This is a genomic window from Pseudoxanthomonas winnipegensis (assembly GCF_004283755.1).
GTDB lineage: Bacteria > Pseudomonadota > Gammaproteobacteria > Xanthomonadales > Xanthomonadaceae > Pseudoxanthomonas_A > Pseudoxanthomonas_A winnipegensis.
The window spans coordinates 229,276-285,490 of sequence record NZ_SHMH01000004.1 but is presented as its reverse complement, the minus strand read 5'-3'; the positions used below and the strand labels follow the sequence as shown (position 1 = coordinate 285,490).

At 69.3% G+C, this 56,215-nt stretch carries 53 protein-coding genes (2 of these 53 running past the window's edge); 17 read left to right on the top strand and 36 right to left on the bottom strand.

All coding sequences use genetic code 11. The features are described 5' to 3' along the window. The 12 genes from EAT51_RS09755 to EAT51_RS09700 form a co-directional block, all read right to left on the bottom strand. Positions 1-607, bottom strand: the 5' end (the start) of a protein-coding gene (locus EAT51_RS09755) for a dicarboxylate/amino acid:cation symporter (RefSeq protein ID WP_130561559.1). 668 nt of this gene lie to the left of the window's left edge; only the first 607 of its 1,275 coding nucleotides appear in the window; the start codon lies at positions 605-607; its stop codon lies beyond the left edge, outside the window. Between the two features lie 122 nt (positions 608-729). Continuing rightward, positions 730-2,484 carry a BatD family protein gene (locus EAT51_RS09750; protein ID WP_130561558.1) on the bottom strand — a complete coding sequence of 585 codons (1,755 nt, stop codon included), beginning with the start codon at positions 2,482-2,484 and terminating at the stop codon, positions 730-732. Next, positions 2,484-4,265, bottom strand: a complete 1,782-nt coding sequence (locus EAT51_RS09745) for a vWA domain-containing protein (protein ID WP_130561557.1) — start codon at positions 4,263-4,265, stop codon at positions 2,484-2,486. The genes EAT51_RS09750 and EAT51_RS09745 overlap by 1 nt, the downstream gene beginning before the upstream one ends. After that, the gene (locus tag EAT51_RS09740; protein ID WP_130524883.1) at positions 4,262-5,278 is read right to left on the bottom strand and encodes a vWA domain-containing protein; all 1,017 of its coding nucleotides are present in this window, start codon (positions 5,276-5,278) and stop codon (positions 4,262-4,264) included. Before EAT51_RS09740 ends, EAT51_RS09745 begins: the two co-directional genes overlap by 4 nt. Next, on the bottom strand, positions 5,275-5,733 hold the full coding sequence (locus EAT51_RS09735) for a DUF4381 family protein (protein ID WP_130517387.1): 459 nt from the start codon (positions 5,731-5,733) through the stop codon (positions 5,275-5,277). The genes EAT51_RS09740 and EAT51_RS09735 overlap by 4 nt, the downstream gene beginning before the upstream one ends. Further along, entirely contained in the window at positions 5,730-6,674 is a 945-nt protein-coding gene (locus EAT51_RS09730; protein ID WP_130517385.1) for a DUF58 domain-containing protein, read from the bottom strand. Before EAT51_RS09730 ends, EAT51_RS09735 begins: the two co-directional genes overlap by 4 nt. A gap of 112 nt (positions 6,675-6,786) precedes the next feature. Continuing rightward, entirely contained in the window at positions 6,787-7,812 is a 1,026-nt protein-coding gene (locus EAT51_RS09725; RefSeq protein WP_130517383.1) for an AAA family ATPase, read from the bottom strand. Positions 7,813-8,023: 211 nt separating this feature from the next. Beyond that, entirely contained in the window at positions 8,024-9,871 is a 1,848-nt protein-coding gene (locus EAT51_RS09720) for a type IV pilus secretin PilQ (RefSeq protein ID WP_130517381.1), read from the bottom strand. Positions 9,872-9,885: 14 nt separating this feature from the next. Further along, a complete protein-coding gene (locus tag EAT51_RS09715) occupies positions 9,886-10,425 on the bottom strand; it encodes a pilus assembly protein PilP (protein WP_130517379.1) in 540 nt (179 codons plus the stop codon). After that, entirely contained in the window at positions 10,422-11,093 is a 672-nt protein-coding gene (locus tag EAT51_RS09710) for a type IV pilus inner membrane component PilO (protein ID WP_130517377.1), read from the bottom strand. The genes EAT51_RS09715 and EAT51_RS09710 overlap by 4 nt, the downstream gene beginning before the upstream one ends. After that, complete coding sequence (locus tag EAT51_RS09705; protein WP_130517375.1) at positions 11,090-11,809, bottom strand: PilN domain-containing protein; 720 nt, start codon at positions 11,807-11,809, stop codon at positions 11,090-11,092. Before EAT51_RS09705 ends, EAT51_RS09710 begins: the two co-directional genes overlap by 4 nt. Continuing rightward, positions 11,809-12,867, bottom strand: a complete 1,059-nt coding sequence (locus EAT51_RS09700) for a pilus assembly protein PilM (RefSeq protein WP_130517373.1) — start codon at positions 12,865-12,867, stop codon at positions 11,809-11,811. The genes EAT51_RS09705 and EAT51_RS09700 overlap by 1 nt, the downstream gene beginning before the upstream one ends. Before the next feature lie 224 nt (positions 12,868-13,091). Between EAT51_RS09700 and EAT51_RS09695 the strand changes: the two genes are divergently transcribed. The 5 genes from EAT51_RS09695 to EAT51_RS09675 all read left to right on the top strand — a co-directional run bounded on the left by EAT51_RS09695 (position 13,092) and on the right by EAT51_RS09675 (position 20,821). Beyond that, complete coding sequence (locus EAT51_RS09695) at positions 13,092-15,560, top strand: penicillin-binding protein 1A (RefSeq protein ID WP_130517371.1); 2,469 nt, start codon at positions 13,092-13,094, stop codon at positions 15,558-15,560. Positions 15,561-15,681: 121 nt separating this feature from the next. Then, positions 15,682-16,326 (top strand): hypothetical protein, encoded by a 645-nt coding sequence (locus EAT51_RS09690; protein WP_130517369.1) that lies wholly within the window; start codon positions 15,682-15,684, stop codon positions 16,324-16,326. A 72-nt stretch (positions 16,327-16,398) separates the two neighbouring features. Next, on the top strand, positions 16,399-18,003 hold the full coding sequence (locus tag EAT51_RS09685; protein WP_130517367.1) for a peptide chain release factor 3: 1,605 nt from the start codon (positions 16,399-16,401) through the stop codon (positions 18,001-18,003). A gap of 109 nt (positions 18,004-18,112) precedes the next feature. Then, positions 18,113-18,781, top strand: coding sequence for a PAQR family membrane homeostasis protein TrhA (gene trhA, locus EAT51_RS09680; RefSeq protein WP_130528514.1), 669 nt, complete (start codon positions 18,113-18,115; stop codon positions 18,779-18,781). Positions 18,782-18,856: 75 nt separating this feature from the next. Further along, positions 18,857-20,821, top strand: a complete 1,965-nt coding sequence (locus tag EAT51_RS09675) for an AsmA family protein (protein WP_228257876.1) — start codon at positions 18,857-18,859, stop codon at positions 20,819-20,821. Between the two features lie 101 nt (positions 20,822-20,922). On the opposite strand, the gene EAT51_RS09670 is transcribed toward EAT51_RS09675, so the two are convergent. Together EAT51_RS09670 and mtgA are read right to left on the bottom strand one after the other, a co-directional pair. Continuing rightward, positions 20,923-21,915 (bottom strand): glycosyltransferase family 2 protein, encoded by a 993-nt coding sequence (locus tag EAT51_RS09670; protein ID WP_130561556.1) that lies wholly within the window; start codon positions 21,913-21,915, stop codon positions 20,923-20,925. Positions 21,916-21,917: 2 nt separating this feature from the next. Continuing rightward, entirely contained in the window at positions 21,918-22,649 is a 732-nt protein-coding gene (gene mtgA, locus EAT51_RS09665) for a monofunctional biosynthetic peptidoglycan transglycosylase (RefSeq protein ID WP_130517360.1), read from the bottom strand. Between the two features lie 164 nt (positions 22,650-22,813). On the opposite strand from mtgA, the gene hslO reads away from it, so the two are divergent. Next, positions 22,814-23,713: an Hsp33 family molecular chaperone HslO gene (hslO, locus tag EAT51_RS09660; RefSeq protein WP_130517359.1), complete on the top strand. Its 900-nt coding sequence runs from the start codon at positions 22,814-22,816 to the stop codon at positions 23,711-23,713. A gap of 116 nt (positions 23,714-23,829) precedes the next feature. Beyond that, positions 23,830-24,684, top strand: coding sequence for an XOO1806 family protein (locus EAT51_RS09655; RefSeq protein ID WP_425478221.1), 855 nt, complete (start codon positions 23,830-23,832; stop codon positions 24,682-24,684). Between the two features lie 159 nt (positions 24,685-24,843). On the opposite strand, the gene EAT51_RS09650 is transcribed toward EAT51_RS09655, so the two are convergent. From EAT51_RS09650 to EAT51_RS09635, 4 genes are read right to left on the bottom strand one after another with little or no spacing between them, the layout of a single operon-like run. Continuing rightward, on the bottom strand, positions 24,844-25,737 hold the full coding sequence (locus EAT51_RS09650; RefSeq protein ID WP_130517357.1) for a DUF4097 family beta strand repeat-containing protein: 894 nt from the start codon (positions 25,735-25,737) through the stop codon (positions 24,844-24,846). Positions 25,738-25,748: 11 nt separating this feature from the next. Next, complete coding sequence (locus EAT51_RS09645; protein WP_130517355.1) at positions 25,749-26,282, bottom strand: hypothetical protein; 534 nt, start codon at positions 26,280-26,282, stop codon at positions 25,749-25,751. Continuing rightward, the gene (locus tag EAT51_RS09640; protein WP_130517353.1) at positions 26,279-26,863 is read right to left on the bottom strand and encodes an RNA polymerase sigma factor; all 585 of its coding nucleotides are present in this window, start codon (positions 26,861-26,863) and stop codon (positions 26,279-26,281) included. The genes EAT51_RS09645 and EAT51_RS09640 overlap by 4 nt, the downstream gene beginning before the upstream one ends. A 48-nt stretch (positions 26,864-26,911) precedes the next feature. Then, positions 26,912-27,511: a TetR/AcrR family transcriptional regulator gene (locus tag EAT51_RS09635; RefSeq protein WP_130517351.1), complete on the bottom strand. Its 600-nt coding sequence runs from the start codon at positions 27,509-27,511 to the stop codon at positions 26,912-26,914. A 125-nt stretch (positions 27,512-27,636) separates the two neighbouring features. Here EAT51_RS09635 and EAT51_RS09630 point away from each other — a divergent pair, with 125 nt between their 5' ends. From EAT51_RS09630 to EAT51_RS09620, 3 genes are all read left to right on the top strand, one after another. Then, complete coding sequence (locus tag EAT51_RS09630) at positions 27,637-28,593, top strand: alpha/beta fold hydrolase (RefSeq protein ID WP_130517349.1); 957 nt, start codon at positions 27,637-27,639, stop codon at positions 28,591-28,593. After that, the gene (locus tag EAT51_RS09625; protein WP_130517347.1) at positions 28,590-31,064 is read left to right on the top strand and encodes an acyl-CoA dehydrogenase; all 2,475 of its coding nucleotides are present in this window, start codon (positions 28,590-28,592) and stop codon (positions 31,062-31,064) included. Before EAT51_RS09630 ends, EAT51_RS09625 begins: the two co-directional genes overlap by 4 nt. A gap of 73 nt (positions 31,065-31,137) precedes the next feature. Continuing rightward, complete coding sequence (locus tag EAT51_RS09620; RefSeq protein ID WP_130517345.1) at positions 31,138-31,623, top strand: hotdog fold domain-containing protein; 486 nt, start codon at positions 31,138-31,140, stop codon at positions 31,621-31,623. Here EAT51_RS09620 and EAT51_RS09615 read toward each other — a convergent pair. The 3 genes from EAT51_RS09615 to EAT51_RS09605 all read right to left on the bottom strand — a co-directional run bounded on the left by EAT51_RS09615 (position 31,618) and on the right by EAT51_RS09605 (position 34,338). After that, complete coding sequence (locus EAT51_RS09615) at positions 31,618-31,974, bottom strand: DUF1304 domain-containing protein (protein ID WP_130561555.1); 357 nt, start codon at positions 31,972-31,974, stop codon at positions 31,618-31,620. The genes EAT51_RS09620 and EAT51_RS09615 overlap by 6 nt on opposite strands. Positions 31,975-32,041: 67 nt before the next feature. Further along, the gene (locus tag EAT51_RS09610) at positions 32,042-33,358 is read right to left on the bottom strand and encodes an NTP/NDP exchange transporter (RefSeq protein ID WP_228257874.1); all 1,317 of its coding nucleotides are present in this window, start codon (positions 33,356-33,358) and stop codon (positions 32,042-32,044) included. A gap of 80 nt (positions 33,359-33,438) precedes the next feature. Next, positions 33,439-34,338, bottom strand: coding sequence for a DMT family transporter (locus tag EAT51_RS09605; protein ID WP_130517339.1), 900 nt, complete (start codon positions 34,336-34,338; stop codon positions 33,439-33,441). A 211-nt stretch (positions 34,339-34,549) separates the two neighbouring features. Here EAT51_RS09605 and EAT51_RS09600 point away from each other — a divergent pair, with 211 nt between their 5' ends. Then, positions 34,550-36,025, top strand: a complete 1,476-nt coding sequence (locus EAT51_RS09600) for a serine hydrolase domain-containing protein (RefSeq protein WP_130517337.1) — start codon at positions 34,550-34,552, stop codon at positions 36,023-36,025. A 795-nt stretch (positions 36,026-36,820) separates the two neighbouring features. Here EAT51_RS09600 and EAT51_RS09595 read toward each other — a convergent pair. The 12 genes from EAT51_RS09595 to hemP all read right to left on the bottom strand — a co-directional run bounded on the left by EAT51_RS09595 (position 36,821) and on the right by hemP (position 47,443). Beyond that, complete coding sequence (locus tag EAT51_RS09595) at positions 36,821-37,477, bottom strand: DUF2968 domain-containing protein (RefSeq protein WP_130517335.1); 657 nt, start codon at positions 37,475-37,477, stop codon at positions 36,821-36,823. Between the two features lie 353 nt (positions 37,478-37,830). Next, positions 37,831-38,187 carry a histidine biosynthesis protein HisIE gene (locus EAT51_RS09590; protein WP_130517333.1) on the bottom strand — a complete coding sequence of 119 codons (357 nt, stop codon included), beginning with the start codon at positions 38,185-38,187 and terminating at the stop codon, positions 37,831-37,833. 396 nt (positions 38,188-38,583) lie between these two features. Then, positions 38,584-39,060 (bottom strand): hypothetical protein, encoded by a 477-nt coding sequence (locus EAT51_RS09585; RefSeq protein WP_130561554.1) that lies wholly within the window; start codon positions 39,058-39,060, stop codon positions 38,584-38,586. Next, positions 39,057-39,452, bottom strand: a complete 396-nt coding sequence (gene gcvH / locus EAT51_RS09580; RefSeq protein WP_130517329.1) for a glycine cleavage system protein GcvH — start codon at positions 39,450-39,452, stop codon at positions 39,057-39,059. Before gcvH ends, EAT51_RS09585 begins: the two co-directional genes overlap by 4 nt. 71 nt (positions 39,453-39,523) lie before the next feature. Continuing rightward, positions 39,524-40,144 carry a 2-hydroxychromene-2-carboxylate isomerase gene (locus EAT51_RS09575; RefSeq protein WP_130517327.1) on the bottom strand — a complete coding sequence of 207 codons (621 nt, stop codon included), beginning with the start codon at positions 40,142-40,144 and terminating at the stop codon, positions 39,524-39,526. A gap of 15 nt (positions 40,145-40,159) precedes the next feature. Beyond that, a complete protein-coding gene (gene gcvT / locus EAT51_RS09570) occupies positions 40,160-41,266 on the bottom strand; it encodes a glycine cleavage system aminomethyltransferase GcvT (RefSeq protein WP_130517325.1) in 1,107 nt (368 codons plus the stop codon). An 81-nt stretch (positions 41,267-41,347) separates the two neighbouring features. Beyond that, positions 41,348-41,797: an NfeD family protein gene (locus tag EAT51_RS09565; protein ID WP_228257872.1), complete on the bottom strand. Its 450-nt coding sequence runs from the start codon at positions 41,795-41,797 to the stop codon at positions 41,348-41,350. Further along, positions 41,784-42,749: an SPFH domain-containing protein gene (locus tag EAT51_RS09560; protein WP_130517323.1), complete on the bottom strand. Its 966-nt coding sequence runs from the start codon at positions 42,747-42,749 to the stop codon at positions 41,784-41,786. Before EAT51_RS09560 ends, EAT51_RS09565 begins: the two co-directional genes overlap by 14 nt. A 98-nt stretch (positions 42,750-42,847) precedes the next feature. Further along, positions 42,848-43,792, bottom strand: a complete 945-nt coding sequence (locus EAT51_RS09555) for a DUF6607 family protein (protein WP_130517320.1) — start codon at positions 43,790-43,792, stop codon at positions 42,848-42,850. An 86-nt stretch (positions 43,793-43,878) separates the two neighbouring features. Beyond that, positions 43,879-46,137 carry a TonB-dependent hemoglobin/transferrin/lactoferrin family receptor gene (locus tag EAT51_RS09550; protein ID WP_130561553.1) on the bottom strand — a complete coding sequence of 753 codons (2,259 nt, stop codon included), beginning with the start codon at positions 46,135-46,137 and terminating at the stop codon, positions 43,879-43,881. A gap of 307 nt (positions 46,138-46,444) precedes the next feature. After that, on the bottom strand, positions 46,445-47,077 hold the full coding sequence (locus EAT51_RS09545) for a Hemin transport protein (protein ID WP_130517316.1): 633 nt from the start codon (positions 47,075-47,077) through the stop codon (positions 46,445-46,447). A 171-nt stretch (positions 47,078-47,248) separates the two neighbouring features. Next, the gene (hemP, locus tag EAT51_RS09540; RefSeq protein ID WP_165394674.1) at positions 47,249-47,443 is read right to left on the bottom strand and encodes a hemin uptake protein HemP; all 195 of its coding nucleotides are present in this window, start codon (positions 47,441-47,443) and stop codon (positions 47,249-47,251) included. Between the two features lie 184 nt (positions 47,444-47,627). Here hemP and EAT51_RS09535 point away from each other — a divergent pair, with 184 nt between their 5' ends. From EAT51_RS09535 to dusB, 4 genes are all read left to right on the top strand, one after another. After that, positions 47,628-48,500: an SEL1-like repeat protein gene (locus tag EAT51_RS09535; protein ID WP_130517312.1), complete on the top strand. Its 873-nt coding sequence runs from the start codon at positions 47,628-47,630 to the stop codon at positions 48,498-48,500. Between the two features lie 156 nt (positions 48,501-48,656). Then, positions 48,657-49,955: a NupC/NupG family nucleoside CNT transporter gene (locus tag EAT51_RS09530; protein ID WP_130517310.1), complete on the top strand. Its 1,299-nt coding sequence runs from the start codon at positions 48,657-48,659 to the stop codon at positions 49,953-49,955. A 153-nt stretch (positions 49,956-50,108) separates the two neighbouring features. Continuing rightward, the gene (locus EAT51_RS09525; protein ID WP_130517308.1) at positions 50,109-51,059 is read left to right on the top strand and encodes a ribokinase; all 951 of its coding nucleotides are present in this window, start codon (positions 50,109-50,111) and stop codon (positions 51,057-51,059) included. Between the two features lie 83 nt (positions 51,060-51,142). Further along, a complete protein-coding gene (gene dusB / locus EAT51_RS09520; protein ID WP_130517306.1) occupies positions 51,143-52,141 on the top strand; it encodes a tRNA dihydrouridine synthase DusB in 999 nt (332 codons plus the stop codon). Positions 52,142-52,157: 16 nt separating this feature from the next. Here the strand turns inward: dusB and EAT51_RS09515 are convergent, their stop codons facing one another. Both EAT51_RS09515 and EAT51_RS09510 read right to left on the bottom strand, forming a co-directional pair. Continuing rightward, positions 52,158-52,757, bottom strand: a complete 600-nt coding sequence (locus EAT51_RS09515; RefSeq protein WP_130517304.1) for a nitroreductase family protein — start codon at positions 52,755-52,757, stop codon at positions 52,158-52,160. Positions 52,758-52,857: 100 nt separating this feature from the next. Then, positions 52,858-53,925 (bottom strand): acetamidase/formamidase family protein, encoded by a 1,068-nt coding sequence (locus tag EAT51_RS09510; protein ID WP_205953517.1) that lies wholly within the window; start codon positions 53,923-53,925, stop codon positions 52,858-52,860. A gap of 247 nt (positions 53,926-54,172) precedes the next feature. Here EAT51_RS09510 and EAT51_RS09505 point away from each other — a divergent pair, with 247 nt between their 5' ends. Then, entirely contained in the window at positions 54,173-55,300 is a 1,128-nt protein-coding gene (locus tag EAT51_RS09505; protein ID WP_130517300.1) for an LLM class flavin-dependent oxidoreductase, read from the top strand. Then, positions 55,297-55,974, top strand: a complete 678-nt coding sequence (locus EAT51_RS09500) for a cysteine hydrolase family protein (RefSeq protein ID WP_205953516.1) — start codon at positions 55,297-55,299, stop codon at positions 55,972-55,974. The genes EAT51_RS09505 and EAT51_RS09500 overlap by 4 nt, the downstream gene beginning before the upstream one ends. Before the next feature lie 49 nt (positions 55,975-56,023). On the opposite strand, the gene ygiD is transcribed toward EAT51_RS09500, so the two are convergent. Beyond that, positions 56,024-56,215, bottom strand: the end of a protein-coding gene (gene ygiD / locus EAT51_RS09495) for a 4,5-DOPA-extradiol-dioxygenase (protein ID WP_130517298.1). 600 nt of this gene lie beyond the right edge of the window; the window shows 192 of its 792 coding nt (coding positions 601-792); its start codon lies off the right edge, out of view; the stop codon is at positions 56,024-56,026.

The following is a 56,215-nucleotide window of genomic DNA, read 5'->3' as shown; positions in this document are numbered from 1 at the left end:
ACAGGCCCTCGACCGCGTTGCGGAACGCATCGGTCTTGTCGCTGCGGGTCAGCACCACGCCCACCCCGACCATCAGCGCAAAGAACATCACGCCCATGAAGTTGCCGCCCGCCGCCGCGGTGACTACGTTGGCCGGCACCAGCGAGAGCAGCATGCCGGCCCCGCCCGGCGCCTCCTTGCCCTTGCTGATGATCGAGTCGGCGCGCTCGGCGCCGGCGGCCAGCATCTGCTGGGCGGTGGCCGGGTCGGTGCCGGCACCGGGCTTGAGCAGGTTGACCAGCACCAGGCCCAGCACCACCGCGATCCCCGACGCCAGCACCGTGAAGCCCAGCGTGCGCCAGCCGATGCGCCCCAGCGCGCGCACGTCGCCCATTTCCGAGATGCCCACCACCAGCGCCGAGAACAGCAGCGGCAGCACCAGCATGAAGATCAGGTTGAGGAACAGCTTGCCCGCCGGGTCGGTCACCGCGGTGACCTGCTTCACCCAGCCGGCGTCGGCGCCGACGGTGGCGTGCACGATCAGGCCCAGCGTCAGGCCGAGCACGAAGCCGATCATCATCTTCCAATGCAAGGGCAGCCTGGACTTGCCGGAAGCAGCGTCGGTCATGCGTGGAATCCTGGGGTTCGAGGGCAAACGGCCACTCTAGCAAGGCCCCACGCCCGCCTGCGACGGCAGGGAAAGAGAATGACCGAACTGACAGCCAGGCCGTGCCTGGCTGTACGACCCGCTCAGCGCTTCGGATACAGCGGCGCCAGCGCCTCGCCCTGCGCGGTCGGGCCCGCCGGCACGCGCCAGGTCGGCCCGCTGGCGAAGGCCTGGCGCAGCAGCGCACGCGCCTGGGCGCCATCGCCGTCAGCCCAGCGTGCGCGGCGCAGCGCCTCGATCGCCTGCCGCTGCGTCGGGTCGGCCAGCTGCGCGGAGACCGCGTCCAGATCGCGCGCCGGCGGTGCGGCCATGCCGATCAGGATCTCGCCGACCTCGTCCAGCGTGCCGGTGTCCAGCGCACGGCGCAGGTCCGGCAGGCCGTGGCGCGCCCGCGGCGCCGGGGCCGCCGTGGCGGCGCCCGCCGCGCGGGCCGGCGCCGACGCGGGCGCACGCCGCGGCCGGCGCAGGAACCACACCAGCGTGCCCAGCCACAGCAGGCCGAACGCCGCGGTCAGCGCGATCCACGGCCACAGGCGGCCAGCCACCGATGCGGCGCGAACGGCCGTGGCCGGCAGCGCGCCGTCGCTGGGCGCCTGCGGCGCGGCGACCTCCGCGGCCGGCGTGGGCGCGGGCAGGGTCGCGTTGGCGAAGCTGCCAGACCCGGCGGCGACCTCAAGCTGCATGTCCGGCAGCGCCGCGGTCCTGGCCGCATCGGCCTTGACGTCCCACCAGTCCAGCTTGATGCCGGGCAGCGTCAGCCGGCCGGCGCCGTTGGGCACGATCGAATAGCGCCGGGTGATCTTCACCACCGGCGTGGCGCCGTCGAAGCTGTCCTCGTACTGCGCCGGCTCGGCGAACACCTGCGCGCCGTCCACGTTCGGCGTGGGCAGGTCCGGTAGCTGCGCACGGGTGGCGCCGCGCGCCACCGCCTCGACCACGAAGCTGCTGGCCTGGCCGGCCTTGAGCTCGCGCGGCGCGCTGGCATAGCGCAGGCGCAGGTCGGCCAGCGGCAGCCACGGCTGCGGCGCGTTGGCCGGCTGCGGCTGCACATGCAGGGTCAGCGCCTGACCGAACGCGCTCAGCTCGCTGCGCTGGCCCATGCCCAGCATGCTGTCGAAGAAGCCGCCACCGCCCGCGGCGCGGCCGATGAAGCGCGCGGCCGGCAGCTGCAGGTCGCCGCTGCGGTCGGGCACCAGCAGGAAGTGGCGTTCGACCACGTTGTAGCGACGCCCGTTGACCTCGCGCGTGGACTGCACGTCCTCGCCCACGCGCTGCAGCGAGGTGCCCTGCGGCGCATCGAGGTCCAGTTGCCCGGAGACTAGCGGCACCGCGTAGAACAGGCGCAGGGTCGCGCCGACGGTCTGCTGCACGTAAGGCGTCGGGTCGTCGACCTGGGTCTCGACATAGGCGTTGCTGCTGCCGGGCTGGGCGACGGGCGCATCGGTCACGCGCAGGCCCAGCGCGGGCGTGCGCTGGCCGTTGACCTCCAGCGCCGGTACGGTCAGCTCGCCGGTGCGGCGCGGCTGCAGGGTGATGGCCAGCACGACCGAGCGCGAGATGCGGCCGTTGACCATCTGCATCTGGCGGCTGGAGGAGGTGTCGACCACCGAGAAGTCGCGCTGCAGCGGGCTCAGGTCGGGCTGGCCGATGTCCTGGTCGCTTTCGATGCTCAGCACCACCGGCTGACCCATCGCCGTGCGTGAGCGGTCCAGCCAGGCGCGCGTCTGCGCCAGCGCGGGCAGCGTCCAGGCCAGCAGGACCAGCGCCAGCCACGCCGTCGCGACGAACCGCGACGGAGCGCGCGTGCGCTGCGGCGATGTGGAGGCGGCCGGTTGCATCATTGTCCTTCCCTCTGGCGACGCTGGTACTCGAGCTGGAACTTGGCGCGCAGCAGGCCACCCGGATCGTCCGGCACGCGCCGCAGCCAGGCTTCGGTGGCCTGGCGCTGCTCGCGCTCGGCCGCGGTTTCCGGCTTGGCCTGGGTCGGCTCCGGCTGCGCGCCCTGGCCGGCCTGCTGCTGCATCGCCTGCTGCATGCGTTCGCGCTGGGCCGCGTCTGCGGCCTGCTGCTCGCGCTGCTGTTCGGCGGCCGACTTGGGCGGCTCGGACTTGACGTCGCCGGAGGAGTCCTTTGCGCCCTTGTCCGCTTCCTGCTTGTCCTGCTGCTTGCCCTGCTGCTGCTTGTCTTGCTGCTGCGAGTCCTGCTGATCCTGGCCCGGCTTGTCGTCCTGCTTGCCGCCGGACGACTGCTGCTGGCCAGACTTCTGCTCGGGGGGCTGCTTGCCCTGGTCGCCGCCCTGCCCGCCCTGACCACCGGCCGGCGGCTGCCGCTTGCGTGCGGCCTCGACCGCGGCGCGGTTGGCGATGGCGTCTTCCATCCCCGGCTGGCGTTGCAGCGCCTTGTCGTAGGCGGCAATGGCCTCGTCGTACTTGCCCTGCTTGGCCAGCGCGTTGCCGAGGTTGTACAGGCCGTCGGCCGAGGCCAGACCGGCGAAGTCCTTGGTGGCCGCGGCGTAGTCGCCGCCGCGGTAGGCCTTGGCGCCCTGCTCGATGCGGTCCTGGGCCTGCTGATCGGCGCGCTTCCACCAGTCCATCGCCTGCGCGGGCTGGGCCATCGGCAGCACCACGCACATCGCCAGCGCGGCCAGCACGCCGCCGCGACGGAACGCCAGCAGCACCAGCAGCATCAGCGCCGGCAGCAGCCAGTAGCCCTGATCCAACCAGGCGCTGCCCTTTTCGCCGCGGGCGGCGCTGGCGTCTTCGGCTTGCGGATCGAGCACACCCAGCGCGCGCAGGTCGGCATCGTCGGTGCGCAGCACCTCAAAGCGCCCGCCGCCGGCCGTCGCCAGCCGCTGCAGCGAGGCCGCATCCAGCTGGGCGCGGCCGAACTGGCCATCGGCCTGACGGTAGGCGGCCCCCGCCGGCGTTCCCAGGCCCAGCACCGAGACGCTGAAGCCGGCGTCGCGGGCGCGCTTGGCGGCGCTGTCGGCAGCCGGATCGGCGTGATCGGTCAGCAGCAGGATCTGGCCGCGGTCGAACCCGGCGCGCTGCAGCAGCTCCTCGGACCAGAGGATCGCCCGACGCGCATCGCTGCCGTCCACCGGCATGATCGCCGGGTCCAGCGCGTCCAGGAACAGCGCCACGTTGGCCGCATCGTCGGTCAGCGGCGCCACGGTGAACGGCTCGCCCGCGTAAGCCACCAGCGCAACCTGACCGCCAGCGCGCTCGCGCAGCAGCGTAGCCAGCTTGGCGCGCGCCTGCAGCAGGCGCGAGGGCGGCAAGTCGTTGGCGGCGATCGAGCCCGACAGGTCCAGCGCCACCACCAGCGGCGAGCGGGTCTGCCACAGCGGCTGTTCGCTGCGCTGCCAGCTCGGGCCGGCCAGGGCCAGCGTCGCCAGCACCCAGGCCAGCACGATGCCGACCAGCCCGAGCACCTGGGCGCGGCCGCCGCCGACCTGCAGATGCACCAGCAGATGCTGATCGACCAGGCCGCGCCACGCGTTGGCGCGCTGCTGGCGTCGCCGCCACAGCCACCACAGTCCGGGCAGCGCGATCAGGGCCAGCAGCCACCACGGCCGCAGGAAATGAAAATCCGCCATGGCCTGCACCAACGCACTCATGCCCGCAGCCCTCGCCAGGCCAGCGCCAGCACGCCCAGGCCCAGCGCGAACGCCAGCGGCACCGGATAGCGCTCGATGCGCGGCTGCACCGCACGCCCCGGGCGCGAGATCGGCTCGATCTTGTCCAGCTCCGAATAGATGCCGGCCAGCTCCTGCGTGTCGCGGGCGCGGAAGAAACGCCCGCCGGTGGCCTGGGCGATGCGGCGCAGGCCGTCCTCGTCGATATCGTCCTGGCCCTGCAGCCCCACGCGCATGCCGAATACCGACAGTCCCCCGCCGCCGCCGAAGGCGATGGTGTGGATGCGCACGCCTTCGCGCGCGGCCAGTTCGGCCGCCTTGTCCGGATCCAGCGCGCCGGCATTGCTGACGCCGTCGGTGAGCAAGATCAGCACGCGCTGGCCCTTCGGCTGGGCGGCCAGGCGCTTGACCGCCAGGCCGATGGCGTCGCCGATGGCCGTTTCGCGCCCGGCCAGCCCGCTGACCGTGTCGCGCAGCTGATCGCGCACCGAATCGCGATCCAGCGTCAGCGGCGCCACCGCATAGGCGCGGTTGCCGAACACCAGCAGGCCGACGCGGTCGCCCACGCGGCGGTCGAGGAAGTCGGCCAGCACCGCCTTGGCCGCGGTGAGCCGGTCGACCGGGGTGCCGCCCAGCTCCATGTCGGTCTCGCGCATGCTGCCGGACAGGTCGACGGCCAGCATCAGATCGCGTCCGGTCTGCGGCGGCGTGACCGCCTCGCCCAGCTGCTGCGGCCGCGCGGCCGCCGCGCACAGCAGCAGCCAGGCAAGCGCGGCCAGCCAGTTGATGCCGAACCGCCGCGCGGTGGCCGCACTGACGGCGATGCCGTCCAGCGCATCGCCATAAGGCACGCGCAGCGCCGGCGACTGGCTGCGCACCGCCGGCAGCAGCCAGGTCACCAGCCACGGCAACGGCAGCGCCAACCACATCCACGGCCAGGCGAAGCCGCCGAAGAGCAGCCTGACATCGTGCATCCACTGTGCCAGGAGGCTCATCGCCGGCCCTCCATCAGCTGCACGAAGCGCGTCGCGGCCAGCGCGCGCAGCGCCTCCATCTGCCGCGGATCCACGCGGGGGCGATAGCCCCCGTCGAGCAGCAGCGCACCCACATCTTTGCTGAAGGCATGTCCCTTCGGACCATCCAGGAACTGCAGCCAGGCCGCGCCCTGCAAACGATCGGCGCGCGGATCGACCCGGCGCGCGGCCCGGCGCAGCAGCTGCGAGGCGGCCGCGACCTGCTCCGGCGGCGGCAGCGCGCTGGAGCACTCGGCTTCGAACAGCCGCAGCCAGCGCGCCCGCCGCCGGCGACGCCGCGCGCGCCACAGCAGCGGCACCGCCACCAGCACCGCGACGGCCAGCAGCACCAGCCACCAGCCGGGCGCCGGCGGCCACCAGGCCGGCGCCGGCGGCACGTGCACATCGCGCAGCACCAGGGACGCGGGCGCGCTCATGCGGTCGCCGGAGCGGTGGCGCGCGCCAGCAGCGACAGCCACGCATCGCTGGGCGCATCGGCGCGCAGCGCCATGGCGCGCACGCCGCGGGTGGGCAGCAGCGCCAGCGCGGCATGCAGGGGCTGGACGAACTCCCGGCCCCAGCGCTGTCGCTGCGCGGTATTGGCCAGGTCCAGTTCGACCCGATGCTCGCCGCTCTGGAACGGCAGCGACGCCCGCGGCGGCGCCTGCTCCAGCGCATCGGTCATCAGCAGCACGATGACCTCGCAGCGCGCCGCCAGCGACGGCCAGCGCAGCTCGGGGATCTGCGCCACGCTGCGTGGGTCGGCCAGCACCACCAGCCGAGAGCCGGGGCGCAGCACGCGCTGGGCGTGCTCCAGGGCCACGACCAGGCCCTGGTCGTCGTCCGGCGGCTGCGCATACCAGCGGGTCAGCGCGTCGAGCGTGCGCAACGCGCCGCGCGTGCCCGAGGCCGGCGGCAGGGACGGCTCGCGCCCCGCCCCGCGCAGGACCGCGACGCGATCGCCGTCGGCCACCGCGGCCCAGGCCGCCAACGCGCCGGCGCGCGCGGCCTGCACCGACTTGAAGCGCACACGCGTGCCGAAGTACAGCGTCGGCGCGGTATCGGCCACGATCAGGGTCAGCCGCTCGCGTTCGGCCTGGAACAGCTTGGTGTGCGGCTTGCCGCTGCGCGCGGTCAGGCGCCAGTCGATATGACGCGCGTCGTCGCCGGCGACGTATTCGCGCGACTCGGCGTATTCCATGCCGCGCCCGCGCAGCGGCGAGGCGGCCGGGCCGCTGAGATGGTGGCTGCCGCGACGCGCGGCCGGGCGCCGCTGCGCCAGCGCACGCAGTTGCACCAGTTCGGTCAGCGTGGGGCGCAGGCCGTCGTTGGCCGCAGCGGGATCCGGATCGGTGTGCGAGGTGGGAACCGCGCTCATGACGGCGGCACCTGCCAATGCGGGCGCACCGAAGGCATGCGACGCAGCGCGCCTGCAAGCTTGGTTCGACGGTGAGGGATCATCGCGTAGCTCGCCTGTTCCGACCCACGACTCAAGGCAGGGGCACGCGTTCGATCAGGGCCTCGACCAGCCGACCGCCGTCCCAGCCTTCGGCCGTGGCCTCATAGCTGGGCAGCACACGATGGCGCAGCACGTCGCCGGCCACGGCCCGCACATCCTCGGGTGTGACGAAGTCGCGCCCGGCCAGCCAGGCATGCGCACGCGCGCAGCGCTCCAGCGCGATCGAACCGCGCGGGCTGGCGCCCCAGGCGATGCGTCGGCCCAGCGCGGCGTCGTAGCGCGCGGCATCGCGCGAGGCCAGCACCAGCTCGATCAGGTAGCGCTCCAGCGCCGGCGCCATGTGCAGGTCCAGCACTTCGCGCCGCGCCGCGAACACATCCTCCAGCGGCATCTGCTGCAGCGGCTCGGTCACCGGCGCCAACGCATCGCGGGCGCGCTCGCGCGCCAGGCGCAGGATCTCCGACTCGGCCGCCGCTTCGGGATAGCCGATCTTCACGTGCATCAGAAAACGGTCCAGCTGCGCCTCGGGCAACGGGAAGGTGCCCTCCTGCTCGATCGGGTTCTGCGTGGCCATGACCAGGAACAGCGAGGGCAACGGATAGGTGTGCCGGCCCACCGTGACCTGGCGTTCGCCCATGGCCTCCAGCAGTGCCGACTGCACCTTGGCCGGCGCACGGTTGATCTCGTCGGCCAGCAGGATCGGATGGAAGATCGGCCCGGCCTGGAACTCGAAGCGCCCGTCCTGCGGCCTCCATACCTCGGTCCCGGTCAGATCGGCCGGCAGCAGGTCGGGCGTGAACTGCACGCGCGCGAAGCCGGCTTCCATGCGCGCCGCCAGCGCACGCACCGCCATGGTCTTGGCCAAACCGGGCGCGCCTTCGACCAGCAGATGGCCATCGGCCAACAGCGCGATCAGCAACCGGTCCACCAGCAACTGCTGTCCCACGATGGTTGCCGACAGCGAACTGCGCAGCGCCATGAAGGCCTCGCGCAGGCGGCTATCGGGCGAAGGCGCGACGGGGGGCGCGGGTGGCTGGAGGTTTTGGGACTGTTCCATTACGGGCTCTCATGGTCGAGATCAGGCGCGTCGTTTCGACCGGGCCTCATCGAAAGGGTTCCGCGTCCCACCTTACCTTGGGCCTCGCGTTCAGCGAAGCGCCATCATCGGCCTAGGGGCGCAGCCGCCGCCCAGGCTCGTGAGTGCATATAAGGCACCAACGCGAAAACGGGGCCGATCGGCCCCGTTTTCCTCATCACTACGAACCTGCTTACTGGCGGACCGCGATCACCTTCGGCGTCACGAAGATCAGCAGCTCGGCCTTGTTCTTCTGCTTGCCCTGGCTTTTGAAAAGATTACCGAGAAAAGGGATGTCCGCAAGGAATGGCACCTTTGATACCGAGGCCCGGTCAGTGAATTCGTAGACGCCACCAATCACCACCGTCTGCCCGTCCTCGACGAGCACGGCGGTATTGATCTCACGGCGGTTGAGGGTTGGCACCGTGCCGTATCCGTCCAGTTTGATCAGCTCGGCGATATCGTCCTTCTTGACAAACATGTTCAGAAAAATCCGGCCATCGTGGGTGATAGTCGGCGTGACCTTCAATTCCAGCAGCGCCTCCTTGAACTGCACATTGGGCGTCGCCGCCGTGCCGGCAGTTCCTCCGGTAATCGTCACATACCCGATTTCGGTACCCTGCTTGATATCACCTTCCCGCTGGTTGGCGGTAATAATGCGCGGGTTGGATACCACTTCGCCCCGTCCTTCCTGCTGTAGCGCGGACAACTCAAGGTCCAGATTGAAATTGGTACCAAGTAAAGTGTACGCAACACTGGAGACATTGCCGGTGGTGAAACCTCCCGCGGGCATGTTGACGTTGAGACCGCGGGTTGCCGAGTCCGCGCCCCCGGTCACACCACTACCTATGGTGGCTACGTTGTCGCCATAGGTATGCGTTCCACCGATGCCGAACTTCGCACCCAGATCCCGCGCGAACGTGTCGGTGGCCACCACAATGCGCGCCTCGATCAGCACCTGATCCACCGGCCGGTCGATGACCGCGATCAGCTCACGCATCGAAGCGACCTTTTTCGGGATATCACTGATCATCAAGGTGTTGGTGCGCTCGTCGGCGACCAGGCGGCCGCGCGAAGAGAGAAAACCGTTCTCCTGATTATTCTGGCCGCCGTTGCCACCCTGACTACCGATGCCCTTGGCCTCAGTCAGCGCCTTATAGATCTCGGTCGCGCTGTGGTAGTTGATCTGCACGTAGTCGGTGATCAGGTCCTCGCGATTCTCGATCGCGATGCGCGCGTCTTCCTTGTCCTGCTCGAACTTCGCCAGCTCGGGCTGCGGCGCCACCCAGACCACGTTGCCGTCGCGGCGCTTGTCCAGCCCCTTGGCGCGCAGGACGATATCCAGCGCCTGATCCCACGGCACATTGACCAGGCGCAGGGTCACGCTGCCCTGGACGGTGTCGGAGGCGACGATGTTGAGGTTGGACTCCTCGGCGATCAGCTGCAGGACGGTGCGCACCGGCACGTCCTGGAAGTTGAAGGTCACCGGCTTGCCCACATACGGCTTGACCCCGCCAGCGGCCAGCTGCGAGGCGCCGGTGCCTTGGGCCGCGGCGCCCATCGCGGGCTTGCCGGACTTCTGGCTGATCTCGACCACGTACTGGTCTTCGGTCTGGTAGGCCAGCGACTCCACGGTCCCGCGGGTGTCGAGCACCAGCTGCGCGCCCTTGCCCGAGGCATGCGCGTCGATGCGTTGCACCGGCGTGGCGAAGTCGGTGACGTTCATCGGCCTCTGCAGGGAGGCCGGCAGGGTGACGTTGGCCATGTCGATGATGACCTTGCCGTTTTCGGTGCGCAGATCCGGCACCGCGCCCTTGCGATCGAACTTGAGGATCAGGCGCCCGGCGCCGTCCTCGCTGCGACGGAAGTCGACGTCGGACACCTGGACCGGCGCGGCCTGGGCGGCGCCGGCCGGCGCCGCGGCGGCCGCCAGCACGGGCGCGCTGCCCGAGGCGAGCGCGATCGCCAGCACCAGTGCACCCCACCGGTGGGCGGCCAGTCGCCGCAGGGGACGCAGGCCATGAGCGTTGGAAGCGGTCATCGTGTATCCCCTAATCATTGGTCTAGCGTCACGGCCGCCGGACGCTCCAGCCAGCCACCGGCGCCGTCAGACACCAGTTCTACGAGGTTGATGCGGTCGGGCTGGACATCGGTGATGCGCCCATCGTTCTGCCCCAGGTAGGCCCCGGGCGAGACGCGATAGGTCACCTTGTCCGGCGCCATCACCAGCCCGACGATGTTCGAACCGCTGCCGATGGTGCCGACCATCTTCAGGCTGTCCAGCGGGTACTGCTCCAGCGTTTCCTTGCGCCGGTTCGGATCCGGTCGCAGGCCGCTGCCGGCATCGGACGTCGTCCAGGCGGTGCTGAACGGATCGCGCAGATTCTGTGCTGCGTACTCGAAGGTCTCGAACTGCTGCATCACCGGCAGCGGCTCCAGCGGCGGCGCCGGACGGGCACGCACGTCGTTGACCCAGTTCTGCAGATTCGGCGCATCGCCGGGCGTACTGGTAATGCTGCGCGAGCAGGCGACCAGGGCCAACAGGGCCAGGCCTGCGAGCAGGAGACGGGAACGAGCGGAAGGGATCCGGGTCATGGCGTGGCCCCAGCAGGTTGCGTGCCAGCCGCCGCAGCAGCCTTCTCCTGCGCGGCGGTCTCTTCCTCGTCGAGGTAGCGATAGGTCTTGACCGTACCGGACAGCTCGAGATTGCCGTTGGCGATGCCCTGCTTGGGATCCACCGGCTGCAGCGAGATGTCGTGCATGGTCAGGATGACCACGCGCGGCAACGACGCCACGCCGCTGACGAAGGCGCCGAACTGGTGATAGCTGCCCACCATGCGCAAGGCGATCGGCTTCTCGGCGTAGAACTCCTTCTGCGACTCCTCGCCTGGCTGGAACAGCTCGTTGGTCAGCCCGCTGGACAGCGCGGTCTGCGAGATGTCGACGATCAGGTCGGGCATCTCGGTCTTGCTGGGCAGCTGGCGCAGCATCTGCTGCAGCACCTGCTCCATCTGCGCCAGCTGCTGCTTGAGCGGCTGCAGATTGGCGGCGCGGCCAGCCTTCTGCTCGAACTCCGAGCGCAGGGTGGTCTCCTGACTCTCCAGTCCTTCCAGCTCCTCGGCCTGCCCGCGGAACACGAGCAGATAGGCCAGGATCAGCACCAGGGCACCCAGCAGCACGCAGAACCCGATCTTGTAGTTCCGCGGCCAACCGCCGATGTTGTTGAAGTCCAGCTCGCTGATCTTGATCTTCTTCTGGCTCATGACGCCGGGCTCCCCTGGGTCTGCGGCGGCGTGGTGGCCTGCGGCGGCTGACTGGTCGCCGGCGTCGCGGCACCGGCCGGAGCGGCGGCGGGCGCGGTCGCCGGATCAGCCGCGGGCGCGGTGCCGGGATCGGCCGGATTCGCCAGTTCGACCTTGAGGCTGAACATGTAAGGCAGCGCCCGTCCGACCACCGAGATGGGCGCGCTCTGGCCTTGGCCCTGGCCTTCGGCGGCCTTGGCCTCGATCACCGACAGGTCCGGCTTGGTCATCCAGCCCGAGCCTTCGAGGTTGCGCATGTAGGTACTAACCCGCGCATTGGACTGCGAGCGCCCCTGCAGCGTGAGGACATTGCCCTCCTGCTTGATGCTGGTCAGCACCACGCCGTCGGGAATGGTGCGCACCAGCGAATCGAACAGGTGCACCATCTGCGAGCGGTTGGCCTGCAGCTCTTCGATGACCTTCTTGCGGGCCAGCAGGCGGTCTTTCTGCTTGTCCAGCGCGTTGATCTCGGTGATCTGCGCGTCGACCTTGGCGATCTCGCCCTGCAGGAAGGCGTTGCGTTCGTTCTGACCGTCGATCTGGCCGTTGTAGTAGAACCAGATGAAGAGCGCCAGCAGCACCGAGATGGCCGCTGCCACGCCCAGCATGCCGTAGAACTCTTTCTGGCGTTGCGCGCGGCGCTCGGCGCGCCACGGGAGCAAGTTGATCTTTGCCATCAGTCGAAGCTCCGCAGCGCCAGGCCGGTGGCGATCATCAACGCCGGCGCGTCCTGGGCCAGCGCATGCGCCTGCACCTTCGGACCCAGCGTCATCTGCGCCAGCGGATTGGCCACGATGGTCGGCACGCCGAGCTGCTCCTCGACCATTTCCGGCAGGCCGGCCAGGGCGGCGCAGCCGCCGGCCAGCACGATCTGGTCGACGCGGTTGAACTCGCTGCCGGCATAGAAGAACTGCAGCAGGCGGCTGACCTGCTGGACCGTGGCTTCCTTGAACGGCTCGAGCACTTCGATCTCGTAGCTTTCCGGCAGGCCGCCCTGGCGCTTGGCCATGCCGGCTTCCTCGTAGGTGAGCCCATAGCGGCGCATCACCTCGTCGGTCAGCTGTTTGCCGCCGAAGACCTGCTCGCGGCTGTAGAGGCTGCGGCCGCTGCGGATGACGTTGAGCGTGGTCATGGTGGCGCCGATGTCCACCAGCGCGACCACGCCGTCGTGCGGGACCGGCAGCTCGCCCGCCAGCAGGGCGAAGGCGTTTTCGACCGCGAAGGCCTCCACGTCCATCACCTTGGCGGCCAGCCCGCCCAGCTCAAGCGCGGACTGGCGCAGCTCGACGTTCTCCGAACGCGAGGCGGCCAGCAGGACCTGGACCATCTCCGGGTTGCCGGGCATGGGCCCCAGGACCTCGAAGTCCAGATTCACTTCCTCGATCGGATACGGGATGTAGTTGACCGCCTCGAGCTCGATCTGGGCTTCCAGGTCGTCCTCGTCCAGATCGGCGGGCATGGGGATGATCTTGGTGATCACCGCCGAACCGGCCACGGCCGCCGCGGCGTTCTTCACCTTGGTGCCGGCGCGGGTCACCGCGCGGCGGATCGCCTCGCCCACCGCCTCGACCTCGACGATGTTCTTCTCCACCACCGCGTTGGGAGGCAACGGCTCGACGGCGTAATGCTCGACGCGGAAGCGGTTTCCCACGCGCGTGAGCTGCAGCAGCTTGACCGCAGTCGAGCTGATATCCACGCCGAGCAGCGCAGATTGGCTTTTTGGGATGAGCCCCACGGTGTATCCCCTTCCGACCGGAAACCACAACGGGCCAATTCAGCCAGCCCTCACATTAATAATGAATTTTTTACAACTTGCAAGGACCGTGCGGTCTCCCGTGACGGGTTGCCGCCTTTTGCTAAGGATTTTCCCCAAGTACTTGTTTCCCCCCAGGAAGCCGGTCCCCGCTTCCGACTCATCTATACTCCGGCGCCACGAATTGTGCAATCGGAAGTCTCCCGATGTCCCGTTTCCGCCGCCTGCTCCGCTGGGCGCTGCTGTTGTGCCTGGCTGGCGCCCTGGTGGGAGCCGTCGTCCTGGGCTTCTTCTACTACTCCATCTCCTCCAAGCTGCCTTCGATCCAGTCGCTGCGCGACGTGCAGCTGCAGGAGCCGATGTACGTCTATGCCAATGACGGCAGCCTGATCGGAATCTTTGGCGAGACCCGCCGCTACCCGGTCGACATCAGCAAGGTGCCGGTCAACGTCCAACGCGCGTTCGTGGCCGCGGAGGACTCGAACTTCTACGAACATGGCGGCATCGACCCGACCGGCATCTCGCGTGCGGTCTGGCAGACGCTGACCAAGGACGGTCGCGTGGCCGGCGGCAGCACCATCACCCAGCAGGTGGCGCGCCAGTTCTTCCTGAGCAACGAGTACAGCTACACCCGCAAGCTGGCCGAAATGATGCTGGCCATGCGCATCGAGCGGATGCTCACCAAGGACCAGATCCTGGAGCTGTACCTCAACAAGAGTTTCTTCGGCAACCGCTCCTACGGTGTGGCCGCGGCGGCGGAGTTCTATTACGGCAAGACGCTGGACCAGCTGACCCTGGGCGAGGCGGCCACGCTGGTGAGCTCGCTGAAGTTCCCCTCCAGCGGCAATCCGATCAGCAACCCGGAGCGCAACCACCAGCGCAGCGTCTACGTGATCGACCGGATGCTGGAAGACCACTACATCAGCGCGAGCGAGGCGGCCGCGGCCAAGGCCGAGCAGCCGCACGCCGCGCCGCACGAGCGCCCGATCGACGTCTATGCGCCCTACGTGGCCGAGATGGTCCGCCAGGAAATGGTGGCCAAGTTCGGCGGCGAGGTACTGGACAAGGGCTACCACGTCACCACCACGGTCGATCCCGTGCTGCAGCCGGCCGCCGACCAGGCGGTGCGGACGGGCCTGGCGACCTACGATCATCGTCACGGCTGGCGCGGCGCGGAGAAACATTTCGAGGTGACCAGCGATGCCGACGCCGAGTCGCTGGCCGCGCACCTGGTCGGAATCGTGTCCGAGGGCGGGCTGGATCCGGTGATCGTCACCTCCACCAGCGGCGACACCGCCACGGTGGTGACCCGCGACGCGCAGCAGATCGTGCTCGGCCCCAGCGCCAGCCGCTGGACCGGCAAGACGCCCGGCCGCCTGCTGCAGCGGGGCGATCTGGTCCGTGTCGGCGCCGAGCGCAAGGACAAGGACGCCGAGGACAAGACCAAGCCCGCGACCGAGGCCAAGCCCGAGTACGTCTACACGCTGGACCAGCTGCCGCAGGCGCAGTCGGCGCTGGTGTCGCTGGACGCCAACAGTGGCGCGATCCGCGCGCTGGTCGGCGGCTTCAGCTTCGCGGCCAACAAGTTCAACCGCGCCACCCAGGCGCGGCGCCAGCCGGGCTCGAGCTTCAAGCCGTTTCTGTATTCGGCCGCGTTCGAGAAGGGCTTCAACCCGCTGTCGATCGTACTGGACGCGCCGGTGGTGTTCCGCGACCGGCGCGGCCATGTCTGGCGTCCAGGCAACGACGACGGCAAGTTCGACGGCCCCATGCGCCTGCGCGAGGCGCTGGTGAAGTCCAAGAACCTGGTCTCGGTGCGGCTGCTGGATGCGATCGGCGTGGATTTCGCGCGCAAGTTCATTGCCCAGTTCGGCTTCGACGAGGCCGAGCTGCCGCCCAATCTGTCCATGGCGCTGGGCTCGGCCTCGCTGACGCCGATGTCGGTGGCGCGCGGCTATGCGGTGCTGGCCAACGGCGGCTCGCTGGTCACGCCCTGGCTGATCGATGAGGTCAAGGACCGCGACGGCAAGGTCGTGTTCAAGGAAAACCCGGCCGTGGCCTGCCGCAGCTGCGGCCGTCACGGCGCCAACGCGCCGGCGCCCAGCCAGGTGGTGGACGGCTTCAACTTCGGCCCGGCCCAGGACACGCAGGCCAAGGCCGAACCGCTGGCGACCTCCAAGGCCGAGCCGGCCGACGAGCAGGCGCCGCCGCCGGGCACCAACGTGGCGCCGCGCGCCATCGACGAACGTACCGCCTACCAGCTGGTCTCGATGATGCGCGACGTGGTCCAGCGCGGCACCGGCACGGCCGCCAAGGTGCTCGGCCGCGCGGACACCGCCGGCAAGACCGGCTCGACCAACGACCACCGCGATGCATGGTTCTCCGGCTTCGCCGGGCCGTACGTGACCACGGTCTGGGTCGGCAAGGACAACTTCCGCTCGCTGGGCTACCGCGAGTACGGCGGCAAGGCCGCGCTGCCGATCTGGATCGACTACATGCGCGTGGCCCTGAAGGACAAGCCGATCACGCCCAACGACCCGCCCGAGGGCATGGTCCAGGTCAGCCGCAACGGCGCGACCGAGTGGATCAAGGTCGAGGACCTGGAGCGGATGCAGGGCGAGGACAGCCTGCAGGATCAGAACGCGACCGACGAGGCGGCGTTCGACATCTTCTGAGGCAGGGCCGGTTGAGCGCGGAGAAAGCGAGCAGCGAGCGAAGGTAAAGGCGCACGGCCAGTCACTTCCCACTCACTCCTCGCTGCTCCACACTCAGGCCACAAAACCTGAGGGGTCCGCCATGCATCACGCTCGCCAGCACGCGCAGACCCAGACCGCAGAACGGCGCCGTCGCCTGGCCCACGAGGCCGCGCGGCTGATTGCCGAGAGCGGCATCCGCGACTACCGCCAGGCCAAGCTCAAGGCGGCCAGCCGGCTGGGCATCTCCGACGATGCCTCGTTGCCGCGCAACCGCGAGATCGAAGAGGCGCTGCGCGAATACCAGCGCCTGTTCGCCGGCCCCGATCACGCCGGCATGCTGCGGGCGCGACGCGAGGCGGCGCTGCAGGCGATGGAATTCTTCGCAGGCTTCGCCCCTCGCCTGGTCGGTCCGATCCTGGACGGCACGGCCGATGCCCAGTCGCCGGTGCAGCTGCATCTGCACAGCGACGACGAGGACGCGGTGGCGCGTTTCCTGGAAGACCACCGCATCCCGGCCGATGCGCGTGTGCGCCGGCTGCGCATGGACCGCCAGCGCCATGCCGATGTCACCGTGTGGGTCTTTGCCGCCGACGGGATCAGCTTCGACATCGCAGTGCTGCCGCGCCAGGCGCTGCGCCAGGCGCCGCTGTCGGTGGTGGACGAGGCGCCGATGGACCGCGCCTCGGCCGCCCAGGTCGCCGCGCTGCTGGCCCGCGAAGAGATCGCCGGCTACGAGGCCGGCTGAAGCCGGGCGGGCCGCCCCGCTATACTTGCCGGCTCCTTCGATTCCCTGCGCGCCCGCCCGGGCGCGACGACCATGTCCGATGTGTCCCGCGAAGCCGCGCGCCGCCGCACCTTCGCCATCATTTCCCACCCCGACGCCGGCAAGACCACGTTGACCGAGAAGCTGCTGCTGTTCGGCGGCGCGATCCAGATGGCCGGCAGCGTCAAGGGCCGCAAGGCCGCGCGCCATGCGACCTCGGACTGGATGGCGCTGGAAAAAGAGCGCGGCATTTCGGTCACCTCCTCGGTGATGCAGTTCCCCTACGAGGACAAGATCGTCAACCTGCTCGACACGCCGGGCCACGCCGACTTCGGCGAGGACACCTATCGCGTGCTGACCGCGGTGGACTCGGCGCTGATGGTCATCGACGTGGCCAAGGGCGTGGAGGAACGCACGATCAAGCTGATGGAAGTGTGCCGCCTGCGCGACACGCCGATCATGACCTTCATCAACAAGCTCGATCGCGAGGGCAAGGATCCGATCGAGCTGCTGGACGAAGTGGAGACCGTGTTGGGCATTCAGTGCGCGCCGGTGACCTGGCCGATCGGCATGGGCCAGCGCCTGAAGGGCGTGGTCCATCTGCTCACCGGCGAGGTGCACCTGTACGAACCCGGTCGCAACTTCACCCGCCAGGATTCGACCATCTTCGCCTCGCTCGACGCGCCCGGCCTGGCCGAAAAGATCGGCGAGAAGATGCTCGCCGACCTGCGCGAGGAGCTGGAGCTGGTGCAGGGCGCCAGCCACGGCTTCGACCCGCAGGCGTACCTGGCCGGCCAGCAGACGCCGGTGTTCTTCGGCTCGGGCGTGAACAACTTCGGCGTGCAGCCGCTGCTGGACTTCTTCGTCGAGCACGCGCCGTCGCCGCAGCCGCGCGCCACCACCGGCCGCGAGGTCCAACCCACCGAGAGCAAGCTGACCGGCTTCGTGTTCAAGATCCAGGCGAACATGGACCCGCAGCACCGCGACCGCGTGGCCTTCATGCGCGTGTGCTCGGGCCGGTTCTCGGCCGGCATGAAGGCCTTCCACGTGCGCAGCGGCAAGGAGCAGAAGCTGGCCAACGCGCTGACCTTCATGGCCTCCGACCGCGAGATCGCGGCCGAGGCCTATCCGGGCGATGTGATCGGTATCCACAACCACGGCACGATCTCCATCGGCGACACCTTCACCGAAGGCGAGAGCCTGAGCTTCACCGGCATTCCCAACTTCGCCCCGGAACTGTTCCGCCGCGCGCGGCTGCGCGATCCGCTCAAGCTCAAGCAGCTGCAGAAGGGCCTGGCGCAGCTGAGCGAGGAAGGCGCCACGCAGTTCTTCCGCCCGCTGATGAGCAACGACCTGATCCTGGGGGCCGTGGGCGTGCTGCAGTTCGACGTGGTCGCCTATCGCCTGAAGGACGAATACGGCGTCGATGCGATCTTCGAGCCGGTCGGCGTGACCACCGCGCGCTGGGTGCACTGCGACAACCCGAAGAAGCTGGAGGAGTTCCGCGAGAAGAACGCGATGAACCTCGGCATCGACGCGGCCGGCGAGCTGGTCTACCTGGCGCCGACCCGGGTCAACCTGCAACTGGCGCAGGAACGCGCGCCGGACGTGCGCTTCTCGGCCACCCGCGAGCACGCCCACGCGCTGGACGCGGGCTGAGCCGAGCCCGCGGCTCGCGTCCGGTTTTGCTGAATCCGTCCCGGTCAGCGGGCGTCACCGCGACTGCTGCGACGCACCACGCTCATCGCGGTGCGATAAAGTTCGCAGCATGGCTCTGCAGGCGCATCCCGAGACCAACCTGCGTGACGAGATCGCCAGCGCCCTGACCCATGGGTTGGGCGCGGTGGCGGCGCTGGCCGGCGGCGCGGTGCTGATCACCCTGAGCGCGCTGTACGGCGACGCCTGGCAGCTGGGGACGGCGATCGTCTTCAGCAGCACCTTGCTGCTGCTCTACGTGGCCTCCACGCTGTACCACGCCATCCAGCACCCGATGGCCAAGGCGCGGCTGCAGATCTTCGACCACTGCGCGATCTATCTGCTGATCGCCGGCACCTACACCCCGTTCACGCTGATCGGGCTGCGCGGGCCATGGGGCTGGGGCCTGTTCGCGGCGATCTGGACCATCGCCGTGATCGGCGTAGTGTTCAAGCTGTTCTACACCGGGCGCTTCAAGCTGCTGTCGACCATCGTCTACGTGGTCATGGGCTGGCTGGTGGTGGTCGCGATCGAGCCGCTGCTCAAATCGGTAGATGCCTTCACGCTGGGCTGGCTGCTGGCCGGCGGTCTGTTCTACACGCTGGGCACCTACTTCTACCAGCGCGATTCGGTGCGCTATTTCCACGCGATCTGGCACCTGTTCGTGCTCGCCGGCAGCGTCTGCCACTTCATCGCCGTCACCGGTCAGGTGCTGGTGCCGCGCCTGCATCACGGCGGCTGACACCGCCTGCGCGTGACCAATCGGCTGCGCGCTCTTCGCGGCACGTGAACACCCCGCTTGCCGATAGTAGGGCCCATGACGCCCGCAGATACCACGCCGCGCCCGTTCGTTCGCGCCCATCCCGTGCTGACCGCACTGGGAATCGTCGCAGTGCTGATCGTGCTGCTGATCATCTTCTGGGACTGGAACTGGTTCAAAGGGCCGGTCGAGCGCGCGGTGTCGGCCAAGACCGGGCGCGCCTTCCACATCGACGGCAACCTGGACGTGGATCTGGGCCGGATCAGCACCATCCGCGCCGACGGCCTCCGCCTTGCCAATGCGGACTGGGCGCTCAAGACCGCGCCGGAGATGGCGACCGTCCAGCACCTGGAGCTGGATCTGGACGTGCCGCAACTGCTGTTCCACCGCAACGTCTCGCTGCCCGCGATCCGCATCACCCAGCCCGTCGTCGAGCTGCAGAATCGCACCACCGCGCAGGGCGGCGGCAACTGGAACTTCAAGCGCGACGAGCCCTCGCAGGACGGCGGCATGGACGTGCGCTTCGGCGCGGTGATCGTCGATGCGTTGCGCCTGCACTATCTCGACCCGCCCAACAAGACCGACCTGCGCGTGCAGGCCAGCAGCGGCAAGCCGGACGCGCAGTATCGCGCGCCGCCGATCGACCTCACCGGCGCGGGCCGCTGGGGCGCCAACGCCTTTACGCTGAAGGGACGGATCCAGTCGCCGCTTGACCTCACCCAGACCGAGCGCCCGTACCGTATCGATCTCAACGCCGCCGCGGGCGCCAGCAAGGCACACGCACGCGGCACGTTGATCGATCCGCTGCATCTGGGCGGCTTCGACCTGCGCATGGCGCTGTCCGGCCAGGACCTGGCCGACCTGTATCCGCTGATCGGCGTGGCCCTGCCGGAAACGCCGCCCTACGCGATCGACGGCACCCTGACCCGTGCCGGCAATGTCTGGCATTACGACAAGTTCGCCGGCAAGGTCGGCGACAGCGATCTGGGCGGTTCGGCGGCGGTCACCGTCGGCGGACCGCGGCTGAAGCTGGACGCCGATCTGGTGTCCAAGCGCCTGGATTTCGACGACCTGGCCGGCTTCATCAATGCGCCCTCCAAGGGCGGACCGGCCGAGACGCGCAGCGCCAAGCAGGAAGCGCAGGCCGCCAAGCTCGCCGCCAGCCCGCGCGTGCTGCCGCAGGGGCGCTACAACCTGTCCAAGCTGCGTGCGATGGATGCGGACGTGCGCCTGAAGGCGACCCGCATCAATGCGCCCAAGCTGCCGATCGACGACATGGATGCGCACCTTGTGCTCGATGACGGATTGCTGCAGCTGCAGCCGCTGAATTTCGGCGTGGCCGGCGGCGACATCCGCTCCAACATCCGCATGGACGCGCGCCAGCCCGTGATTCGCACCCGCGCCCAGATTGCGGTGCGCACGCTCAACCTGGGCCAGCTGTTTCCGAGCGTCAAACTCACCCAGGACGCGATCGGACGCATCGGCGGCGGAATCGATATCGACACCACCGGCAACTCGATCGCCGAGATGGCGGCCAACGCCAACGGCCAGCTGGGCGTGGGCATGGGCAAGGGGCATCTGCCGCAGCTGCTGGTCGAACTGGCCGGCCTGGATGTGACCCAGTCGCTGGGCTATCTGTTCGACCGCAACAAGCAGGTGCCGATCCGCTGCGCGTTCGCAGATTTCGGCATCAAGGACGGCCTGATGCAGACCCGCTCGATGGCCTTCGACACCACCGACACCCTCGTGCTCGGCGAGGGCACCATCAACCTGAAGGATGAGTCGCTGGACCTGGTGCTGCGGCCGCGGCCGAAGGACCGCAGCATTCTGAGCTTCCGCACGCCGCTGGATATCGGCGGCACCTTCAAGGATCCCTCGTTCCGCCCAGACCTCAAGAAGCTGGGCCTGCGCGGCGCGGTGGCCTTGGCGCTGGGCAGCATCGCGCCCCCGGCCGCGCTGCTGGCGACCCTGGATCTGGGCGGCGGCGAAGACGCCAACTGCGGCGGCCAGTACGCCAAGTAAGCCTCCCCGTCATTCCTGCGAACGCCGGAATGACGGAGACTTCGGCGTTATTGCAGGGACGCCAACGATCCCCTGCCCTTGCGCAACAGACACCGCCAACCTCAATCGACCGACTGACGCCGAGCCGTCGCCTCCGCTGCCGGCGTGAACTCCTGCCGCGCCGGACGCCACTGATCGATCAGATACAACGGCCGCTGCTTGGATTCCTCGTACAGCCGGCCCAGATACTCCCCGATCAGCCCCAGCGCGATCAGCTGCGTCCCGCCCAGGAACAGCACCACCGTCATCAGGCTGGGCCAGCCCGCCACCGGGTCGCCATGCAGCATCGCGCGGGCCACGATGACCACGGCGAAGACGAACGCCATCGCCGCCACCAACAGCCCCAGGTAGGTCGCCACCCGCAGCGGCGCGGTCGAGAAACTGGTGATGCCTTCGAGGGCGAAGTTCCACAGCTTCCACGCGCCGAACTTGCTGTGCCCGGCGATGCGCGCTTCGCGGTGGTAAGGCACGGCCAGCTGCGAGTAACCCACCCAGCCGAACAGGCCCTTCATGAAGCGATGCCGCTCGCGCAGCTGCCTGAGCGCGCCCAGCGCGCGCGGCGAGAGCAGGCGGAAATCGCCGGTGTCGGCCGGAATCGGCGTCTTGGACAGGCGTCCGATCACGCGATAGAAGCCATGCGCGGTCAGGCGCTTGAGCCAGCTCTCGCCGTCGCGCTCCACGCGGGTGCCGAACACGTTGTCATGGCCCTCGCGCCAGGCGGCGACGAACTGCGGGATCAGCTCCGGCGGGTCCTGGCCGTCGGCGTCGAGGATCAACACCGCGCTGTCTTCGGCGACCTGGTCCAGGCCGGCGGTCAGCGCCGCTTCCTTGCCGAAGTTGCGCGACAGGCGCAGCAACTCGACCAGCGGGTCCTGCTCGGCCAGGCGCTGCATCACCGACCAGGTCGCATCGGTACTGCCATCGTCGATGTACAGCACGCGTCCGGTGACGCCATCGAGCCGGTCCAGCACCGCGCGCAGGCGCGGGTGCAGGCGCGGCAGGGCGTCCTGCTCGTTGCGCGCGGCGACCACCACGGTCAACAGGTCGAAGGCCATGGTCACTCCAGGGATTCAAGATAAGTGGCGCCGCCGATCTGGCGGACCTGACGCTGGATCCAGCCGGCGCGGCGGGCCACATAAGGCCCGGGCCGCGCGGCGTCGTAGTTGCGCGGCGCCGGCAGCACCGCCGCCAACTGCGCTGCCTGCTGTGCGCTGAGCCGCGAGGCATCGGTCCGCCAGAAGCTGCGCGCCGCCGCCTGCGCGCCGTACACGCCGTCTCCGAACTCGGCGATGTTGGCGTAGACCTCCAGGATCCGGCGCTTGGGCCAGAACAGCTCGATCAGCACCGTGTACCAGGCCTCGATGCCCTTGCGCACATAGCTGCGCCCGGACCACAGGAACAGGTTCTTGGCCACCTGCTGGCTGATCGTGCTGGCACCGCGCACGCGGCCACCGCGCTCGTTGTGCGCGCGCGCCTTCTCGATGGCCTGCAGGTCGAAGCCGTCGTGATCGGCGAAGCGCTGGTCCTCGGCGGCGACCATCGACAGCGGCAGCGCGGGCGCGATCCGCTCCAGGTCGCGCCATTCGTAGACCGGATGGAAGCGCCAGTCGCCCTCGCCCCAGGCCTCCAGCTGCCGTGCCACCATGAACGCGGAGAACGGCGGGTCGACGAAGCGCAGCACCATCACCTGCAGCGCCGAGGCGGCGGCGATCAGGAACGGCAGCGCCAGCAGCCAGCGCAACCAGCGACGGCGGCGGGAGACAGCAGGCTTGGCGTCGATGGCGGAAATCCTCGGCTGGCGGCGATGAAGCGCGATGATGTTACCTGTTCACCCCCCTCTTCCCGCAGGCCACGCGTGGGCGGGCGCTTGGAAAACGGCCGCCGCGACCGCATTGAAGGGGACCCAGGGCGGCCGGGCTGCGTCGCCATTCCCACTTCTTCCTGGATTCACCTGTGACCGCATCCGCCGACACCACCGACCTGCGCACCCGCTTCCTGTTGCCGGAGGCCGGCGTGCGCGGCGTGGCCGTGCGCCTGCGCCAGACCTGGGCCGAATTGCTCGAACCGGCCGACTATCCGCCGCAGGCCCGCGACCTGCTCGGCAAGGCCATCGCCGCCGCCGCGCTGTTCACCGGTCACATCAAGATCGAGGGACGCCTGTCCGTCCAGCTGCGCGCCAGCCGCGGCCTGCGCACCCTGTTCGCAGAGTGCACCGCCGCGGGCACGGTGCGCGGCATCGTCCAGCTGGGCGAGGCTGGCGACGCGCCGGCCGATCTCACCGCCCTGGGCCAGGATGCCCTGCTCGCCATCACCATCGAGAATCCGGGCCTGGACCCGCGCCAGCCGCAGCGCTACCAGAGCCTGGTCGAACTGGGCACGCCGACCCTGGACGCCGCGTTCGAAGGCTACTTCCGCAATTCCGAGCAGTTGCCGACGCGCCTGCTGCTGGCCGCCGACGGCGAACAGGTCGCCGGCCTGATGCTGCAGAAGCTGCCAGGCGACGAAGGCGACGCCGACGGCTGGAACCGCGCCGGCCTGCTGTTCGACACCCTCGGCCGCGAAGAACTGCTCGGGACCGCCTCCACCGCCCTGCTGCACCGGCTGTTCCATGAGGAATCGGTGTCGGTGCTGGACCAACGGCCCGTGCGCTTCGGCTGCTCCTGCTCGCGCGAGCGGGTGGAAAGCATGCTGGTTTCGCTGGGACGCGAGGAAGCGGAGGCCACCGCCGAGACCGGGCAGGCCGAGGTCCGCTGCGAATTCTGCGGGCGCACCTACCATTTCACGCCGGCGCAGATCGACGCGCTGTTCGAGCCCACGCCGATGGTGGCGAGCAGCTCGGAACGGCTGCAGTGAACCGGGCGGCAGCGCACGATTTCACGTCATCTTGGCTTGTTAAATAAACATAAATCAGTTAGCTTGAGGATGTCGGGAGGGGAACTTCATCCCGCTCTGCTGGTCCAAGTCGAACCATGCGCCTGCGTACTTCTCGAACGCTGCTTTCCCTGATGCTCGCCGTGTCCACGGCGGGGACGGGTGCGCTCGCACAGACGCGCGCCAATTCGACCACGATGCTGCCGGTGTGGAACAGCAACGGCCAGGTCGAAGGCGCCCTGATCCTGGAGCCGACCGACGAAGCCGCCGCCGGCGCCCGCTGGCGCATGGGCCGCAACACGCTCAGCGCCGCCTTCGGTCTGGATGCCGGCGAATCGCTCGGCCTGCTGTGCAACAACCGCAATGGCATCGGCAGCAGCATCAGCAGCCTGATCACCTACTGCAATGTCGCCCGTCTGGACGACGACGGCCAGAATAACGGCCAGCACCTCAGCGCCACCACCAGCCTCAGCCGCCCCGGCGGCAAGGTGGGCCTGAGCCTGGGCAGCGGTCATGACACCCTGCCCGCCTGGATGACCGGCAACGGCGTGTCGCCGGGCCGCTTCGAGCAGAACGACCTGGCCGTGTTCGGCCAGAAGAACCTGGGCCGCGAAGGCTTCGTTACCATCGGCGGCACCGTGGCGCACGCCAAGCTGGTGCCTGCCTCCGAGCTGACCAGCATCCCCGATCAGTGGACCAGCCGTAGCCTCAGCCTCGGCGGCGGCTACGGCGCCTTCAGCGGCAGCATCATCGGCCGCGTCGTGGACGCCCCCGGTCAGCCGGGCAAGTGGGAAGGCCTGGGTGTCGGCGTGACCTGGCGCACTCCGTGGAGCGGCCAGCTCACCGTCGGCGCCGAGAACATCGTCACCAGCGGCAAGAATCCCTTCGCTCCCAACTCGCCCATCGGCGACGACGGCACCGTGCCTTACGTGCGTTACGAGCAGGATCTGTAAGGGCGCAAAGTAAAGCCAGCACGAAAGACAGCCTCCGAAAATGGCGCCGCTTCGGCGCCATTTTGCTGTCTTGAGCAGAGCCAGCGTGGGATCAGCGCAAGGCTTGCAGCAAAACGTCGATCGCCCCGGCATGCCGGGGCGATCGACGCGTGCGAGTCCTTACTCCAGCCGCAGCTCGGCGTCGCCGGAGAAGGTCTCCAGGGTGATCTCGCCTTCGCCGTTGCCGTAGCGGTTGTCGAAGGAGCGGCCGGGGCCGTATTGGGGTTTCTCGATCCTGGCACCGGTGGCCTTGAGGCTGCCGCTGAAGGTCTCGCCGCTGACGTGGGCGGACAGATCCTTCGGTGCCACCAGCAGCACGCTGCCGCTGACGCTGGACAGCGAGAGCTTGCCGTTGCGGGCCAGGGCGGTGGACACGCGCGTGCTGCCGCTGACGCTGTTGGTGGACAGCTCGCGCAGGCGCTCTTCCTTGACCGCGACCTGGATGCTGCCCGACACCGTTTCGACCTCGACTTCGCCGCTGAGCCGGCCACGCAGATCGACCGCGCCGCTGACGGTCTGCAGATCGACCTGGCTGCTGTTGACCGTGGCGGTGACCGAGCCGCTGACCGTATTGATCGAGACCTCGCGCGGGGCGGCGGCCACCCGTACCTCGCCGCTGACACTGTTGATCGACAGCTCGTCGGACGCCACGCCGGACACGTCGATATCGGCCGACACCGAGTGCAGCTCCAGCGAGGCCCGCACCGGCACGGTCAGCTGCAGGTCGGTCGGGCCGGAGGACTTGCCGCCCCACCCGCCGTCCTTCGGATAGCGCACCTTGATGTCGAGCGAGCCGCCGCCGTCGGCATCGACGTCCAGCTTCTCCACGCCATCGCCGAGCGTGCCGCGCAACTGGACTTCGTTGCGATCCCAGGTGCGCACCTGGATGCGGCCCTTGAGATTGTCCACTTCGACCTTGCCGCGCGCGTCCAGCGGCAGGGTCTGGTTGATCGGGGTGCCGGCCTGGGCGGCGGCGCTGCCCAGGAGCAGGGCGAGGAAGACGAGGTGTCGCATGATCGGGGCCTCTAGCTCAGGGCCGCGCGGCGGGTCAGCGCCAGGCGGCGGTCATAGGTGTAACGCAGGGTCTGCAGCAGCTGGGCCGAGCGCGGGTTGTGGTCGATCGCTTGCAGCACCTGGCTGGCGCTGCGGTCGAGATCCTCCAGCGCCGGCTGGAGCGCCACCGGCATCGGCGCGCCGTGCATCCGCTCCAGCGCGATCTGGTAATCGCGCGTCATGCGCACGGCCTCGGCACGCAGCGGGGCGTGGCTGGGCGCCCGCGGTGGCGTCTGCGCCAGCGACGGCGTCGGCGCCGAGGACGCGGGATGCAGACCGGACTGCAAGCGCCAGCCGATCACCGCCACCAGCGCCAGCGCGGCGGCCAGGGCGAAGGGCTGCCAGCGCCGCGTGCGTTGTCTGCGCGGCGCGGCATGCGTTGGCGGCTCGGCGCTGCGCGGTTCCAGGCGTGCGGCGATATCGGGCCAGAGGTCGCGTTCGGGGGCCGCGTCCTGGCGCAGGGTGCGCAGGGCGAAGCGGAGATCGTCGTCGTGTTGTTCGTTCATTGGTGTGCCTCCAGACGGACCCGCAGCAACTGCCTGGCGCGGTGCAGCTGCGCCTTGGAACTGCCGACGGCCATGCCCAGTGATGCGGAGATTTCCTCGTGTTTCCATCCTTCCACGTCGTGCAGAACCAGCACGGCGCGGGCGCGAGGCGGCAAAGTACCGATCGCGCGCTCCAGGTCCATGCGCAGGGCCGGTCCCTGCTCACGCGGGTCGAGCATCGCCATGTCGTCGCCGTCGACCTCCTCTTCCCAGCGTGGACCGGCGCGCCGGCTGCGGAGTTCCATCAACGCGGTATTGACCGCCATGCGGTGCAGCCAGGTGGACAGCGCGCTTTCGAAGCGGAACTCGGGCAGCGCGCGCCACACCCGCACGAAGGTCTCCTGGGTCAGGTCCTCGGCGCGGGCGCCGTGGCCGCCGACCAAGCGCACGATCACGCCGTGCACCTTGCCCACGTGTCGTCGGTAGAGCTGCTCGAAGGCGCGGGTATCGCCGGCGGCGGCGGCGCGCGCCTGTTCGACGTCCACTTCGGTGGCGTCGGTGGCGAGCGGGTCGGTGGCGAAGGTCACGGCCGAGGTCAGCATGCCAGTTCGGATGCGCGCTGCGGCGGGAAGGTTTAAGGCCGTCGCGAACTAATTGGGAATCAGCGCGGCGATCATGTGGTTGACGTAATCCTCGAACTCCTCGTGCTGCATGCGCGGCTGGTGCAGCTGCAGGGACAGCTGCAGGAAGCCGACGTAGGCCGCATAGGCCAGGCGCGCGCGGTGCTGGGCGTCGGTGCGGCTCATGCCGGCCTGGCGAAACGACGCGATCAGGTAGTCAAGACGGCGCTGGGACACGCGCTGGATGACCGGCGCGACCGCCGGATGGTCCAGCGCCTTGAGCAGCTCACTATAAATAATGTGCGACTTGGCCTCGTGCGCGACCAGCAGGAACAGCTGGCGGAGGCGCTCGCGCGGGTCGGGCACGGCCTCCAGGCTGCCGAACACGCTCTCCTGCTCGACCATCTCCCAGCGCTCCAGCGCGGCCTGCAGCAAGGTGTCGCGCGAGGGGAAATGCCAATAAAAGCTGCCCTTGGTCACACCCAGGCGCCGCGCCAACGGTTCGACGGCGACCGCGGCCACGCCCTGCTCGGCGACCATGTCCAGCGCGGCCTGGGCCCAGTCGTCGGCGCTCAAACGGGCCGAGCGCGAGGCAGGAACGGGGCGTGGCGAAGGCGCTGGCGTGTTCATCGCCGCATTTAACCATACGCATGAGCATGCAGCGGTACGTTTGCTGCAATGCATCATTTTCTTTTGTTGAATCAAACGCTTGTATGGATTGACGGCGCTCGAAACACACGCCCATACTTGTGCGTATGGTTGACACCCGCTCCCCGCTCGACGCCCCTGGATCGGCCGCCACGCGCGCGGTCGATCTCGTCGGCGCCTGCGGCATCCACTTGGCCGGCACGGCCTACCTGCCCCCGGCGGGTGCGACGGCGGACCAGGCGTCCGTGCTCTACACCCATGGCTTCGGCCAGACCCGCGGCGCCTGGCAGCGCACCGGCCTGCGCCTGGCCGCGCAGGGGCATGCGGGACTGGCCTATGACGCGCGCGGTCACGGCGATTCGCAGCGCAATGCTCAGGAGGTGGCCTACGACGGCGCGCAGTTCGTCGACGACCTGATCATCGTCGCCGGCGAACAGGCCGAGCCGCCGGTGCTGGTCGGTGCCTCGATGGGCGGCCTGTTCGGGCTGCTGGCCGAAAGTCGCTGGCCCGGGCTGTTCTCGGCCGTGGTGCTGGTGGACGTCACCCCGCACTGGGACGAGGCCGGGCTGGCGCGCGTGCTGCAGTTCGTCACCGCGTTTCCCGACGGCTTCGACTCGCTCGAGCACGCCGCCGATGTGGTGGCCGGCTATCTGCCGCACCGGCGCGCCCGCAAGACGCCCGACGAACTGGCCGCGCTGCTGCACGCAGGGGAGGACGGCCGCTGGCACTGGCACTGGGATCGGCGCCTGGTCGACGACCTGGTGCGCGACAGCGCCCGCCATCAGGACGACATCGCCGCGGCGGCGCGCGGCGTGCGCTGCCCGGTGCTGCTGATCAGCGGCGGCCGCAGCGAGCTGGTCTCCGAAGACAACGTGCGCACCTTCCAGGCGCTGGTGCCGCACGCGCAGCACATCCAGGTTCCCAATGTCGGCCACATGCTGGCCGGCGACGACAACGATGCATTCACCGCGGTGGTGCTCGACTACCTTGGCACGCTGGCGCGCGCCCGGCACCCCCGCTCCTTCAATACCGCTTTCGATTCCGCTTCCGGAGCACGCTCATGAGCATCCTGGTCCCGTTCCTCGCCGTCCTGCTGGCCGGTGCGATCGCCGCCTATCACCGCATGCGCCTGGCCACGTGGGCCGCGATCAGCGCCTGCGCCCTGGTCGCTTGCTGGCTGCTCGGCGCCAGCGCCACCGCGTGCATCGTGGCCGCGGTCATCGTCGCGGCGATCACCCTGCCGCTGCTGCTGCCGGCCTCGCGCAAGGCGCTGGTCAGCGCGCCGATGATGAAGTTCTTCCGCAAGGTGCTGCCGCCGCTGTCGCAGACCGAGCGCATCGCGCTGGAGACCGGTTCGGTCGGCTTCGAGGGTGAGCTGTTCACCGGCGATCCGGACTGGAACAAGCTGCTCAACTATCCCAAGCCGCAGCTCACCGCCGAGGAGCAGGCCTTCCTGGATGGCCCGGTCGAGGAGCTGTGCCGGATGGTCAACGACTGGGAGATCACCCACGTCCACGCCGACCTGCCGCCCGAGTTGTGGGACTTCATCAAGAAGAACAAGTTCTTCGGCATGATCATTCCCAAGCAGTACGGCGGCCTGGGGTTCTCGGCGCTGGCCCACCACAAGGTGATCCAGAAGCTGGCCTCCATCTCCAGCGTGGTCAGCTCCACGGTTGGCGTGCCCAACTCGCTGGGCCCGGGCGAGCTGCTCAACCACTACGGCACCCAGGAGCAGAAGGACTACTACCTGCCGCGCCTGGCCGTGGGCGAGGAAGTGCCGTGCTTCGGCCTGACCGGGCCGTTCGCCGGCTCCGATGCGACCTCCATCCCCGACTACGGCATCGTCTGCAAGGGCGAGTGGAACGGCGCCAACGTGCTGGGCCTGAAGCTCACCTTCGACAAGCGCTACATCACCCTGGCGCCGGTGGCCACACTGATCGGCCTGGCCTTCCGCATGTACGACCCCGATGGTCTGCTGGGCGACACCAAGGACATCGGCATCACCCTGGCGCTGCTGCCGCGCGACACCGAGGGCGTGGAGATCGGCCGTCGCCACTTCCCGCTCAACTCGCCGTTCCAGAACGGCCCGATCCACGGCAGGGAAGTCTTCATCCCGCTCAGCCAGCTGATCGGCGGGGCCGACATGGCCGGCAAGGGCTGGAACATGCTCAACGAGTGTCTGGCCGTGGGCCGCTCGATCACCCTGCCCTCCACCGCCAGCGGCGGCGCCAAGGCCGGCGCGGTGGTCACCGGCGCCTATGCCCGCATCCGCAAGCAGTTCGGCCTGTCGGTCGGCCGCTTCGAGGGCGTGGAGGAAGCCCTGGCCCGCATCGGCGGCAAGGCCTACATCATCAGCGCGCTGTCGCAGGCCACGGCCGCGGCGGTGGACCGCGGCGACGTGCCGTCGGTGCCGTCGGCCATCGCCAAGTACCACTGCACCAGCATGAGCCGCGAGTGCATCGCCGACATGATGGATGTGATCGGCGGCAAGGGCATCATCCTGGGTCCGCGCAACTTCGCCGGCCGCAGCTGGCAGGCCTCGCCGGTGGCCATCACCGTGGAAGGCGCCAACATCATGACCCGCAGCCTGCTGATCTTCGGCCAGGGGGCGATCCTGTGCCATCCGTGGGTGATGAAGGAGATGAAGGCCGCGCAGGATCCGGACCGCGCGGCGGGCCTGGACGCCTTCGATCGCAGCCTGTTCGGCCATATCGGCTTCGGCATCTCCAACGCGGTGCGTTCGTTCTGGTTCGGCCTGACCGCCTCGCGCATCGGCGCCGCCCCGGGCGACGCCTACACCAAGCGCTTCTTCCGCAAACTGGACCGCTACTCGGCCAACCTGGCGCTGATGGCCGACATCTCGATGATGACGCTGGGCGGCAAGCTGAAGTTCAAGGAGTCGCTGTCCGGCCGCCTGGGCGATGTGCTCAGCCACATCTACATGACCAGCGCCATGCTCAAGCGCTATCACGACGAGGGCGCGCCGCAGGCCGAGCAGCCGCTGCTGGCCTGGGCCTTCCACAACAGCGTGCACGAGATCGAGCTGGCGCTGTCGGCGGCGCTGCGCAACTTCCCGATTCGTCCGATCGGCTGGCTGATGTGGGCGCTGATCTTCCCCTGGGGCCGCCGTGCCGAGGCGCCCGGCGACCGCCTGGGCCATCGCGTGGCCGCGCTGCTGATGACGCCCAATGCCGCGCGCGATCAGCTGGCCCGCGGTGTGTTCCTGACCCCGTGCGAGAACAACCCGGGCGGCCGCATCGCCAGCTATCTGGCCAAGGCCGTGGCCGCCGAGCCGGTCGAGCGCAAGTTCATCAAGGCGCTCAAGACCAAGGGCATCGAGGCGCTGGACTTCCCGGCGCAGCTGGACGAGGCCGTGCGCGAGGGCCTGATCACCGCCGAGGAGCGCGTGCAGCTGGAAGAGCTGCGTGCGATCACGATGGACACCATCAGCGTGGACGACTTCGACACCGAGGAACTGCGCTCGGCCGGCTATCGCCAGCAGGTGCGACAGGCCGACGCGCGCGAAGCCGCCTGAGTTCCCCGCGTTTTTTTCGTTGCCCACGACGGCGGACCTCGGTCCGCCGTCGTCTTGTCCGGAGTCGCATCACATGGCCGCACCTCTCCTGACGTTGTATCGCCGCCTGCAGCGCTGGCCCGCCGGCGGCTGGCTGTTCTCGCGCGCGGTATGCTTCAAGGCGCCCTACTTCGGCAGCATCGCCCCGCGCATCACCCTGCTGGAAGTCGGACGCTGCGAGGCGCGCATCGCCGACCGTCGCCGCGTGCACAACCACATCGGCACGGTGCATGCGATCGCCCTGTGCAACCTGGCCGAGCTCACCGCCGGCCTGATGACCGACGCCAGCCTGCCCGCCTCGATGCGCTGGATTCCCCAGGGCATGTCGGTGCGCTATCTGAAGAAGGCGGTCGGCCCGCAGCAGGCGGTGGCCACGCCGGCCGCGCCGATACGCGAGGCGACGGAGGGTTATGCGCTGCCGGTGGACGTGGCCGTGCGCGATGCCGCTGGCGACACCGTGTTCACCGCGCAGGTGGACATGTGGGTCTCGCCGAAGCCGGCGCGCGCGCCGCGCTCATAGGCCGGCGAACAGACAGACCAGCGCCAGCGCCGCCGGCACGGCCTGGATCCACAGGATGCGCCGGCTCACCGTCGCCGCCCCGAAGGCACCGGCCACCACCACGCAGGCCAGGAAGAACGCCACCACGCGCACGTCGCGCAGCAGCAGCCCGCCCCACAGCAGGCCGGCGGCGAGGAAGCCGTTGTAGAGCCCCTGGTTGGCCGCCAGCACGCGCGTGGTCTGCGCCTTCTCCGACGACATGCGGAAGGTCTTGAGCCCGAGCGGGCGCGTCCACAGTGCCATCTCCAGCACCAGGAACCACAGGTGCAGCAGCGCGACCAATACGGTCAGGACGAGGGCGATGACAGGCATGGTTCCATCCGGTCGGTGAGCAGGCGCGCAGTGTGCCGCGTGCGCGTCCGGGAAGCACGCGGCCGGCTCAGCGCGGTGCGGCCGACTCGTCGATTCGTTCCACGCGCTTCCACAGGCGCCAGCCGATGCCAGCCGCGGCGAAGGCGGCCAGCGCACTGACCGCGGCGAAGCCACCGATGGTCATCCCGACCGACTTCAGCCCGTTCATGCCGGTGGCGATGGCCACGTCGCCGAAGCGCCACACCGCGGTGTCCACCGCGTTCTGGCCCTTGTAGCGCACGTTGCGCGGCACGCGGGTATAGAGACTGTGGCGCGCCGGCTCGGCCATGCCGTAGGCCAGTCCGCGACTCACCACCAGCGCCAGCACCGTGGGCGCGACCGGGCCGATCAGCACCGGCAGCACGAACAGCGGCGCATGCGGATTGGACGAGCACACCACCAGCAGCAGCACCGCGATGCTGATCACCGACCACAGCAGGATCAGCGTGCCCGGTCCGCGCCGGGGCAGCAGCCAGCGGGTGATGGTCAGCTGCACGATCACCGTGAGCAGGTTGCCGGCCAGGTCCACGTCGGCATGGAAGCGCGTGCGCGCCACCGCATCGGCGAAGGTCGCGCCGGAGTAATCGACCAGCAGGGCGTAGTTGACCGTGCCGATGCCGTCGGCCAGCAGCAGCAGGATCGCCATGCCGCGCATGAAGGGGTCGGCGAAGATCTGCTTCAGGCCATCCCACATGCTGCCGCCGAGCGCGGCCTCGTGCCCGTCCTCATGCCGGCGCGCGCCATGCGCGCTGGCCCAGCGGCCCAGCAGCACCACGCACACGGTCGACACGCCAAGCAGCGCCGCCGACACCAGCAGCAGCGGCGCCACGCCGAGCAGCTGCACCAGCGAGCGCGTCAGCATCGGGCCGGCCAGCGCGCCCAGCGTGCCGGCCACCGCGATGATCGGAAACAGGCGCCGGGACTGCGCCAGGCTCCAGATGTCGGACATGAAGATCCAGAACACCGACACCACGAACAGGTTGAACACGCTCACCCAGACGAAGAACACCATGCCCAGCGCGCGCGGGCTGAGCAGACCGACCGAGGTGAAGGCCGGGATGAAGGCGAGCTGGCAGACGATGAAGAACAGATACACCAGCGGCACCAGCCGCCGCCTGGGCCAGCGCGAGGCCAGCCCGGCGAACACCGGCGTCAGCAGCAGGGTGGCGATGAAGGTCGCCAGATAGAACCAGGGCAGCTGGGTCGAACCCACGGCCGCGGACAGCTGCTCGCGGACCGGGCGCACGACGTAGTACGCGGCGAGCACACAGAAGAAGCACACGAAGGACAGCGCGAGCGCCCAACCCTCTCCCCCTTCGATCCGATGGGGCTTGTGCGTGACCACGGGCGGCGACTCCGGCGCGTTCGATTGCCGCGCACGGTAGCCGATGCACTGCAACATCGCCAGCGCGCAGGCGCGGATCGCTAGGCGGCCCGCGGCGCCTCGCTGCGCGTGGCCAGCCAGACGCCGATCGCCGCGCAGGCGAATCCCGCGCCCTTGAGCCAGGTCAGGTGCTCGCCCAGGGTGAGGTGGCCGAACACCGCGGTCCCCGGCGGCATCAGGAAGAACAGCGCGGCGACGCGGGTCGCCGCGCCGCGCCGGATCAGCAGGAACAGCAGGGCGAAGCCGCCGATCGAATTGACCAGCACCAGCCACGCCAGGGCGCCGTGGAAGGCCGCGCTGTCGTCGAAGCGAAACCCCTCCAACAGCGCGAACGGCAGGAGCACCAGCGTGGCGGCCGCATTCTGCACGGTCAGGCCCAGGCGCATGTCCAGGTGCGCGGCGTGACGCTTCTGGTAGAGCGTGCCGGCCGTGATGCCCACCAGCCCCAGCGCCAGCATCGCCCAGGCCTTCAGCGGCGTGGCGCCATCGACGCGGTCGGCCACCACCAGCGCCACGCCGAGCAGGCCCAGGGCCATGCCGAACCAGCGCCACGCGCCGAGCCGTTCGCTGCCGTCCAGGGTGGCCACCAGCGCCACCAGCAGCGGCATGGCGCCGATCACCAGGGCCGACACGCCGGCGTTGGCGCCCCACTGGAAGGCCACGTAGACCGCGCCGAAGTGCAGGGCCAGCATCAGGACGCCGGTGGCGGCGCTGTGCAGCAGGTCCACGCGCCGGCAGCGCCCCACCCGCCCGATCAGGGCCAGCGCGCCGAACACGAGCGCGGCGATGCCGAAGCGCAGCGTCAGCGAGGTCAGCGGCGCGGCGTGGGCGACGGCGACCTTGCCGGCGATATAGCCGGTGCACCACACCAGCACGAACCCGATCCCCAGCAGCGCATCGCGGCCGGAACGGGGCGGGGAATCGGGGGCTGGCGCGGCCATGTCCGGGCATGATCGCCCGCACCTTGCAGCGCCGTCATTACCGCTTTGGTCGCGTTGCAAGACGCTGAACAGGGCGCGCGGAGGGCGCGGCGCGCTGTTCAAAAAGATCAATGGGATGAACGAGATGGCCGGCCAATCTCCGGCCGTTTGTGCATTTCTCGACATGAGCGTTATGATCCAAAACACGCCAGATCACGCGGGCATCTCGCACATGAAAAACCTCAGGGGGCGCCATCGTGCGCGATCGCTGACGATGACCTTGTTGGCCGCGCTGCTGCCGCTGGCCGTGTCCTCCACTGCACAGACGCCGACCCTGCCCGCACAGCTGGCGACGGTCACCATGAGCGGCGCCGCCGAAGGCGCGACACAAGCCGCCGCCTGGCGCGCCGCGCCGGCGCCCTACGAATCTCCCACCAAGCCCTTGCCGTATCGCACCGCGCTGTCGCCCAGCGATGTGCGCCCGGTCGCGCCGGGCTTCGACGTCGCCGCGTTCGAGGCACTGGCCAAGGACCTGACCGTGGGCCAGCGCGTCCCGGGGCTGGCCATGGCCGTGGTCCAGGACGGCCGCATCATCAGCGCCAAGGGGTATGGCGTGACCGATGTGCGCAACCCGCGTCCGATCGATGCGCATACCGTCTTCCGTCTGGCCTCGCTGTCCAAGGCCTTCGCCGGCACGATGGCCGGGCTGCTGGTCAACGATGGCGTGATCCGCTGGGACAGCAAGGTCGCCGACTATGTGCCCAGCTTCCGCCTGATCGATCCGGTCGCCACGCGTGAGGTCACCGTGGCCGACGTGCTCAGCCACCGCACCGGTCTGCGCTGGCACAACGCCTTCGACAACGACATCGAGGGCAACGCGGACTACTACACCGTCTCGCAGAAGCTGGCCACCGCGCCGCTGGGCTGCCGCCCGGGGCAGTGCTACGAGTACCAGAACGTCGCCTTCAGCCTGATCGGCGATGTGGTCTTCGCCGCGACCGGCAGCTTCTACGATCAGGCCGTGGACCGGCGGATCTTCAAGCCGCTGGGCATGAACGACGCCAGCATCGGCCTGGCCGGCATCGAGAACAGCCCGAGCTGGGCCAAGCCGCACGTGCGTGCGCGCAGTGGCTGGGCTTCGATCAATCCCAAGCCGACCTATTACCGTCTGGCGCCGGCCGCCGGGGTCAATGCCAGCGCCAGCGACATGGCGCAGTGGCTGCTGGCGCAGCTGGGCCACCGTCCGGACGTGCTGCCGGCGCCGCTGCTGGCCACGCTGCATGCGCCGCTGATCAGCACGCCGGGCGAGATGCGCGCCGGCTGGCGCGGTGCGCGCGTGGAGTCGGCCAGCTATGCGCTGGCCTGGCGCGTGCTGGATTACTCGGGCCAGCAGGTCGTGTTCCATGCCGGTGCGGTGGAGGGCTACCGCGGCCTGGTCGCGCTGGTGCCGGGGCGCGACTTCGGCGTGGCGATCCTGTGGAACAGCAACAGTCCGCTGCCGTCCGGCTTGCTGCCGACGGTGCTGGACACTGCGCTGGGTCTGTCGCCGCAGCGCTGGCTGGACACCGACATGGCCAAGCAGCTGCTGCTGGCGCAGACCAATGGTCATCCGCTGCCGCAGGCCATGCACGCCGCCTCCGACGACAACGTCAGCGACGACGACGAGGCCGGCGCGGCTTCGAGCAAGGCCGTGGCTGCGCCGCACTGATCCGCCAACCGGCGAACATAGCCAAGAAAAACGCCGGGCGTTGCCCGGCGTTTTTCGTTGGGAGGTACCCCGCGGGCCTCGGATGCGTGATTGCCGCAATTCGGGCTGGACGGGTCGCGGGCTGCTGCCCGTGCGGCGTGCGCCTGCAGTCTTCGCAGTGCCGCTCACTGCGGCATTGTCTGATCGACCGGGTGCCCGACCGACAGGCGCAAGTAGCCGCCGGAATCAGGACAAAAGGGTCTCTCGGTCGAGGGATCGCGGCGCACGCGTTTCGGCTTCGCAGGGGCAGCGGTCCGTCGGACGGCGATAAAACAGTCCTTGCGAAAATCCCCTGGGAGCCGCCCTTCTGGACTTTTGGGCCAATGGCGGCGATGGGGCTTTACCCGCGATGTCTCATCGCGCTTCACGCATTTCCTGGTAGTGCCTCATCACCACCATTGCGCCCCCCCCTGTAGAGCGGAGCTTGCTCCGCTGGAGCCTTCCCCACGAACCGAACGAAGAGCAGCGGAGCAAGCTCCGCTCTACAAGGAGGACGCGGCTGATCTGAGAGACAGTGGTTCCCACGGGATGCGGCAAGTTCATTCTTTTCCCATCCGAGCGTCAGCCAGGGAGGATGACCAACCGAGCGGGTGCGCTCGGCTGGGCGAGGCCGGTCGGCGAATGGATGGGCCAAGACCGCATGCAGGTCGTCAGGCGCTTGACGCCCCACGCTCGGCGAGGAACAAAAAAGCCCGGCAACTGCCGGGCTTGATTGCGAACCGGGCTATGCCGAAACGGCGCGACCCGGCGCTTCGCTCAGTCCGTGCCCGGCGCCGGCACCGAAGGGCTCGGCGCAGTCGGCTGCACTGCCGGAGCGGTGGCCGGTGTCGGCGGCAGCTCCAGGGCGGGATTGCCCTGCTGTTGCTGCAGCTGTTCGATGCGGCGGGTCAGCGCTTCCAGTTCGGTGTTGGTGGCGCGCAGGTCGCTGCTCAGGCTCACCGCCTGCTGCTTGTTCTGCTGCAGGGCGTTACTGACCTGCAGGGCCTGCTGGCGCTGCTGCTCGACTTCGGCCTGGAGTCCCTGCAGGCGCTTCTGATTCAGTTCGACCATGCGCTCGGTGTAGCGCTTGCCGGCCTCCAGGCGCACGGTGTCGATATAGACCTGGGAGAGCTGGTTGGTCTGGTCGACGAAGGTCTTGTAGACCTGCTCGGCCTGCTCGACCGAACTGGTGCGGATCACGCGCCAGAACTGCTTGTCGCGGAACAGGGTGACGTAATAGTTGAGCGAGTCGGCATGGAACAGCAGGCTGGCGCCGTAGTTGCCGTTGTAGGTGGTACGCAGCTCGGTCAGCGAGCCGGCGTCCATCAGGTGGCGCAGCTCCTCGGCGGTGTTGCCGATGCTGGGCTCGGCCACTTCGGCGGTCTGCTCGGGCGGCGGGGCTCTTGGTCCGCGTGGCGGCAGGCAGCGGCGCACAGGCCGTGGAGATCAGCACGATGGCCGCGCCGAACCAGATCCTTGACATGCTCCCCCGATGAATCATCCGTCTTGCCCCGACTTCTCTGGCGTGATCGCCCCCCTGCGTTGCGCAGGGCATACGGTCGGGATGTTAGCACGCGGCTTTCGCGGGCCGCAGGGCGCGGGCGCCACTTTGTTCCTGCGCCTGGCAGGCCGATGCCGTGGTCGGCGATGCGCGGGCCGGGCCGGGTGTCGCGTGCGGCGCCGGGGTGACGCCCCAAAAAAAAACACTTCCTTCCCCGCTGGGCAACCGGGGAAGGAAGCTGCAGTCAGAACGACAGCGCGCGGCGATGTCGCCGCGATACTTCTCGTTAGATCAGCGGCGCCGGGGTTGCCGGCAGAGCGACCGGAGCGGCCTTCTTCTTGGTCGCCTTCTTGGCCGGCGACTTCTTGGCAGCCTTCTTGGCCGGAGCCTTCTTGGCAGCCTTCTTCGCCGGAGCCTTCTTGGCGGCCTTCTTGGCGACCTTCTTCGCCGGGGCCTTCTTGGCGGCCTTCTTCGCGACCTTCTTGGCAGCCTTCTTCACGACCTTCTTCGCCGGGGCCTTCTTAGCGACCTTCTTGGCGGCCTTCTTGGCGACCTTCTTTACAGCCTTCTTGGCGGCCGCTTTCTTGGCGACCTTCTTGACGGCCTTTTTGGCCGGCTTCTTCGCAGCTTTCTTCGTTGCCATGTGATGGCTCCTCGTCAGTGATTACTTTGGATGAAACATCCGTTGCTAAGCCCAGTACTCAAAACGCCGCGGGAGTCGGACCCGCATGCAGCCGCCGACGCGCCATGCGCGCTGGGGCGGATCTGTTGCGACGCCGGCCGGGGCCGACGTCGTGCACCCGTCAAAGCAAAGACACCTGCGGCGACTGCGGCGCAGGTGTCGATGCGGATCGGGGTTCGAATTTCTTCAGGGGAAGCGAAGCCTTCGACCATCCTGCCGGGGGTACGGGCGGGCGACCTTGCCGTTGTGGGTTTCGTCGCGATGACCGACTCGCTTGATTTGCATAGCGCCTGTGCGCGTTGGGGCGAAACCTAATCACGGTTTTTTCTAGTGTCAATGGTTTTTCAGAAAAATTTCTCATGTGTTTTGAAGCGCGTCATCGCCTTGCCGCGCCGGGCTGCCGAGCCGATAGCGTTCGAGCCGATGGCGCGGCGACGCGCGCGCGACAACGCATGTCGAGCAGAGTGCTTTTTTTATGCAGTTTGCTGCGCGCGTCGCGCGTGACGCGACTGCCGACGCATGCGCTCGGACGCGCGTGCCGATGGTGGCGTCGAAGGTGTCGCGCAGTTGAATCGCACCTGATTCCGAAGGCGCTCGCGGCATGCGTTTTCGCGTCGCACAAGCTGCCTCGCGCGCCAACTGCGCAAACTTTTTCCAAGCGCGCGGCGTCGCGCGCATCCCGATCGCCTGCCATGTCGATGCAGGCGAGCGTCTCGACGACACGAACATCACGCCGCGATGGCGCCGGAACGGACCCATAAAAAAACGCCGCGTCCAGGACGCGGCGTTGGTCTTGCGTGCGACGCCGGCACCGGGCCGGCGTGCATGGATCACTCTTCGTCTTCTTCCAGCTGCTCGGCGTAGTCGTCCGGGCCGAGCAGGTCGTTGAGCTCGTCGGCGTCGCTGATCTCGACCACGAACAGCCAGCCTTCGCCGTAGGCGTCCTCGTTGATGGTCTCCGGCTTGTCAGCCAGCGCCTCGTTGACCTCGACGACCGTACCCGACACCGGGCTGTAGACGTCCGAGGCGGCCTTGACCGACTCGACCACCGCGCAGGCGTTGCCGGCGGTGACCGCATCGCCCACGTTGGGCAGCTCGACGTAGACCAGGTCGCCCAGCAGCCCCTGGGCGTGGTCGGAAATGCCGACGGTGACGCGGCCGTTGCCTTCGACACGCGCCCACTCGTGGGACTTGAGGAATTTCAGATCACCAGGGATCTCGCTCATGAGGATGCTCCGGCCGGTTGGGCGCGATGGTTGGGAATGGCGCAAGTCTAACGAAAGGCCGCCGCGACTTGTCACCCGGCGCGGTATGGCGCGCGGCCGCTGCGCAGGGCAGCGTCGAGCAGATCGATCCGGTCCTGGCCCCAGAACGGCTCGCCGTCGCGCACGTAACCCGGCAGGCCAGGGAGGCCGGCGTCGATCGCGGCGCGGGTGTTGTCCTGGTGGGTCGCATGGGTCTGGGGCGCGTCGGCCAGCGCGAGCACCGCCTCGGCATCGAAGCCGTGCGCGGACAGCAGCGTCGCCAGCGTCGCGCGATCGGCCAGGTCCTGCTCGTTGGCCCATAGCGCGGCGAACGCGTCGGCCATGTAGGCCTGCGGATCGTGGCCCTGCGCGATCAGCGCGATCACCGTGCGATCGGCCAGGGCGATATCGCAGGGGTAGAACTTCGGCCGCAGGTTCAACGGCAGGCCGCGCTGCTCGCGCACGCGCTGCAGTTCGATCAGCCGGTAGGCCTGGCGCACCGGCGGACGCTGCGCCAGCGGCAGGGCGCCGACCTCGCCGAACAGATCGAAGATCCGCACCGGTCGCGTGCGCACGACCGCGCCGTGGCGCGCGGCCATGTCCAGGAACGCCCGGTGTCCGAGGTAGGACCAGGGCGAAAGCAGGGTGACGAAGTAGTCCAGTTGCTCGGCCATGGTCGCGACCTGCCTTTAGACGAGGACGCCGGGCTGCGGCTGCCCGTCGCGGACGAAGGGGAACTTGACCACCCGCACCGGCACCTCGCGGCCGCGGATGTCCACGCGCACCTCACCCGGCTCGCCGCTGGGGACGCGGGCGAAGGCGATGGCCTTGCCCAGGGTCGGCGAGAAGGTGCCGGACAGGATCTCGCCCTCGCCCTGCGCGGTGAGCACCTTCTGGCCGTGGCGCAGCACGCCCTTCTCGTCCATCACCAGGCCGATCAGCTGGCGCGGCGCGCCCTGCAGGTGCTGGGCCTCGAGCACCTCGCGGCCGACGAACTCACGGCCCTCATCCAGCGCCACGGTCCAGCCCATCGCCGCCTCATAGGGCGAGACGGTCTCGTCCATGTCCTGGCCGTAGAGATTCATGCCGGCCTCCAGGCGCAGCGTGTCGCGCGCGCCCAGGCCTGCCGGCTTGACCCCGGCTTCCAGCAGCGCGTCCCAGAACGCCACGGCGCGCTCGGCCGGCAGCACGATCTCGAAGCCGTCCTCACCGGTGTAGCCGGTGCGGGCGAGGAACAGTTCGACCCCGGCGCTGCTGACCGCGTCCAGCGCGGCGAAGCGCGCCAGCTTGTCGGCCGCCTCGCAATCCTCCTCGCGCAGCAGGCCGATGACCTTGGCGCGCGCGTTCGGGCCCTGCACGGCGATCATCGCCAGCTCGGCGCGCTCGATCACTTCCACGCCATAGGCGGCGGCCTGCTTGTTGATCCAGGCCAGGTCCTTCTCGCGCGTGGCGGCGTTGACCACCAGGCGGAAGAAGGCGTCCTCCAGGAAGTACACGATCAGGTCGTCGATCACCCCGCCGTTGGCGTCGAGCATCGCGGTGTACAGCGCCTTGCCCGGCTTCTTGAGCTTGTCCACCGAGTTGGCGACCAGGTAGCGCAGGAACTCGCGCACGCGCGGGCCGCGCAGGTCGACCACGGTCATGTGGCTGACGTCGAACATGCCGGCGTCGCGGCGCACGGCGTGGTGTTCCTCGATCTGCGAGCCGTAGCTGATCGGCATGTCCCAGCCGCCGAAATCGACCATCTTGGCGCCGAGCGCGCGGTGGCTGTCGTTGAGGATCGTCTTCTGGGTCATGGGCTGGTCCTTACAAAGAGGCCGGCATTATCCCAGAACCTCGCCGCCAAGCGGCCGTGACCCAGGCCACGGCCGCGCCGGTCAGGCCGCTTCCACCTGCAGGGTCATGCCGTCGGTGGACACCACGCGCACCGCCGCGCCGGCGGGCAGGTCGGGGCCTGCCACGCTCCAGTAAGTGTCGGCGAGCTGGATGCGGCCACGGCCGCGCACGATGGGCTGCTCGAGCACGGCGGTCTGGCCGACCAGCTGTTCGGCGCGCCGGTTGAGCAAGGGCTTGTCGCTGATCTGCGCACGGGCGCGGAACCAGCGCCGGTACACCAGCACCGAGGCGATGGCGAAGACCGCGAACAGCGCCGCCTGCGGCAGCACCTCCAGCCCGGGCGCGACCAGCATCACCAGCACCATCGCCGTGGCGGCGAAGCCCAGCCACATCAGCGAGGCGCCGGGCACCAGCGCCTCGGCGGCGAACAGCACCAGCGCCAGGCCGGCCCAGAACGCCAGGCGCAGGGTCGCCGCGTCAAACGCCGGCACGCGGCACCTTCGGCGGCATGGCCGGCGGCCGCGGGCCGTCCTCGCCCAGCGCCTGGCGCGCCAGCTGCGCGATGCCGCCGAGCGAGCCGATCATGCCCGAGGCCTCCATCGGCATCAGCACGAACTTCTGGTTGGGCGCGGTGGCCAGTTCCTTGAACGCCTCGACATACTTCTGCGCCACGAAGTAGTTGATCGCCTGCACATCGCCGTCGGCGATGGCCTGGGACACCAGGGTGGTGGCCTTGGCCTCCGCCTCGGCCAGGCGCTCGCGCGCCTCGGCCTCGCGGTAGGCGGCCTCGCGCTTGCCCTCGGCCTCGAGGATGGCGCTCTGCTTCTCGCCCTCGGCGCGCAGGATCTCCGACTGGCGCGCGCCCTCGGCTTCCAGGATCGAGGCGCGCTTGTCGCGCTCGGCCTTCATCTGCCGGGCCATCGAGTCGACCAGGTCGCGCGGCGGCTGGATGTCCTTGATCTCGATGCGGTTGACCTTGACGCCCCACGGACTGGTGGCGTGGTCGACCACGCCCAGCAGGCGCGCGTTGATGGTCTCGCGGTTGCTGAGCGACTCGTCCAGGTCCATCGAGCCGATGACGGTGCGGATGTTGGTCTGCACCAGCGCGATCATCGCCTGGTCCAGGTTGGACACCTCATAGGCCGCCTTGGCCGCGTCCAGCACCTGGAAGAACACCACCCCGTCCACCTTCACCACCGCGTTGTCCTTGGTGATGACCTCCTGCGAGGGCACGTCGAAGACCTGCTCCATCATGTTGACCTTGCGGCCGACGCCCTGCATGTAGGGAATCAGGATGTGCAGGCCCGGGCTGAGCGTGTTGGTGTACTTGCCGAACTGCTCGACCGTGTACTCGAAGCCCTGCGGCACCACGCGCACGCCCTTGAACAGCGTGACCACGACGAAGACCACGATCAACGCGGCCAGGATCATTCCCGTTCCCATTGCACTCCCCTTGCCTGTCGCCCGAGGCGGGCGCTCCCGAGCACGATTATAGGGGCGCGCCTGGGGATGCGCCGCCGTGCCCGGCGGCCGCCGCGCCTTCATCGATCGGCGGGCGCCGGCGCGGCTTCTACGTACCTGGCGAACACCGCATCGGTGTCGGCGGCCTTGACCTTGCCGCCGTGCACCAGGGTGTCGGCCTGCTCGAACAGCGGCATCACCATCGCCATGCCATCGAGCTTGGTCTTCAGGTGCAGCCCCGGCGGCGCGTTCAGGAATCCGGCCCAGCGCGCACGCACGCCGGCCCAGAAATCGCTGGTCGCCTTCCAGTAGGCGTAGGCCGGCGCGAAGTCGACCTGGCTGTCGCGGCGATAGTCGTCGAAGCCGAACTCACGCGCGATCTCCACCTGGCGGCCGTCGGGCCTGCGCAGCACCTTGGTGTTGAACTGCTCGTGGCTCCAGCCGTTGGGCGTGACGGTGTGGCGGTTGACCACGCGCAAGGCGTTGTAGTCGCTGCGGCGGGTGTACTCGCGGCGCGGCAGCGGGCGCCAGCTCTCGTCGCTGGTCCAGGTCGCCACCTCGCCGCTGTAGGTCCAGCGACCGGTGCCGCAGTAGCGCGGCGCGTCGCTGACCTCGTACACGCACTGGGTCCAGGCGCCGGCGGTCTCCTGCGGCGACAGCGCGCGCACGGTCCAGGTCTGGTCGGCACTGAACTCGAACCGCCGCGGCGCCTGGTAGACCCAATCCTCGCGCCAGTGCTTGGTGACGTGGCCGCTCTTGCCGTCGACCAGCAGGTGCTGCAGCACCACGCGCGTGGGCGTGTCCTCGACCACGACCACCGCCTCGTCGGCACTGCTGCGCATGGCCGCGGCCCGCTCGTAGCCGGGTTGCAGCAGCACGGTCTCGTCGAAGGCGAAGTCCACCGCGAACTCGCCGGCGATCTTCAGGATGGCCGCATGGTCGCGCGCCGGATCGGCGGATTTCGCATGCGCCGGTGCGAGCACGGCGAGGGCCGCGAGCGCGGCGATGGACAGGCGACAGGACATGGAAGGCGTTCCTTTGACTTGGGACAGAGGCTGGAACCCGCCAGGCGCGGGTGTCGTGCGGCGGTGTGCGAGGCGCATGCGCAGGCTCACCATTCCACCGTCAGGCTGGCCGAGACGGTGCGGCCCGGACTGGTGTAGCGATCCAGCGTCGCGCTGCTGGCCAACGTGCCCACCGGCACGTCGCCCGGGCTGAAGTACTTGCGGTCGCCCAGGTTGAACACGCCCAGGTTCACCCGCGCGCCGGGCGCGAAGTTCCAGTGCGCCAGCAGATCGGCCACGCCATAACCGGGCGCGCGGAAGTAGGTCGCGTCGGACACCCGGTCCTTGCGCCGGGCGAACGAACCGGCCAACTCCACGCCCCAGGTCGGCGCGTCGTAGATCAGGCCGAGCGTGCCGGTCAGCGGATCGATCGTGTCCAGCGGCACATCGGCGGTCAGGTCCTGCCCGTGCGACCAGGCCGCGGCCGCGCGCAGCGACCAGCCGCTCCAGCCGGCCAGCGCGCCCAGGTCGATGCCGCCCTTGAACTCGCCGCCATAGATGCGCGCCCGGGACACGTTGCGCGACTGGAACACCATCAGGCCCTGCGCGTTGTAGCCCACGAAATCCTGCGACTCGATGAAGTCGTGGTAGTCGTTGCGGTAGCCGGTCAGCGCGGCGTACACCGCCGGGCCGGTGTAGCGCAGGCCCAGCTCGAAGCCGTTGCTGGTCTCCGGCTTGAGGTCCGGGTTGGGGATGGCGGTGTAGCCGAACTGCAGATTGGTGAAGCCCAGGTTGGCGTCGTTGTAGGGCGGCGCGCGGAAGCCGCGCGCGTAGCCGCCGTACAGCGACCAGTCGCCGGCGAACTTCCACACCGCGCCCAGCTTGGGCGAGACGCTGGTCTTGCTCAGGCCGGTCACGGCCACACCCGGGTTGTCCTCGACGAAGATGGCGTCGGGCTTCGGGTCCAGGTCGTAATGGTCCACGCGCACCGCCGGCACCAGGCTGAAGCGCTGGCCGAAGGCCATCTCGTCCTGGACGTACAGGGCCGAGGTGGTGGTATCAGTGATCGGGAAGTCGCGCACCGGGAAGACGTCCGGCGACATTACATTGGTGCTGGTGCCGTTGGCGTAGGTCACCCGGCCATCGCGTTCCTGTTCGGTGCGCGTGCGCTGCAGGTCCAGGCCGTAGCGCAGGGTGTGGACCACGCTGCCGGCGTCGATGGTCTTGAGCAGGTTGACCTGCACGCCGATCTCGCGCTGGTCGAAGTCGAAGCGCCGGTCGCGGCGATGCTGGCCCAGGCTGGCGGTAGTGCGCAGCTCGTGGGTGTCCTGCGTGGTCTGGCTGTCCTGCCAGTAGACCTGCCAGTCCAGGCTGTCGGCCAGCGCCCAGTCCAGCGCGTCCAGTTCCTGGGCCAGGGCCACGCGTTCGCGCGACGGGTGGTCGTCGCCGCGCAGGTCCAGGGTGGTGGCGCGGGTCGAGGCGGTGTAGCCGCGCGAGGTGAGCACGTTGGTGCCGGTGTCGTCGCGGTTGCCCTCCACCGTCAGGCGCAGGCGGTTGGTCTGCGACGGTGCGTAGACCAGTTTGGTCAGCACGCTGGTGCCGTTGCGATCCTGCGGATTGGGCGCGGTGCGGGTATTGGCGGCGGTGCCGACCAGCGCCAGGCTGCGATCGTGTCCCATGTTCTCCTGCGCCTGGCCCTGGCGATGGCTGACCGCGGCCAGTCCGCTCCAGCGCTCTCCGCCGAAGGCGGCCGTGGCGCCGGCGAACAGGCCGTTCCAGTCGCCCGCATAGCCGAACTTGAGGCCGAAGTAGGCGTCCTTGCCCGCCTTCAGATAATCCGAAGGGTCCTTGGTGACGAAGGCGACCACGCCGCCCAGCGCGTCGGATCCATACAGCGCGCTGGCCGGCCCGCGCAGGATCTCCACGCGCTTGACCGTGTCCAGGTCGACGAAGTTGCGGTTGGCATTGGAATAGCTGCCGATGGCGAACGCGTCGGGCACGCGGATGCCGTCGGTGAGGATCTGCACGCGGTTGGCTTCCAGCCCGCGGATGCGGAAACCGCCCAGGCCGAAGCGCCCGAAGCTGGATGTCACCGACACGCCGGGCTCGTAGCGCACCAGATCCTTGATGTCGAAGACCAGGGTCTGGTCCAGACGCTGGCGCTCGATCACATCCACGGTGTTGGGCACGTCGGACACCGCGCGCTGGCTGCGGGTGGCGGTGACCTGCAGCGGATCGAAGTCGTGCGTGGGCAACGCATCGCCGGCCGCGCCCGGCGGAGTGACGGAGGAATCGGCGGCGCGCGCCGGGGACGCCAGCGCGCAGACGAGCGCACAGGCAAGCAGGGAAACACGCAACGTCGGCATGACAGGCCCTTTGCAAGGTGATCCGGCAGGCTGGCGCGACCGTGCACGGTCGAGGCTGGCGCCCAGGAGGATGAGGAACACGCGGTGACGCAGGGCCACCGCAAGGTGAGGTTCAACAGGGAAGCGCCGGTCGCGGCGATCCCGACTTGGCGATGTCGTCCCGGCCAGGCGCAGGCGCCCGGGCTTCAGTCGGCCGCGCGCGCCTCAGGCAAGCGCGGCCCGGCGCGGTCGCGCCCGTCCCAGGCAGGCGGCGCACGCCATCGGACGAGGCGAGCCAGTGGCATACATAAGGGGGATGCGCGCGAAGTCATCGACTGGCTTTCAGGTCGGGCCTGAACACATAGTCGGCCAGGTCGCCATGCGCCGCACCGACGCCCACCGACTGCAGCGCGGCCTGTGCGCAGCAGCAGTCGTCCCACGCCGCCAGTTCGGCGCCCTCGGCGTGCACGATCTCGCGCGTAGCGGCCGCGCCCAGCGCGGAGACCGGCGTCAGGCTGGCGGCCAGCACCGCCTGCGCGCCGGCGGCTGCCAGGGCATGCAGGCGCACCGGACACGCACGCCACTGTTCGCCGGTCAGGCGCCGGGCCAGGCGCTGCCACAGCCGCTCGCTCACCCCGCGCCCATGCGGGTTGCCGGCCGCTTGCGCCGGCAGGCGCGCACTGAGCTGGTCCCAGGCCAGGAAGTCGCTGTCCGGCAGCAGGCACAGCCGCCAGCAGCAGGCGCCGTCGCGGTCGAAGAACAGCAGGCTCTCGCGCAGCCCGTCGCTTTCCACGCCGGACTGGATCGCCGCGCGCACCGCCTGGTTCCAGCCGGCCAGCTCGCTGCCCTGCTGGGCGCGATACAGGCACAGCACGGTGCCCAGCGCGGCCAGCTGCTGCGGCAGCGGCAGCGGGCGGGTCGCATCGGCGCGCGCGGGCGGCGCAATCGTATCGAGGGTCATGACCGGCTCCTGGGGGGCGGATGGCGTCAGGCAGGTGCACCGGCGGCGACAGCGGCCCGCGCGCGGCGATGGTGAGAGAGGGAGCGCCATCGCCGCGCGCGAACTGGCCGCTGCCGCCCGGTGCGGGCGCGAACACGGCAGCGGGCGCTCCATCGCCCGCCAAACCAAGACTTACTTGGTCAGGATCAGCTTGTCGTTGCTGGTATGGCGCAGGCGATACACGCGGTCGCCGTGCTGGATCAGGATCTCGCGGCGGCCCTTGAGCAGGGCTTCGCTGTTGAGGGTCTCGGCCGGGGGCACCACGCGCGGGCTGCGCTCGGCGGCGCGCGTGTCGGCGTGGGGGAAGGCGATGGTGTTGGCGGACATGGGGCAGCTCCTGTGTGGTTCGCTGTGGATGATAATCATTCTCATTGAAGAGTCAAATGGTCCTGATTGAATTTTTCGATGGTCATCGCGCTTCCGATTCTTTATCCGCACACGCACCACGGCGGCGTGGGATGCACGGGGCCCATGGCAGACTCGTCGCTGTCGGATCGAGCAAGGACACGGCGTGAGCCCGCGTGGTCGCTTCAACCTGGTGATGGGCGTGCTGGTCCTGGCGGCCGTGGGATTCGGTGTCTGGCGCTGGCGGCGGCAGGCCGACGAGGCGGCCGCACTGTCGGCGCGGATCGCCGCGCAGACCGCGCAGGCGCAGCGCGCCTTCGCCGCGCGCAACGATCCGGCCGGCGCGGCGCCCCCGCGCACCGACGCGCTCGCCGCCTCCGCCCTGCCCCCCTGGAGCGAACCGCTCGGCGCCAATCTTCAGGCCGTCCTGCGCCGGGCCGATGCCGGCGAGGCGGCGGCCGCCTGCCGGATCGCGGTGGAACTGATGCTGTGCGCCGCGCCCTCGCCCGCCGACGCCGGCCGCGACCGCTGCCAGGGCGTAGACGCCGGGCTGCGCGGCAAGGCCGCGTTCTATCTGCGCAAGGCGGCGCTGGCCGGCAACCGCGACGCCCTGCTGCGCTACGCCGCCGGCCCCTTCCCGCAGGCGGCCCAGGCCCAGGACCACGAGCGCTATCTGCAGGACCCGGGCTTCGCCGACTGGTATGGCGAGGCCGTGCCGATGCTGCAGCGTGCGCTGCAGGCCGGCGATCCGCGCGCGGCGCTGCTGCTGGCCAACGCCTACAGCGACGATCAGGGCCTGCTCGACGCGCGCGTGCCGGACGACCCGGCGCTGGCCTATCGCTACCGGCTGCTGCTGTCCTACCTGAAGGCCGGCCCGGCGCCGGACGTCTCGACCCTGGCGCTGCGCCAGCGCGTGGACGCCGAACGCCAGGCGCAGCGGCTGTTCCGCGAGGCCTTCGGCAGCCGGGCGCTGGCCGCGCCGGTGTCCGCCGACCTGGAGCTGCGGCCCGACGATCCGGCCGCCGCGCCCTGCCAGTAGCACCGGGCGCGGCGCCCGCACGGACCGCGCCCGCCAGGTCCCGGCCCCTGCCGTCCGGCGCCCGTGGCGCGGTCTTTCGCGCCGCCTCGCCTTGCCGCGCCCGTCCCCCTCACTTAGGCTGCATCGCTTCGACGTCGCGTGGTCTTGGGGATCGCAATGCTGGAAGGTGTATCGCGGGCCGCGTTCGGCCTGTTCGGGCTGGTCGTGCTGCTGGGCATCACCTGGCTGTTCTCCAACAACAAGCGCGCGGTGGACTGGCGCCTGGTGGTGACCGGCGTGGCGCTGCAGATCGGCTTCGCCGCGCTGGTGCTGCTGGTGCCCGGCGGGCGCGATGTCTTCGACTGGCTGGGCAAGGTGTTCGTGAAGGTGCTGAGCTTCGTCGGCGAAGGCTCCAACTTCATCTTCGGCAGCCTGATGGACGTGCCCAAGGCGGGCTTCATCTTCGCCTTCCAGGTGCTGCCCACCATCATCTTCTTCTCCGCGCTGATGGGCGTGCTCTACCACCTGGGCGTGATGCAGGCGGTGGTGCGGGCGATGGCCTGGGCCATCACCAAGGTGATGCGCGTGTCCGGCGCGGAAACCACCAGCGTCTGCGCCAGTGTGTTCATCGGCCAGACCGAGGCGCCGCTGACCGTGCGCCCGTACATCCCGCGGATGACCGAGTCGGAGCTGATCACGATGATGATCGGTGGCATGGCCCACATCGCCGGCGGCGTGCTGGCGGCCTACGTGGGCATGCTGGGCAATGGCGATCCGGTGCAGCAGGCCTTCTATGCCAAGCACCTGCTGGCGGCCTCGATCATGGCCGCGCCCGCCACCCTGGTGGTGTCCAAGATCCTGATCCCCGAAACCGGCACGCCGCTGACCCGCGGCACGGTCAAGATGGAAGTGGAGAAGACCACCAGCAACGTCATCGACGCGGCCGCGGCCGGCGCCGGCGACGGCCTGCGCCTGGCGCTGAACATCGGCGCGATGCTGCTGGCCTTCATCGCGCTGATCGCCCTGCTCAACGCGCCGCTGACCTGGTTCGGCGAATGGAGCGGCCTGGCCGCCGCGATCGGCCGGCCGACCAACCTGGCCACGATCCTGGGCTATGTGCTGGCGCCGGTGGCCTGGGTGATCGGCACACCGTGGGTAGACGCGACCACGGTCGGCTCACTGATCGGGCAGAAGGTGGTGATCAACGAATTCGTCGCCTACACCGAGCTGGCGCGCATCGTGAACGGCCAGGTGCCCGGCGTGTCGCTCAGCGCCGACGGCAGCCTGATCGCCACCTACGCGCTGTGCGGCTTCGCCAACTTCAGCTCGATCGCGATCCAGATCGGCGGCATCGGCGGCCTGGCCCCGGAGCGCCGCGCGGACCTGGCGCGCTTCGGCCTGCGCGCGGTGCTGGGCGGCTCGATCGCCACGTTCATGACCGCCACCATCGCCGGCGTGCTGAGCCACTTCAGCTGAACCACGTCGCCCGCGCGCGCTGACCGCGCGCGCCTCGTTCAGCATTGCCGACGCCGTTCGCCGCTAGGCCTGTGCCGCGCTGCGGCATACTGACGCCCCCGACGGCGGCTTTGCGGCCGCCGTTTTTATGTTGGATTCGAAGAAGAGATGTCTATGAGTTCTGTCGTTGTCGTCGGCTCGTTCAATGTCGACCACGTCTGGCGCTGCGATGCGCTGCCCACCGCCGGCGCCACCATCGCCGGGCGCTACAGCTCCGGCCCCGGCGGCAAGGGCTTCAACCAGGCCATCGCGGCCGCGCGCGCGGGCGCGGCGGCCACGTTCGTATGCGCGCTGGGCGGCGATGTCGGCGGTGCGATGGCACGCGCCCTGGCCGAGCAGGATGGCGTGCAGGTCGTCGCCGAAGCCAGCGACGAACCCACCGGCACCGGCGGCATCTATGTGGACAACCACGGCCGCAACACCATCGTGATCGGCCCCGGCGCCAACTTCACCCTGAGCCCCGGCTTCATCGCCCAGCAGCAGCCGCTGCTGGCCGGCGCGCAGGTGGTGCTGGCGCAGCTGGAGTCGCCGCTGGAGAGCATCGAGGCGGCGCTGACCAGCGCGCGCGCCGCGGGCGTGACCACCATCCTCAACCCTGCCCCGGCCAACGCGGTGGCCAGCATCGCGCTGCTGCGCCAGAGCGACATCCTGACGCCCAACGAGACCGAGTTCGCCGCCCTGCTGGGCCGCCATGTCGGCCAGCGCATGGAAGGCGACGATGTGGCCGCGCTGGACGGCAACACGCTGCACGGCCTGTGCCGCCAGCTGCTGCCCGGCGGCACGGTGGTCATCACCCTGGGCGCGGTCGGCGCCTTCGTCTCGCACGAGGACGAGCATCTGCGCGGCGACGCGCAGGCCTATTACCGCGTGGCGGCCGACACCGCGCAGACGGTGGACACCACCGGCGCGGGCGATGCCTTCAACGGCGCGCTGGCCGCCTCGCTGGCGCATGCGCCGCAGGCCGCGTTCAACCTGCACGTGCGCTTCGCCAACCGTTTCGCCGCCCGCTCGACCGAGAGCGAAGGCGCGGCGGTGTCGATGCCGCGGCTCACGCCGGAAAGCTGAGAAGCGCGTGGAGGAATGAGTAGAAGCACCTGCTTACGTCTTGCTCCGCTCACTCCCCACTCCTCTTCGCTCACCCCTCGCCCATGCACATCGGCCCCTACAAGATCGAACCGCCGCTGATCCTGGCGCCGATGGCCGGGGTCACCGACAAGCCGTTCCGGCAGCTGTGCAAGCGGCTGGGCGCGGGCCTGGCCGTGTCGGAGATGACCATCTCCGATCCGCGCTTCTGGAGCACCGGCAAGTCGCTGCGGCGCATGGACCACGAGGGCGAGCCGGCGCCGGTCAGCGTGCAGATCGCCGGCACCGAGCCCGCGCAGCTGGCCGAGGCGGCGCGCTACAACGTCGACCACGGCGCGCAGATCATCGACATCAACATGGGCTGCCCGGCCAAGAAGGTGTGCAACGCCTGGGCCGGTTCGGCGCTGATGCGCGACGAAGCGCTGGTCGCGCGCATCGTCGCGGCGGTGGTCCAGGCCGTGGACGTGCCGGTGACGCTGAAGATCCGCACCGGCTGGGACGCCGAGCACCGCAACGCACCGACCATCGCCCGCATCGCCCAGGACGCCGGCATCGCCGCCCTGGCCGTGCACGGGCGCACGCGCGATCAGCAGTACACCGGCGTGGCCGAGTACGACACCATCGCCGCGATCAAGGCCGCGCTGGACATCCCCGTGTTCGCCAATGGCGACATCGACTCCCCGCGCAAGGCCGCGCAGGTCCTGCGCGATACTGGGGCCGACGCGGTCCTGGTCGGCCGCGCCGCGCAGGGACGGCCGTGGATCTTCCGCGAGATCGCCCACTACCTGGCCACCGGCGAGGAACTGCCTCCGCCCACGATTGGCGAAGTGCGCGACCTCCTGCTCGGCCATCTGCAGGCCCTGCACGACTTCTACGGCGAGCCGCAGGGCGTGCGCATCGCGCGCAAGCACCTGGGCTGGTACGCGAAGGACCGCCCGGAGAACGCCGCCTTCCGCGCAGTGGTCAACCGCGCCGAGAGCGCCGAGGAACAGCTGCGCCTGACGCGCGACTACTTCGACGCGCTGGAGGCCGGCGTGGCGGCCTCGTTCGCCGACGCCGCCTAGGACGCAGTGCCAGGGATCAGCCGGCGACGATGAACCGGGTGGCGTCGTCGATGAAGCTCTTCTCGCCGATCGGCGCTTCGTTGGAGCCGAACGGCATCTGCGCGGTGATGGCCCAGGACGCCGGCACATTCCACGCCTTGGCCGCCTGCGCTTCGATCACCTGGTTGTAGTGCTGCAGGCTGGCCCCGATGCCGATGTCGGCCAGGGCGGTCCAGACCGCGTACTGCGCCATGCCGGCCGAGTGCGCCGAGAACATGGGGAAGGCATCGGCGTACAGCGGAAAGCCCTGCTGCAGGCCCTTGATCACGTCCTGGTCCTCGTAGAACAGCACCGTGCCGATTCCGGCGGCGAAACTGTCCATCTTGGCCTCGGTGCTGGCGAACTGATCGGCCGGCACCATCGCACGCAGCGCCTGTTTGGTCAGCGACCAGAACTGCTCGCTCTGCTCGCCGAACAGCAGCACCGCGCGCGAGCTCTGCGAGTTGAACGAGGACGGCGCCTGGCGGATGGCCTCCTGGATCAGCCAGGTGATCTCCTCCTTGCTGGCCTGGACGTTGCGCCCCAAGGCGTACTGGGTACGACGCTTGCTCAGGACCTGGAGGGCTTGGTTGCTCATGGGGGTGTTCCGTGTGGTGGGTGGAGGGGGGACAGGCCGGAGCGCCGCGCCGGGCGCGGCGCCTGCCCGGGCGCCTGCATGCGCTCGCCGCGCGTGCGGCCTACTTCTTGGGCGGGAAGACCCCGCGCGGGATGCGCACATGGATGCCCTGGCGACCGTCGACCACCTGGGTCACGCCGAAATCGGCGGCCACGCTCATCAGCGAATAGGCGTCGTTGCGCGAGAGCCTCTGCTCCTCGGTCAACAGATGCAGCATGTCCAGCGAGGCATTGCGCATGGCCACGTTCAGGTCTTCGTCGAAGCCGTGCACGATCCAGCAGTCCGGCGCCTCCAGCAGCGGCGAGGGAAACTGGAAGTCCTTGCGCACGATCACCTGGAACAGCACGTTGAGCGAGGACTCGATGGCCGTGCCGCTCAGTTCGCCGTCGCCCTGGGAGATGTGCGGATCGCCGATGGAGAACAGGGCGCCGTCCACCTGCACCGGATAGAACATGGTGCTGCCGGCGCCGATGCGCCAGTTGTCGATGTTGCCACCGTGCGCGCCGGGCGGAATGGTGCTGACCCGGCCGCGGGTGTCAGGCGCCACCCCGGCGGTGCCCAGGTGCGGACGCACCGGGATGCGCACCCCGTCCAGCGCCTTCCGGCGCTTGCACTCGGGGCATTCGGTGATGGTGCCGGGCACTTCGTACTTGCCTTCGAAGTCGTAGGCGTACAGGGCGAAGGCGGTCTGCGAGTTGGCGTCGAGCTGGTAGATGGTGACCCGTTCGCGCTCGCCGAACTCCTTGTACAGATAGCCCCAGTTGGCTGCCAGGTTGGAGCCGTAGCGCACCCGCGGCTGCATGTGCAGGTAGCGCACCTCGAGCATGTCGCCGGGCTTGGCGCCCTCGACGTGGATCGGGCCGGTCATGATGTGCACGCCCGGGTTGCGGTCGCTGGGGTCGATCTCGCGGAAGATCCGGGTGATCTTCTCGTCCATCATCAGCTCCGGCGCGTCGCCGGCGTGATGGGTGATGGCCTCGGCCTGGATCAGGTCGCCGCTCTTGACGCGCAGCACCGGCGCGATCCCGGGATCGAAGTATCCCCAGTGCACGGTCTCCGGCGTGGCTTCCAGCTTGTGCAGGGCGCCGGGGAGCGTGGTGTCCTCGGGACTGGCCAGTGTGCTGCTCAACGTGGGCTCCTTGGGTTCGGGTTCGCTGCGGAGGACGACGGGGAGGTCCGGCGCCTCTGCATTGCCGATGAGTCTGCCGAGCGGGCATCGCGGCGATCTTGCCCAGCCACGCATCAATAGTTGGACGGCCACGGTCGGCACGGCCCGGGCGCGTCGTGACCGATCAAGAGATTTGACGCCGCCGCTCAAGCCGGCGCGGGGCGCCGGCGCGCACGCTGACGGGCACTTCCTTCCGGACGCGGCCAGCATGATCGAAACCACACTCTCCCCGGCGATCGACTTCGGCCTACCTTCGGACCGCGGCGGCAAGGACCTGGGCGTGTTCCTGCCGATGGCCAACGGCGGCTGGATCCTCTCCACCAACACCCCGACCCTGGACGGCTCCTACGCCTACAACCGCCAGGTCGCCGAGCTCACCGAGCAGCACGGGCTGGACTTCATCATGGCCATGGCCAAGTGGCGCGGCTACGGCGGGGTGACCGAACACTGGCGCTATTCGCTGGAGTCGCAGATGCTCATGGCCTCGCTGGCCACCGTCACCAGCCGGGTCAAGGTGTGGGCCACCGTGCACACGCTGCTGCAGAACCCGGCGGTGACCGCCAAGATGATCGCCACCCTGGACCACATCAGCCAGGGCCGCGCCGGCCTCAATGTGGTGACCGGCTCGTACAAGGACGAGTTCGCGCAGATGGGCGCCTGGCGCGACGAGGTCGGCCACGACGCCCGCTACGACCTGGGCGCCGAGTGGATCGAGGTGATCAAGCGCCTGTGGAGCGAGCCGGCGGTGCACTTCGACGGCCAGTATTTCCACATGGACGACTGCCAGTCCGACCCCAAGCCGATCTCGCGGCCGCGGCCCTTCCTGGTCTGCGCCGGGACCTCGCCGAAGGGCATGCAGTTCACCATCGATCACATGGATGCGATCTTCCTGGGCGGCAGCGATCTGGACGATCTGGCCAGGAAGAGCCGCATGGCCAAGGAGATGGCGACCGCCTCGGGCCGCAAGATCAAGACCTATACGATGATCAACCTGGTCATCGGCGACACCGACGAGCAGGCCGCCGCGCAGGCCGAACACTATCGCGAGGGCTTCGACGAAGGCGCCTTCCACGGCATGCTGCGCGCCTACGGCTTCCTGGATGCCGAGGTCGGCAAGGAGAACGCCTTCACCCGCAAGGCCCGCAGCGGCTTCATCAGCGAGCACGTGGCCGGCTCGGCCGAGACGGTCGGGACCCATCTGATGAAGATTCTCGACGACTGCGACCTGGATGGCCTGATGCTGATCTTCCCGGACTATCTGCACGGCCTCCCGCTGTTCGCGCACAGCATCCTGCCGCGCATCCGCGCGCGCTTCCCGCACGGGCACACGCCGTGAGCCCACCGGCCGACACGCCGGCCTGGCCGGCGCCGCTGGTCGAGGCGGCGCGCCTGGGATCGATGCTGGAGCCGACGCGCACCGCGCTGGTGGTGATCGATGTGCAACGCGACTTCGTCGCCGCCGATGGCGCGCTGGGCCAGGCCGGTGTGGACATGGCGCCGCTGCAGGCGCCGCTGGCCCGGATCGAGCGGCTCATCGCGGCGGCGCGCGCGGCCGCTGTCACCGTCGCCCTGGCCCGGGTGGTCACCGAGCGGGCCACCGACAGCCGCGCACTGCGCCTGTTCTATGCGCGCCAGGGCCTGCCGCCCGAAGCGCTGGAGCTGTGCCGGGCCGGCACCCCGGGCGTGGACTACTACCGCATCGCCCCGGCGACCGGCGACATCGAGGTACGCAAGCCGCTGTATTCCAGCTTCCACGGGACCGATTTCGAAACGCAGCTACGCGCACGCGGCATCGACACGCTGGTGGTGTGCGGCTTCTCCACCGAGTGCTGCGTCGATTGCACCGTGCGCGACGCCTTCCACCGCGACTTCAGCGTCTTCGTGGTCGCCGATGCCAGCGCGGCCTACGAGCCGGCGCTGCACCTGTCCACGCTCGATGCCCTGGCCAGGAACTGCGCGCTGCTGGTGGACACCGCGGCGGTGCTCCAAGTCTGGCAGGCGGGATCCTAGCCGCGCGCGCTCGGCAAGGAAGGGCCCCTCGGACGGCGGCCCGCCTGCCCTAGCCGCCGAACACCATCGAGGTCATGCCCAGCGAGGCGTGCTGGATGAAGTCGTTCTCCATGCGCACAGGCTCGCCGGCCGCGCGCGCACCCAGCACGTACAGCAGCGGCCAGAAGTGGTCCGGGGTCGGCGCCGACAGCCGCGCGTCCTCGCCCTGCGATGCGAAGTCGATCACCGCCTGCGGCCGGTC

What these genes read in the sequence shown, in the direction of transcription:
- EAT51_RS09750 (WP_130561558.1), bottom strand. Translation starts at nt 2,484, where the DNA reads ATGCAACCGGCCGCCTCCACATCGCCGCAGCGCACGCGCGCTCCGTCG.
- EAT51_RS09745 (WP_130561557.1), bottom strand. Translation starts at nt 4,265, where the DNA reads ATGAGTGCGTTGGTGCAGGCCATGGCGGATTTTCATTTCCTGCGGCCG.
- EAT51_RS09740 (WP_130524883.1), bottom strand. Translation starts at nt 5,278, where the DNA reads ATGAGCCTCCTGGCACAGTGGATGCACGATGTCAGGCTGCTCTTCGGC.
- EAT51_RS09735 (WP_130517387.1), bottom strand. Translation starts at nt 5,733, where the DNA reads ATGAGCGCGCCCGCGTCCCTGGTGCTGCGCGATGTGCACGTGCCGCCG.
- EAT51_RS09730 (WP_130517385.1), bottom strand. Translation starts at nt 6,674, where the DNA reads ATGAGCGCGGTTCCCACCTCGCACACCGATCCGGATCCCGCTGCGGCC.
- EAT51_RS09725 (WP_130517383.1), bottom strand. Translation starts at nt 7,812, where the DNA reads ATGGAACAGTCCCAAAACCTCCAGCCACCCGCGCCCCCCGTCGCGCCT.
- EAT51_RS09720 (WP_130517381.1), bottom strand. Translation starts at nt 9,871, where the DNA reads ATGACCGCTTCCAACGCTCATGGCCTGCGTCCCCTGCGGCGACTGGCC.
- EAT51_RS09715 (WP_130517379.1), bottom strand. Translation starts at nt 10,425, where the DNA reads ATGACCCGGATCCCTTCCGCTCGTTCCCGTCTCCTGCTCGCAGGCCTG.
- EAT51_RS09710 (WP_130517377.1), bottom strand. Translation starts at nt 11,093, where the DNA reads ATGAGCCAGAAGAAGATCAAGATCAGCGAGCTGGACTTCAACAACATC.
- EAT51_RS09705 (WP_130517375.1), bottom strand. Translation starts at nt 11,809, where the DNA reads ATGGCAAAGATCAACTTGCTCCCGTGGCGCGCCGAGCGCCGCGCGCAA.
- EAT51_RS09695 (WP_130517371.1), top strand. Translation starts at nt 13,092, where the DNA reads ATGTCCCGTTTCCGCCGCCTGCTCCGCTGGGCGCTGCTGTTGTGCCTG.
- EAT51_RS09690 (WP_130517369.1), top strand. Translation starts at nt 15,682, where the DNA reads ATGCATCACGCTCGCCAGCACGCGCAGACCCAGACCGCAGAACGGCGC.
- EAT51_RS09685 (WP_130517367.1), top strand. Translation starts at nt 16,399, where the DNA reads ATGTCCGATGTGTCCCGCGAAGCCGCGCGCCGCCGCACCTTCGCCATC.
- trhA (WP_130528514.1), top strand. Translation starts at nt 18,113, where the DNA reads ATGGCTCTGCAGGCGCATCCCGAGACCAACCTGCGTGACGAGATCGCC.
- EAT51_RS09675 (WP_228257876.1), top strand. Translation starts at nt 18,857, where the DNA reads ATGACGCCCGCAGATACCACGCCGCGCCCGTTCGTTCGCGCCCATCCC.
- EAT51_RS09670 (WP_130561556.1), bottom strand. Translation starts at nt 21,915, where the DNA reads ATGGCCTTCGACCTGTTGACCGTGGTGGTCGCCGCGCGCAACGAGCAG.
- EAT51_RS09655 (WP_425478221.1), top strand. Translation starts at nt 23,830, where the DNA reads ATGCGCCTGCGTACTTCTCGAACGCTGCTTTCCCTGATGCTCGCCGTG.
- EAT51_RS09650 (WP_130517357.1), bottom strand. Translation starts at nt 25,737, where the DNA reads ATGCGACACCTCGTCTTCCTCGCCCTGCTCCTGGGCAGCGCCGCCGCC.
- EAT51_RS09645 (WP_130517355.1), bottom strand. Translation starts at nt 26,282, where the DNA reads ATGAACGAACAACACGACGACGATCTCCGCTTCGCCCTGCGCACCCTG.
- EAT51_RS09640 (WP_130517353.1), bottom strand. Translation starts at nt 26,863, where the DNA reads ATGCTGACCTCGGCCGTGACCTTCGCCACCGACCCGCTCGCCACCGAC.
- EAT51_RS09635 (WP_130517351.1), bottom strand. Translation starts at nt 27,511, where the DNA reads ATGAACACGCCAGCGCCTTCGCCACGCCCCGTTCCTGCCTCGCGCTCG.
- EAT51_RS09630 (WP_130517349.1), top strand. Translation starts at nt 27,637, where the DNA reads ATGGTTGACACCCGCTCCCCGCTCGACGCCCCTGGATCGGCCGCCACG.
- EAT51_RS09625 (WP_130517347.1), top strand. Translation starts at nt 28,590, where the DNA reads ATGAGCATCCTGGTCCCGTTCCTCGCCGTCCTGCTGGCCGGTGCGATC.
- EAT51_RS09620 (WP_130517345.1), top strand. Translation starts at nt 31,138, where the DNA reads ATGGCCGCACCTCTCCTGACGTTGTATCGCCGCCTGCAGCGCTGGCCC.
- EAT51_RS09615 (WP_130561555.1), bottom strand. Translation starts at nt 31,974, where the DNA reads ATGCCTGTCATCGCCCTCGTCCTGACCGTATTGGTCGCGCTGCTGCAC.
- EAT51_RS09605 (WP_130517339.1), bottom strand. Translation starts at nt 34,338, where the DNA reads ATGGCCGCGCCAGCCCCCGATTCCCCGCCCCGTTCCGGCCGCGATGCG.
- EAT51_RS09600 (WP_130517337.1), top strand. Translation starts at nt 34,550, where the DNA reads ATGAAAAACCTCAGGGGGCGCCATCGTGCGCGATCGCTGACGATGACC.
- EAT51_RS09590 (WP_130517333.1), bottom strand. Translation starts at nt 38,187, where the DNA reads ATGGCAACGAAGAAAGCTGCGAAGAAGCCGGCCAAAAAGGCCGTCAAG.
- gcvH (WP_130517329.1), bottom strand. Translation starts at nt 39,452, where the DNA reads ATGAGCGAGATCCCTGGTGATCTGAAATTCCTCAAGTCCCACGAGTGG.
- EAT51_RS09575 (WP_130517327.1), bottom strand. Translation starts at nt 40,144, where the DNA reads ATGGCCGAGCAACTGGACTACTTCGTCACCCTGCTTTCGCCCTGGTCC.
- gcvT (WP_130517325.1), bottom strand. Translation starts at nt 41,266, where the DNA reads ATGACCCAGAAGACGATCCTCAACGACAGCCACCGCGCGCTCGGCGCC.
- EAT51_RS09560 (WP_130517323.1), bottom strand. Translation starts at nt 42,749, where the DNA reads ATGGGAACGGGAATGATCCTGGCCGCGTTGATCGTGGTCTTCGTCGTG.
- EAT51_RS09555 (WP_130517320.1), bottom strand. Translation starts at nt 43,792, where the DNA reads ATGTCCTGTCGCCTGTCCATCGCCGCGCTCGCGGCCCTCGCCGTGCTC.
- EAT51_RS09550 (WP_130561553.1), bottom strand. Translation starts at nt 46,137, where the DNA reads ATGCCGACGTTGCGTGTTTCCCTGCTTGCCTGTGCGCTCGTCTGCGCG.
- EAT51_RS09545 (WP_130517316.1), bottom strand. Translation starts at nt 47,077, where the DNA reads ATGACCCTCGATACGATTGCGCCGCCCGCGCGCGCCGATGCGACCCGC.
- hemP (WP_165394674.1), bottom strand. Translation starts at nt 47,443, where the DNA reads ATGTCCGCCAACACCATCGCCTTCCCCCACGCCGACACGCGCGCCGCC.
- EAT51_RS09530 (WP_130517310.1), top strand. Translation starts at nt 48,657, where the DNA reads ATGCTGGAAGGTGTATCGCGGGCCGCGTTCGGCCTGTTCGGGCTGGTC.
- EAT51_RS09525 (WP_130517308.1), top strand. Translation starts at nt 50,109, where the DNA reads ATGAGTTCTGTCGTTGTCGTCGGCTCGTTCAATGTCGACCACGTCTGG.
- dusB (WP_130517306.1), top strand. Translation starts at nt 51,143, where the DNA reads ATGCACATCGGCCCCTACAAGATCGAACCGCCGCTGATCCTGGCGCCG.
- EAT51_RS09515 (WP_130517304.1), bottom strand. Translation starts at nt 52,757, where the DNA reads ATGAGCAACCAAGCCCTCCAGGTCCTGAGCAAGCGTCGTACCCAGTAC.
- EAT51_RS09505 (WP_130517300.1), top strand. Translation starts at nt 54,173, where the DNA reads ATGATCGAAACCACACTCTCCCCGGCGATCGACTTCGGCCTACCTTCG.